This window comes from Cellulosimicrobium cellulans, from assembly GCF_006539945.1.
GTDB lineage: Bacteria > Actinomycetota > Actinomycetes > Actinomycetales > Cellulomonadaceae > Cellulosimicrobium > Cellulosimicrobium cellulans.
Genome location: NZ_BJNZ01000021.1, coordinates 1 through 57,671, shown reverse-complemented (window position 1 = coordinate 57,671; position 57,671 = coordinate 1). Strand labels below are relative to the sequence as shown.

Here is a 57,671-nt window from a genome sequence, read left to right as displayed (position 1 = left end):
CCCGGCCTGGAGCAAGGTCGAGCCGGCTGCGCCGGAGGAGACCGGTGACGATCCCGCGACGGACGAGCGCAAGCGCCCGTTCCGGTGGTGACCGCCCCGGGCGGTCCGCCGCTCCGGGTCCTCGTCCTCGACCACACCGCGGAGCTCGGCGGCGCCGAGCTCGCGCTCGTGCGCACGTGCGCGTCGCTCGGGCCCGAGGTCGACGTGCGGGCGCTGCTCTTCGCCGACGGTCCCCTGCGCGCGCGCCTGGAAGAGCTCGGCGTCCGGGTCGAGATCGTCCCGCTCGCGCGGTCCGTGGCGACCGCCGACCGCGAGCGCGCCGGGCGGCTGTCGACGACGACGCTCGTGGGCGCCCTGCGCGCGGTCCCCTTCCTCTGGCGGCTCGCGCGGCGCGTGCGGGCGCTGCGGCCCGACGTCGTGCACACGACGTCGCTCAAGGCCGACCTCCTGGGGATCGTGCCCGCGGCCCTCGCCCGCCGACCTCTCGTGTGGCACGTCCACGACCGCATCGCCCCCGACTACCTGCCCGGCCCGCTCGTCCGGGTCGTGCGCGGGCTGGCGCGCCGGGTCCCGGCGGCGGTGGTCGCGAACTCGCGCGCGACGGCGGCGACGCTGCCCGTGACGACCGCGGTCGCGTACCCGGGATTCGCCCCCGAGCAGGCGGAGGGCGCCGAGACGGCGCTCTCGCGGCGTGCGGACGTGCCCGAGCCCCTGGCCGTGATGGTCGGGCGGATCAGCCCGACCAAGGGTCAGCTCGAGGTCGTGCGCGCGCTGCGTACGGTCGTGGACGCGGTGCCGGGGGCGCGGCTGCGGGTCGTCGGGGAGCCGGCGTTCGGCGCCGAGGACTACGCGGCGCAGGTCCGGGCCGAGGTGACCCGGCTCGCGCTCGACGACCACGTCGACCTCGTCGGCTTCGTCGCCGACCCGCGCCCGGAGCTCGACCACGCGGCCGTGTGCGTGCACGCGTCGCCCGTGCCGGAGCCGTTCGGGCAGGTCGTCGTCGAGGCGATGGTCCGTGGCGTCCCGGTCGTCGCGACGCGGGCGGGCGGCGTCGAGGAGATCCTCGACGACCCCGAGGAAGGGCCCCCGACGCTCGGGCTCCTCGTGCCGCCCGGCGACGTCGACGCGCTCGCGGCGGCCCTGCTCGACGTGCTGCGCGACCCGGCCGCGGCCCGCGAGCGCGCGCTCCGGGCGCGTACGTCGGCGCTCCGCCGGTTCCCCGTGGCGCGCACGGCGCGGGTGCTCACCGACGTCTGGACGTCCGTGTCCGGGTCAGCGCCGCGCGCATGAGCGCAGCCTGACCGCGCCACGTCGGGACGTCGGGCGGATCGGTGGCGAGCCGGTCGGCCCGCGGGGGCGCCGCGTCGCCGAGCGCGGCGAGCACCGCCGTCGGGAAGTCCTCGCCGGCGGCGACCCGCACCCCGGGCTCGTCCCGGAACCCGGCCACGGGCGTCGACACCACAGGCCGCTCGACGGCCCGGTACTCGTAGAGCTTGATGGGGTCCAGGCTGTCGGTGAACGCGTCGACGACGTGCGGGACGAGCAAGACGTCGGCGTGGCGCAGGTAGGCCGGCACGGCCGTCCAGGGACGTGGCCCGAGGAGCACGACCCCGGCGCGCGCGAGGTCCGCGTGCTCGGCGGCGGAGAGGTCCACCACCGGCCCGACGAGCACCACCCGGGCGTGCCCGTCGAGCGCGCGGGCCGTCGCGAGCAGGAGCGGGACGTCGAACCGGTCGGGGTGCACGGTCCCGACGTAGAGCGCGACCCGGCCGGCGGGGAGGTCGGCCGGACGGTCGTACGCGCCGCGGTAGCGGTCGAGGTCGACGCCGTTCGTCAGGAGCGTCACGTCGCGGAGCGCGCCCTTGCGTGCGACCAGGCCCGGGGAGCACACCGTGACCTCGGCGCACCGCTCCAGCAGCGTCGCCTCGTCCTCGACCAGGCGCGCGTGCTCCGCGGGGGTGCGGTCGGCGGCGAGCCAGTCGTCGGTGACGTCGTAGAGCGCGGGCCAGCCCGTGCGCAGCACGACGGCGGCGCCGGACGGGTCGTTGACCCACAGCACGGGCCGGCGCAGCCCGGCGCGGGCCACGGCGCGCTCGACCGACCGGGCGAGCCGGACGTCCGCGCCCGGGTCGACCCTGCGGGGGAGCCACTTGGTCGGCTCGTGCAGGAGCACGCGCCCGGGGGCGATCCCGTCCAGGTCGGGCGCGGCGCGCAGGCCCCGGCCGGGGCGGGGGACGCCGCGTCGGCTGAGCCGGTGCAGCGGGTCGGCCGCCGGCTCGACGAACAGCACCCGCGCCGTCGGGTCGGCGCGGCACAGCTCCGCCACGAGGTACTGGTTCCGGCGCCACACGTCGTCCCAGCGCTCGAGCGACAGGACGACGACGTCGCCCGCGCCCGCACCGGCCGTCACGCGAGCACCGCGCGGTAGACGGCGTCCGTCCCGGCGACCTGCGCCGCGGGCGTGAAGCGCTCGCGCTGCGCGGCGCGGCCGGCGGCGGCGCACGCGTCGCGGCGTCCGGGGTCGGCGGCGAGGGCGGCCAGGGAGCGGCCGGCGGCGCGCGGGTCGAGCGGGGGGTAGAGCGTGAGCGGGTCGATCCCGTCGAGCGTCTCGCGGTGCCCTCCCGCGGCAGAGGCGACGACCGGCAGCCCGCTCGCCATCGCCTCGAGGACGCTCAGGCCCAGTCCTTCGACGGGGCACGGCGCGACGAGCACGCCGGCGCGCCCCAGGAGGGCGTCGACGTCGTCGCGCGCCCCGAGGAACGACATGTCCTCGTCGATGCCGAGCGACCGTGCGAGGTCGGTGAGCGCCGGCCGCTGCGCGCCGTCGCCCGCGATCTCGAGCCGCCACCCGCGGCCGGCGAGCCCGGACGCCGCGAACGCCTCGAGCGCGAGGTCGGTGCGCTTCTCGGCCTCGAGCCGCTGGACGACCAGCACGACGTCGTCGCGCGCGGCGGCGCCGCGCCCGTCGGGACGGTCCGCCACGCCGGGGTGCACCACGACGCTGTCGCCCTCCACGTGGTCCGCGACGTACCGGCTGATGGCGATCTGGGCCCGGACCGACGACGCGGCGACGACCGCGACGAGCCGTCCCCGTGCCCCGGTGCCGCGCCGTCGGGCGAAGTGGCGCGTCGAGACGACCGGCGGGAACCCGCCCGTCGTCCGGGCCGCGACGGCGGCGGCGACCTCGGCCGCGGTCATGTGCACGTGCACGACGTCCGCCGCCGCCGCGTGCCGGCGCAGCGCCCGCACGACGTCGCCGGTCGAGGCCGCGGGGAGGAGGGGCACCGTCGGGTCGTCCACCGTCGCGCGCATGCCGTCGGGCGCTCCGCCGACGACCGCGACGTCGTGGCCCGCTGCCGACTGCGCGCGCGCGAGCCGCGCCACGTGGCGCTCGACGCCGGCGAAGCCGTCGGACCGGACGGCGTGGAGGATCCTCACGGGCGGTGCTCCGATCGTGCGGTGGCGAGCGCCGCCGCGAGCTCGAGGTAGCGACGTGCGACGGCGTCCCAGTCGTGCCGCTCGGCGGTGGCGCGCGCCCGCGCGGAGACCTCGCCGCGCGCGGCGTCGTCCAGGGCGGCGACGGCCGCGAGACCTGTGCGGACGCCCTCGACCGTCCGGTCCACCAGCCACCCGGTGACCCCGTCCTCGACCACGTCGGGTGCGTAGCCCACGGGGGTCGCGACCACGGGGACCCCGCACGCGAGCGCCTCGAGGACGACGAGCGCGTTCGCCTCGTAGGCACTCGGCAGGGCGAGGGCGTCCGCCGCGTGGAGCCAGGGCCGCGGGTCGGGCACGCGGCCCGCCAGGTGCACGCGGTCGGCCGTCCCGAGGCGGGCGACCCGGGCCCGGACGTCGGCGAGCATGTCCGGCGTCCCGCCGACGACGCTCACGTGGACGTCGGGCAGGTCCGCGGCAGCGGCGAGCACGAGGTCGAGGCCCTTGCGGTCGAACTCGTGCCCGACGAACACGACGTGGACGGCGCCCTCGGGCACGCCCGCCGCGGTACGGGCGGCGGCGCGCTCGGCGGGCGTGGGCGGCGCGAAGCGCGCGACGTCCACGCCGTTGCCGATCACGACGGCCCGGGCGCGCAGCCGCGGGTACGTGCTGCGCAGCGCGTCGCGCTCGGACCGTGTGAGGTTGACGACCACGCGGTGGGAGCGGCCGCGGTACCGGAGCGCGTCGCGGGCCGCCGTGAAGAGGTGCAGCGGGTTGCGGGCCATGCGCCACGCGTACCCTCCGCGGGCCCGCATGGCGACCCGGAGGATGCCGTGGTTGACGTACACGTCGCCGGCGAGGACGTCGTTGTGGCAGATCGAGACCACCGCGTCCCCGGTTCCCCGGCCCGCGAGGCGCTCGCGGGCGACCCGACGCCGCGCGAGGGCGGTGCCCACGGTGGAGAACCACACGACCCGGGCGAGGAGCACGAGCCGGCCCCGGACGCCCGGCCCCGGCTCGGGGAGCCACCTGCCGTGCGCCTCGGCGAGGGTGAAGCGCGCGGTCGGCACCCCGGCGCGTTCGAAGGCCTCCTCCAGGTGGTGCGCGACGCCCCCCACGCCGCTGCCCGGGGCGATCTCCGGGGCGATCTGCAGGATCCGCAGGTCGGTCATCGTTCGGCCATCTCCCGCACGGATCGCAGCTCGTCGAGAGGGAGCTCCCGACCGGTCATGTGACGGGCGTACCGGCGCGACTCGGCGTAGGACTCGGCGCCCAGGCACACCCCGACGATGACGAAGGGGACCGTCACCTGGACGGACACCCAGAAGAGGTCGAACTGGCCCTGGACGAAGCGCATCATGAGCATCGAGAACGCGAGGGTCCCGAAACGCGGGTTGATGCGCCACAGCACGACCATCCCGCCGAGGAACAGCACGAGGAACCCGACGAGCCCGACGATCCCGGCGGACGTCAGCACCTCGAGCTCGACGTTGGGCGGCTGGAAGACGAACTCCGTGACGCCCGCGGTCCACCACCGCAGGCCCATGCCGACCCACGGGCTGCGCTGCCACACCTCGATCGAGTCGGCGTACCAGGTGAGCCGCTGGTTCGCGGAGTTGAACTCGTTCCCCGACTCGAGCTGCTCCTGCACCGCGAGCACGACGAAGTAGATCGCCGGGATCGCGGCGAGCAGGATGAGCTTCGAGCGCTTGCGGTCGGGGTCGCCGCGCAGCGTGATGAGCATGATGCCGATCGCCAGGCCGATGAGGGCCTGACGCGCCTGCGCGGCGAGCACGCCGAGGGAGCACAGCCAGAAGGCCCCGAGCGAGAACCAGCGCGGCCAGCCGACCCACCACGGGCGCGCGTAGGCGGTGAGGGCGGCGAACGCGAGCACGCACCCGATGAAGTTCTTGTGCATCGCGAGCGGGGAGTCGATGTACACCGGTCCCGTGTTGCCCGCCGCGAGCTGCTGCAGCGCGACGAGGCACGTCTGCGCGGCGATAGCGAGACAGGGCACGAGGAAGAGGGTCAGCCCGAGCCGCGCGCGCCCGGACCGCCCGACGGCCCAGCCGAGCACGAGCGCCCCGGCGACCGAGAGCCACGCGTGGAACCACTCCACGACGTTCGCGCTGAACGGGTTGACGATCACGGTGAAGAGCGTCGCGACCTGGTACACGAGCGACAGCCAGAGCATGGCCCGCATCGGCCGCGAGAACGGCCGCGGCGAGAAGAAGAGCGCGAACCAGAACGCGCCGAACAGCGCGAAGTCGCTGAGGGAGAGGTCGACCCCGCCCCCGCCGACGCGCTGGACGATCACGAGCGCGGGCATGGCGAGGATCGGCAGGGCGACCGGCTCGTAAGCCGTGAGCCCGATGACGAGCACCACGAGCGCACCGCCCACGGCGGCCATCTGGAGCTCGGGCACGACGAACCCGAGGACGGCGAGGAGCGCGACGACGACGGCCCCGCCCGCGACCCAGGCGGCGACGGTCCGGCTGCGCGCGACGACGGTCCCGGGGACGCGCGGCGCGCGGTAGAGCACGGGCCGGCGGCGCAGGAGCGTCGCGCGCTGGGTCACAGCGCCGACTCCGCGCGGACGGGCCCCGTGAGGTAGAGCCGGAGGCGACGACGCGCCGACTCGCGCCCGTCGCCGCGCAGCGCGACGGAGCGGGCCGCCGCCCCGAGCACGGCCCCGGTGCGCGCGAGCGCCCAGCCCGCGCGGCCGTGGTGCTTGCGCAGGTAGCGCTCCTGCGACGCGTGGAAGTGCGTCTCCCGGCGGGTCGGGTCGCTGCTCGTCGCCCCGCCGAGGTGCAGCGCGTGCGCCTCGGGCACGAGGGCGTGCCGCCACCCGGACCGCACGGCGCGGTACGCCCAGTCGGTCTCCTCCGCGTAGAGGAAGAAGCGCTCGTCGAAGCCCCCCACGTCGTCCACCGCGGCGGCGTTGAGCAGCAGCACCGAGCCGATGACGAACGAGCGCTCCGCCGGGGTCCGACGCAGCCGCGCGAGCCCGACGGCCTCGACCCACGTGGCCCCCGGGGACGGGAACGGCCAGATCACGCGCGCCCGGACGCCGTCGTCGTCGACCTGCTCCGGCCCTACGCTCGCGATCCCCGGGGCGGCGTGGAGCGCGCGGTGGAGGGTCTGGACGTCCTCGGGCGTCACGACGGCGTCCGGGTTGAGCAGCAGGACGTCGGCGCCCGGCACCTGACGGTGGGCGAGCGCGTGGTTGACCCCTGCCGCGAACCCGCCGTTGCGGCCGGGGTCGAGGTAGCGTCCGCCCGCGAGCTCGGTGATCTCCCGGATCTCGGGCAACGACGAGTTGTCGACGACCGTGATCGGGAACTTCCCGGCGAGCGGGGCGAGCGCGTCGCGCACCATCGCGGGTGCTCCGTAGGCGACGACGACGACCTCGGGCGGTACGGCGGCGGAGGGGTCGCCTCCGTCGGTCGCCTGCGCGCGCGTCGGGCCGGGACCTTCGCCGGTCCCGGTGAGATAGAGCTCCTCGTAGCGGCGGGCGACCTCGGCCCACGAGCAGGCTGCCGCGCGCTCGGCGCCCGCGACGCGCAGCCGGTCTGCCAGGCCGTCCTCGTCGCGGACGCGCGCGAGCGCGGCGCTCAGGGCCGCGGGGTCCTCGGGGGCCACGAGCAGGCCCGCGCCGCCGACGACGTCGGGCAGGGCGCCGGTGCGGCTCGCCACGACCGGGACGCCGCACGCCATGGCCTCGACCGCGACCCGGCCGAACTGCTCGACCCACCCGGCCGTCTCGCGCGACGGGACGGCGAGGGCGTCGAGGGAGCGGTAGAACGCGACGAGGTCGTCGCCCCCGAGCGCGCCGACGAACCGGACCCGACCGCCGAGCGGGCGGGCCGCCTCCTCGAGCGCCGCGCGGTCCGGGCCGTCGCCCGCGACGACGAGGTCGAGCCGGTCGTCGTCCGCGACCGCTGCGAGGAGCACGTCGACGCCCTTGTGGTGCGCGAGCCGCCCCGCGTACCCCACGCGGAGGCGGGCCGTGCCGCGTCCCGGGCGCGTGACGTCGGACGCATCGTCCGACGGATGGTCGGGCGAGGGCGCGAAGACCGCCGGGTCGACGCCCAGCGGGACCGTCTCCACGCGTCCCCGGGCGCCCTTGGCCCGGACGATCCTGCCGGCCTCGTCGTTGCAGACCGACACGGCCGCGGCGCCGCGCAGCGCGCGCGCCTCGAACCACCGGAACGGCCACGGGTAGCGCTTGTCGAGGTTCTGCGCCGAGTAGAGGAGGTACGGCGGGGCGGGCCGACGCGACACGACCGCGCGCAGGCGGCGCAGCAGGAGGACCTCCGCCGTCGCGAGCGCGAAGGGCTCCTCGTGCACGTCCAGCACGTCCCACTCCTGCCCGAGCGCGCGCCACAGGAGGACGGGGTCGTAGAGGAAGAGCGCCGGGTGCGACCCGAGCGTCCGCACGCCCCGCACCGGCTCGCCCGGGCGGGGCACGAGGCGGACGGTCGCGCCGCCCTCGTCCCACGCGCGCGCCGAGAGCAGCCGGACGTCGACCCCGCGCGCGCGCAGCTCTCGCTCGCGCTCGCGCCAGGCGTCGACCACGGCGCTGTGCGAGACGCGGAGGACCCTCATGTGGGAGATTGTCCCCCAGCGGGCCACGGATCCCGCGGGAATCCGCCGATTTCACCCCATCCGTCCGCGGCCGGGTGCGGTGGCCGCGCAGGACGGCGACACGGCGGGGACACGGCGAAGACACGGAGGAGCGACGTGGGCGAGGTCCGGCGGACGGACGGGGACGGCACCGCCCTCCCGAGCGTGAGCGTCGTCGTCGCGACGAACCGCGGCGGGCCGTTCCTCGCGGAGGCGCTCGCGTCCGTCCTCGCGCAGTCGCACCCCGCCGCCGAGCTCGTCGTCGTCGACGACGGCTCTCCCGAGCCCGCGGACCTGCTCCGGATCGTCGAGGACGTGGCGCGGGACGTCGCGTCCCCGCGCCCCCGCGTGGTGCGGCGAGCGCCCGCGGGCGTGTCCGCGGCGCGCAACGCCGGGGTCGCGGAGACGTCCGGCGAGCTGGTGGCGTTCCTCGACGACGACGACCGCTGGCACCCGGACCGGCTGCGGCGGCACGTCGAGGTCATGTCCGCACGGCCGGGCGCCGTGGTGAGCTATTGCGGGATGCGCACGATCGACGCCGACGGCGCGGAGCTCGTCGCCGCGGACCAGCGGGCGGCCGACGACCAGCGCGCCGTGATCCGTGGACCGGGCGTCATGCTCCCGAACCTCGTGATCCGCCGGGAGACGTTCGACTCCGTCGGCGGCTTCGACCCGGAGTACCGGCAGGGCGAGGACATGGATCTCGTCCTCCGGGCCGCCGCGCGGGGACCGTTCGCGTTCGTCGACGAGGTCCTCGTGGACTACCGCCACCACGCGACGAACACGACGCGCTCGCACCGCGACCTGGCGACCAGCCTGCGCACGATCCTGCGCCGCCACCGGGGCGACGCGCTCGCGGCAGGGCGGCGGGATCTCGTCGACGCGTACGACGACCGCCTCGCCGCCAACGAGCGGTTCGCGTGGTGGAGCGCCGGTCGTGCCGCGCGCTCCGCGCTCCGCCGGCGCCGGCCCGCTGCCGCGCTCGGTGAGGTGGCCTGGGCGGTCCGGTTCGCGCCCGGCGCGCCGGTCCGCCGGGCCTGGGCCGGGGTGCGGCGCACGTCGCGCGCGTGAGACCGCCGGGACTCAGCCCGCGAGAGCGTGGACCGTGGCGACCGCCGCACGCATCGTGGACAACGTCCATGGCTTGTACCGCCGGCGCGGGAGGCTGTAGGAGACGACCCGGTCCAGGACGACGAGCGTGGCGACCTGGGCGAGCGTGAGCTCGCCGCGCCGGGAGGACGCGATCGTCGCGAGCGGGCCGGCGAGCTCGTCGGCCGCGAGCCGGCGGACGGCCTCGGCCAGCCCCGACCCGGTCCGTGCCAGGTCGACCTGGCACGCCGCGTACGCCGCGTCGAGCACGAGCGGGTTGTCGGGCTCGAAGCGGTTCCAGTCGACGAGGCGTGCCGAGCCCTGGGCGGTCACGAGGACGTTGTCCGGGTGGAGGTCGCCGTGGGTCGGGCCGACGGGGACGAGCAGGGCGCCGTACGTCCGCAGGACCCTGTCCCGCAGGCTCGCGGCGCCGATCTCGACGCAGTCCTGCTCGCCCCGAGCGGACTCGAGACGCCGCCAGGCGGCCGTCGTCCGGAGCGGGCGGCGCTCGTCCGGCACCGTCACGCCCCGCAGCGCCCGGGCCAGGACGGCCTCGGCCTCGTCGAGGGCGACGGATCGGGCGCGGAGCAGCGGCGCGTCGGCGACCCGGACGCCGTCGTGCGACGACGTCGCGACCTCGTCGAGCACGAGGGGGCCGAACCCCGTCGTGGCCGCCTCGTGGGTCGCCGCGACCTCCCGACCGAGGGCCTCCTGCTGGTCCGCGGACAGCGGGACCTTGACGAACCGCTGTCCGCGCACGGAGACCCGGGCGTCGGACAGCGCCCCGACGACGGGTCGGTCAGACCTCGCCACCCGTTCGGCGAGGGTCGTCACGTCCGGGGTGACGTCGCGAGCGGCGTCGCCACGGCGCCGGGCGAGCACGACGGCGTCCGGCGCCAGCACGCCCGACCCACCCAGGGCGCGGAGCGTGCGGGCCACCGCCCGGCGTCCCCCCGTCCTGAGGTCGGTGGTGGCGAGCTCGTCCCGCAGCCGGGCGGCGGGGACGAGGCGGGACCAGTCGGCGCGGTCAGGGAGGAGGGCGTGCCGTCCGGTCGGGACGAGCCCCGCACGTGCGAGGAGGAGCCGTACGGGCACGACGTCCGCGGCCACGCCTGCGGACTGGGCCGTGCGCCGCCGGGCCGCGTCGACGGCGCGCCGCCCGCGGTGCCGCACGTCGGCGACGACCCTCCCCCCGGGTGCCAGGACCCGCTCGACCTCGCCCAGGACGCGCGCGGACGTGCGGACCCCGACCAGCGCGAGCACCTCGTCCAGGTCGACCCAGACGAGGTCGAAAGTCGCGTCGGGGAACGGGAGGCGGGCGGGGAGACCCACGTGCACGGCCGCCGCGCCGGTCACCGGGTGGGCGAGCTGCTGGAAGCGCAGCCGGTCGCCGACCCAGTCCGCCCGTGCGACGTCGAGACCCAGGAAGCGCAGCGCGGGCGCCAGGGCGTGCCGCTCGCCGCCCAGGACGAGGCCGCGCCCGCCCGCGCGCGGGACGAGGACGGCCGGGCCGCCCGACGCGGGGTGGAGGAGGCGGCGCTGGAGCTCGACCGGCCAGGGCGACTCCGCGTCGGTCATCGCGTCGATCACGAGGTCGACGCTCGTCGCGGAGCGCACCGTGCGTCGCACGTGCTCGGGCACCTCGCGCCAGGGGCGGTCCGCGTCCGCGCGTCGGACGATGCCGACGTCGTCCGTCACCCGCTCGCCCCGGCGCGCCGGGCCCGTGCCCGGTCGGTGAGGCGCCGTCGTGCGCGGACGCCCAGCTCCAGCAGGCCCGCATAGCTGCGCGCCGCGGCGAACCGCAGCTTCGCGCCCCGCTCCTCGGGCCACGGCGCCTGCCAGATGCGGATCCACACCGTGAACGTCTGCTTCGTGTTGTGCCAGCTGTCGCGCGCGAAGCCCGCGGTCTCCGGGTTCTCGGTCAGGTCGACGAGGCCGTGCGTGATCCGGACGGTCTTGTGCGTGAGGTCGCGCCAGGACGGTCGCGACGGGTGGTCGACGACCGCGTCCGCGGCGAAGTCGAGCCGTCCGCCGAGCTCCTGCAGCCGGCGGCCCCACTCGAGGTCGCCCCCCGACTTCAGCGCCGCGTTGAAGTCGCCGACACGCTCGAACGTCGCCCGCGGCACGACGAGGTTCGCGGTCGCCGCGAAGTGCGTCACGGTCACGAAGCGCTCCTGGTCGAAGCCCTCGACCGTCTCGTACAGCTCGGGGCCGGTCGTCGGGCGCGACCCGTCGCGGAAGAGGATGTTGATGTCGCCGCCGACGGCGTCGGGCGGGTCGTCGACGGTGAGCGCGGCGACCGCCCGCGAGAGCCAGTCCGGGCGCGGGATGCAGTCCCCGTCGGTGAACGCGAGCACCTCGCCCGTCGCCCGTCGCGCCGCCGTGTTCCGCGCGACGTACGACCCGCGCCGTGGCTCGAGGACGAGGGTGAACCGTCCGTCGCCGGCGGGGAGCGCGGGCCGCAGGTCCTCGGTGGACGCGTTGTCCGCGACGACGACGTCGAACCGGTCGGCGGGGTAGTCCTGGGCGGCGAGGGCCGCGAGGCAGGTCCGCAGTCGCGCGACGTCGTTGTAGACGGGTACGACCACGGTGACGGTGGGGTGCCGCGGTCCGGCGGACGGCGCGGCGGGGTCGGGGAGGGTCATCGTGCTCCTGTCTCACGCCCGGACGTGGCACGACGTCGGGCCCACTCGGTGTACCGGGAGGTGGCGAGCCACCGGGCGTGCCGCGCGGTCGCGCGCGCCCGGCGTGCGACGCGCCGCGGCGGTGACCCGGGCAGGACGGTCAGCAGCCGCAGGCGGTACCGCGCCCGAGCCAGGTGCTGGGTGACGACCGACCCGTCGACGAGCACGTCGAGAGGCAGGCCGGTCGCGGCGAGCCAGCGCGCGTCGTAGCCCATCTCGCCCACCGGGACGTCCCCGGGGAACTCGGGACCGGGGCCCACGAGCCCGACGGTCCGCGCGAAGGGGGGCGGCTCGTCGTCGTACCGGTGGAGGAACTCGAAGTCGACGACCTTGAGCCCGTGCGTGGGGTCGAGGACGAAGTTGCCGGGCTTCGCGTCCACCAGGTCGTACCCGAGACCGTGGAGCTCGCGCAGGACGTCGACCATGCTGCGCACGACCGCGAGGGGGAGCAGGCCCGTCCTCGACCGGGCGGCGCCGAGGGTGTCCTCGTAGCAGGGGCACGCGAACCAGTCGGGGCCGGCGTCGACGAGCGGGGGGACCGCGGGGACGCGGCCCCCGAGCTCGCGGAGGGCGGTGAGCTCGCGGTCGAGGAACCGGGTGAACGGCGGGGCGAACGTCTTCCGGACGACGAGGCCGTCCGTGCCCGCGACCACGTCGACGCGCGCGCGCCGGCCGACGCTGAGCGTGCGGACCGTGCCGGGCGGTGCCACGTGCTGCGCGGCGCGCCGCTCGGCCTCGGCCCGGACGGTCCCGACGGCGTCGGGCGCGATCACGTCGAGGTACTCCCACGCCTCGGCGGTGCTGTCCGACGAGTGCAGGGGGTTGAACCGGTCGGGCTCCGGCACGCGCTGCTCGACGAGCCGACGGACCTCCGACTTCGCCTCGAACGTCTCGGCGTTGGTCAGGTGCGGGTAGCGCTCGCGCAGCCAGTCGTAGGGCTCCTCCGGCGCGTAGTGGAGGGCGACGACCATGCGCACGGGCTCGCCCCCGCTGCGGGGGAAGGGCCCGCGTCCCCAGTTGCCGCCGCGCAGCGCGGTGGCCGCGCGCTCCCGGGCCGTGGGGTCGAGGTCCGTGGCCAGCAGCACGTCGAAGCCGAAGCGGTCGAGCACCGCCTCGACCTGCTCCGCCGGGACGACGGCGAGGGTCGCCTCGCGCACGAGGAACACGGCGAGCTCCGCGTCGCCGAGCCGGGCGTCGTGGTCGGACGCGAGCAGACCCCGCGCCCACGCGTTCCCGGCCGACAGGCGCCGCAGCGCGTCGGTCGGCGGCCGCCACCCGACGGACGCGAGGTAGCCGTCCACGTCCTCGTACCAGGGGTCGAGCGTGACCCCCTGTGCCTGCGCGAGCCGCCGGAGCTCCGCGGGATAGTCGTGCTCGGGCGCCGGCTCGGCCGGTCCCAGCCCGCGCGAGGGAAGGCCCGAGCGGCGGCCCTTGTGATAGACCGCGTGGTACGCGAGCGAGTGCAGGTGGTCCTCCGGCGACGGCACGAGGAACCCGCTCTCGTGCACCACGGCCCGGTCGAGGACCTGCTCGGCGAGGGCCGGGGGATAGTAGGCCGCCCCCTGGTAGTCCGACGCCGCGAGCCCGGACACGCTGTAGAGGTCCACGGGCATCGTCCCCGGCTCCGACTCGAGGATCCCGCGCAGCGCGTCGACGTCGTCGTCCGCGACGAGGACGTCGAGGTCCTCCCCGGGCTCGATCACCGGGAGCGACTCGAACCAGCGCAGGACCGCGTATCGCAGCCCCGCCTCCTTGAGCCGGGTCGCGAGGCCGGAGGCACCCCAGGCGGGGGAGAAGTAGGTCCGCGGGGCCGGACCGTGCGGCGGTGGCAGGCGGAACAGGTCGAAGGCACGACCACCCCAGACGAACCGCCCGAGCGAGGAGAGGCGACCACCCGCCCGGCCGACGAGGACGGCCAGGCGCGCCTCCAGACCCGAGAGCCCGGCGCCGCGCTCGACCGCGAGGTAGCGCAGGTGGCCGAGGTCGCGCACCGTCCACAGGACGCGTGCGTGGTCGGTGCGCAGGATCAGCAGGTCCGTCGAGCAGCGGGCCGCCACGTCGGGTGCCGGCACGGGGTGGAGCCTGTCGGCCAGGTCGCCGGCCGCACGGCGGGCCGTCGCGAGGTGCCCGGGGTCGACGAGGCCGAGGTAGCGGTCGAGGCCGGCGGCGCGAAGGTCGGCGGCGACGGCGGCGTCACGCGCGCCGAGATCGAGGACGCGCGTCCCCCGGGGCAGCGCAGGCGTCGGCTCCACAGCCAAACCCTAGGTCAGCGACGGGCCGTCACCGCGGGTTCGTGGCGAATTCACCCGGGCCGGGCGACCACGCGGTCCCGCCGCCACGGCTCCGGTGCCGTCGGCGTCGATATGCTCGCCTCGGTGTCCGGCTGAGAGGGGTGGTGGCGTGAACGGTCGCCGCGACGCCGGGGGTGCGCCGTGAGCCGCGCCCGGTGGCCCGTGCTCGTCCGCCGGGGAGCCCTCGACCGTGACCCGCGGCCCGCCGGGGGGACGTTCCGGTCCCAGGCCGTCCCGCCCTTCCCCGTGCCGCCCGTGCTCGCGCGCGAGTTCGGCGTGTTCTGCGTCGACACCACCGAGCGGGTCGTCGCGCTGACGTACGACGACGGCCCGCACCCCGAGCACACCCCTCGCCTCCTCGACGTCCTGGCGCGGACGGGCGCGACGGCCACCTTCTTCGTGCTCGGGCAGCACGTCGTCCGGTACCCGGAGGTGACGCGGCGGGTCGTCGCGGAGGGGCACGAGGTCGCGCTGCACGGTGAGGACCACCGATCCCTCCTCACGCTCGGCGACGAGGAGGCGGTCCGCCGGATCGGCGACGCCAAGCGGCGCGTCGAGGACGTGACCGGCGCGCCGCTGCGGCTCTACCGCCCGCCGTACGGGCGGCACACCGTGGCGCAGGCGCGCGGGATCCGCGCGCTGGGGCTCGAGCTGGTCATCTGGTCGGGCGACGCGCACGACTGGCTGCACGACGACGAGGACCGCATCGCGGGACGTGCCCTCCACGACGTGTTCCCCGGCGGGATCGTGCTGCTCCACGACGACCGGGCCGACCCCGAGACGCTGGAGCCGGGCCAGGAGCTGCCGCACTTCGATCGTGCGCGGGTGCTCGTCACGCTGCTGGACGGCCTGGCGGCACAGGGCTACCGCACGTCGACGGTCGGCGGCCTCCTCCGCGAGCACCGTCCGGTGCGCAGCCGGTCGCGCTCCGAGCGGCCGGCGTCGTGACGGCCGCGCCGGGGGGTGGGTGATGGTCGGGTCGGGTGTGCCGGACCTGAGCGTGGTGATCGCGGCGTTCGACGCGCAGGACACGCTGGACGAGCAGCTGGACGCGCTCGCGGGGCAGGACGTGGGGTTCGCGTTCGAGGTGCTGGTGTGCGACAACGGGTCGCGCGACGCCACGGCCGACCTGGTGCGCCGCCGTCAGGAGCGCGAGCCGTGGCTGCGGCTCGTGGACGCCTCGGCGCGCCGCGGTCCGTCCGCGGCGCGCAACATCGGCGCCGGTCAGGCGCGGGGCCGGTTCCTCGCGTTCTGCGACGCGGACGACGTGGTGGGCCAGGGCTGGCTGGCCGGGATGCACGACGCTCTCCAGCACGACGAGTTCGTCACCGGCAGCTGGGAGGGCGACCGCCTCAACAGCGGCAACCGCGCCTCCGTCTCCTGGACGACCGACCCGATCGTCACGAAGCCCTTCTTCCCGTGGCTTCCCGGCACCGGCGCGGGGACCATGGGGATCCGCCGCGCGGTCTTCGAGGAGGCCGGCGGGTTCGACGAGTCGCTCGCGACCGGTGAGGACGTCGACCTGTCGTGGCGGGTCCAGCTCGCCGGGCACCGCCTGGTGCACCACCCCGAGATCGTGCTCCACGTGCGCAAGCGCGACGGGCTGCGCGCGATCTTCCGCCAGGCCTACGCCTACGGCGCGGGCGACCGGCTCCTGCGCCACCGCTACGCGGACGTCGCCGCCGCCTTCACCGCCGGTGCCGCGTCGCCGGGGCAGGGCCGCGCGGCACCGGCACCCCAGGCCGCCGGTGCCGGGACCGGAGCCCGGACCGGCGGGCTCTCGGCCTCCGTCCGTCGGGTGGTGCGCACGGTCCGGAACAAGCTGTCGCGCGGCCGGGCGGGTCTCGCCGAGTCGGTCTGGCGCGTCGGCGAGCAGGCGGGGTACCGATGGGGTCGTGTCGACCCCGCCGCGCACCGGGTCCCGGTACCCGCCACGCTCCCACCACCGGTCTGAGGCGGCGCCGAGCGGGTGAGTCCCGGTCCGGCTACGACGGGTCGGGCAGGACCGGGGGAACGGGGACGCGCTCGACGGCCGCGTCGCTCCCCGCGAACCGGAAGCCCAGGTCGTGCCCGACGCGCTGCACCCGGTCGGCGAGGTCCCTCCGGCTCCGGACCTGCGCAACCTTGCCGAGGACGCGCCGCGCCGCGCCGATCGCCCGCGCGGCCCGCCCGGCCACGGCGTCCGTGCCGGCCTCCGACCGCTCCCGCGCAGGTGCCGCCGTCCTGGAGGGCTGGTCCTCCCGGCGCTGGTACGCGGCGGCGACGTCCGCGTAGCGGTGGCGCAGGAGCCGGTCGCCCGCGCCGTAGGCGTAGGCCTGGCGGAAGATCGCGCGCAGCCCGTCGCGCTTGCGCACGTGGAGCACGATCTCGGGGTGGTGCACCAGGCGGTGCCCGGCGAGCTGGACCCGCCACGACAGGTCCGTGTCCTCGTTCGTGGCCAGTCGCTCGTCGAACCCGCCGGCCTCCTCGAAGACCGCGCGGCGGATCCCCATGGTCCCCGCGCCCGTGGCGGGGAGCCACGGGAAGAAGTCCAGGCGGTAGACGCTCTCCACCATCCACGACACCGCCGTGCCGTCGCCGCTGTTGAGGCGGTCGCCCTCCCAGCTGCCGGTGACGAACTCGTCGTGCTGGAGAGCGTCGTGCATCCCGGCCAGCCAGCCCTGGCCCACCACGTCGTCCGCGTCGCAGAACGCGAGGAACCGGCCCCGCGCCTGACCGGCGCCGATGTTGCGCGCCGCGGACGGACCGCGGCGCGCCGAGGCGTCCACGAGCCGCAGCCACGGCTCGCGCTCCTGACGGCGGCGCACCAGGTCGGCCGTGGCGTCGCGCGACCCGTTGTCGCACACCAGCACCTCGAACGCGAACCCCACGTCCTGCCCCGCGAGCGCGTCCAGCTGCTCGTCCAGCGTGTCCTGCGCGTCGAACGCCGCGATCACCACGCTCAGGTCCGGCACACCCGACCCGACCATCACCCACCCCCCGGCGGCGAGCTCACGGCGTCGTGCGCCGCGGGACGCGGACGCCGCAGGCGCCGCAGGGTGGACGAGACCCGGGGCGCCGTCCCCACGCAGGTGCGTGCGACGGGTCCGCGGACGGCGACCATGAGCCCGACGAGGTCCCGGCGGCCGGGGTACAGGGTCGACGGGACGGTGAACTTGGGGTGGATGCACGGGTCGAAGAGGGAGACGTCGCCGCGCGCGGCGACGTGCTCCTGGGTCATGACCCGGCCGATCACGCCCGGCCCCAGGTCCGCGTAGGCCTCGTCGTAGGTGTCGAGGTAGCCGAAGAGCCCGTCGCCGGAACGGATCACCGCGCTCGCGTAGACCGTGGTCCCGCCGCCCACGAGCTCGAAGACGTGCAGCCGCCCGCGCCGCCGCATCGCGTCGGTCGCCTCCTGGAACCACCCGAGCTGGTGCGGCTTGTTGCGCTGCGCGGCGCCCTTGCGCGACCGGTCGCCCTTCCACCCGGACGCCTCGAGGTCGAGCAGGCGCTCGGTTGCCGCCGGGTCGTCGCCGTTGTCCACGACCGTGAGCTCGCCACCGAGCCGCTCGGCCAGCGCGGCCGCGTCCTGCCGGACGTGCTTGCGCCGTCGTCTGCTCAGGTGCGCGACGGGGTCCTCGCCGGGTACCCGGAGGCACGCGCGCTCCAGCCGGTAGCGCTCGAGGACCGGGAGCCGACGGTCCACGGCGACGTCGAGGAGCGCGGCCAGGAGGGGGCCGTCCGGGAACAGCGTCAGCTCGAGCAGCCCGGGCAGGCCGCTGCGACGGCGGCCGACGGCGTCGAGCACGGCCTCGAACGTCCCGCGCGTGTCGTCGCGGTCCACGAGCGGGGCGCAGACGGAGGCGTTCCGGGCCAGGTACGGCGTCGCCGTCGTGGCGTACGACACCGGTAGCCGGTGGAACCCCCGCTCGACGCCGAGCGGCAGGACCATGCGGACCCGGTCGGCGTCCTCGGCGAGGAGCACGCGCAGGTCGCGCGCCGCCGGGAACCAGCGCGTCGCGGGCAGGAGCCAGCCCGGGTCGAGGAACGCGTTGGGCTCGGCCGCGCGGGACGCGAGGTCGGACCAGCCCTCGACGTCCGCGGGCGAGAGGTCGTCGAGCGCGACGACCCGCACGGTGACCGTCATCGGTACGCCTCCAGCACCTCGTCGAGACGGGCCGCTGCCGCCGCCCACGTTCGTGTCCGCGCGGTCGCCCGCGCCCTCGTCTGAGCCTGCTCGAGCGTCCGCGCGTCGCGCAGGCCGTCCAGAGCCTCGGCGAGCCGGTCGACGTCGCCCGGCGGGACCAGGAGCCCGCCGTCCCCGACGGCCTCCGGCAGCCCCCCGACGTCGGACGCGACGACGGCGGCGCCGGCCGCCATGCCCTCCAGCGCGGTGAGCCCGAACGGCTCGGGCCAGGTGGAGGGGACCACGACCACCGAGGCGGTCGCGAGGACCGCGGGCAGCGCGTCGCGCGCGAGGAACGACGCGAACCGGACCGGGGACCGCAGGTCGGACGCGGTCCGGCGCAGCTCTTGCTCGTAGGGCGTCAACGGGTCCCGGGCGTCGAAGCCCGGACGTCCGACGACGGTCACGCGGACGTCGTCGCGGTCCAGCGCGCGCACCGCGTCCAGGAGCACGTGCACGCCCTTGTCCGGGATGACCCGGCCGACGTACACGACGTGCAGGCCGTCGCCGGTGGGGGCCGGGCGCGCGACGTCGAGGAGCGTCGGGTCCACCCCGTTCCGGACGGTGCACACCTGGTCGCCGAGGTCCCGGGGGAGCCGCGCCCGGACCTGCTCCGCGAGGAAGTCGCTCACGCACACCACCGGGGCGTTCGCGAGCGTCCGGCCCGCGTCGCGGGCGGTGTACGTCCGCAGCACCTGGTTGTGCGCGTAGAGCACGGGAACGTGCCGCGCGTCGACCAGCGGCACCAGGGCCGGGGCGTTGTGGGCGAGCACGAACGACGGCGGCCACTCGTCCTGGCCGCCGACGACGGCGGCGAACGCGCGGCGTGCCGCCACCCGGGGTGCGCCGACGCGCGCGAGCGCCGAGTCGAGGTAGCGGTCGGTCCGACGGGAGCGCCGTGGCGCGTACTCGACGACGTCGGCGCTCGTGTAGCGGTCCGGGTACGTCCCGCGCGCGACGAGGACCGTCGGCCGTGGGCTGCGCTCAGGGCGGTGCCGGGAGAGCCCGTCGACCACGGTCGGGACGGCGCTGCCCGTCCGCGGGGAGAAGTGGTCGCCCGGCGTGATCGCGTGGACGAGCGGCCTGCCCGCCCCCGGCGTCATGGCGTCGCGAGCCCGTCCGCGCGGTCCTGCCGTGTCGCGCGCACCGCCGCGGGGACGCCGGCGGCCAGGCCGACCAGCTCGGCCACGGCCCGCGTGAGCACGACCGGAGCCGTGACCCGCTTGCGCAGGGACCGGCGCGTCCCGTCCGACTTGGTCGGCCCGAGGCGCCGCGCGGTGGTGCGCAGGTAGTCGCGCTGGTCGCGGACGGTCGTACGGGCGTACCGGCGCACGATCGGGTCCCGCCACCCGAAGTTCCGCACGAGCATGACGAGGTGGTTGCGGCGTGCGTAGTACAGGTAGCGCCGGTCGAAGCGCTTGCCGCCGATCCCGTACGGCGCGGCCATGTGCCGCACGACGGCCCGCGGCGTGTAGAGCAGGCGGCCGCCGGTCGCGCGCAGCCGCAGCGAGATGTCGGACTCCTCGCACAGGCACGTGCCCGGGTAGTTGCCGCGGATGCCGCCGATCGCTTCCAGGGCGCTGCGGCGGAACGACATGTTCGCCCCGAGCAGGTGGTCGACCTCGACGACGCGGCCCGGGTCGGCGGCGAAGCTCCCGGTGAGGCGGCCGTCCGGGAGCAGCCGGCCGATGCGGTCCAGCCCCTCGTGCTCCTCGCCCGGGATGCCGTTGTCCGCGCGGCCGCCGACGGCGACGACGTCGGGGTCTGCGTAGGGGGCGACGAGCTCGTCGAGCCAGTCCGGCGCCGCGTAGGCGTCGTCGTCCACGAACGCCACGACGTCGCCCCGCGTGACGGCGAAGCCCATCTGCCGCGACTCCGGCGTCGTGCCGCGCCCGAGCGTGCTGTGCAGGAGCCGCACGTCGGGGAACCGCTCGCGGACGAGGCGCCGCGTCGTGTCCGCGGGGGTCGAGTCGACGACGACCACCTCGAGCGGCGGCGTGTCGAGCCGCTCCAGGTGCTCCAGGCACTCGCGCACGCTCTCGGGGCGGCCGTACGTCACGACGACGACGCTCACGGTCGGGCTCACGGCGCGCCTCCTGGCGGCTCGGGGACGGTCACGAGGCGGAACCAGTCCTTGCGGCGCAACGGCGACGTCAGCGCGGTGCGCCGCGGGTGCCGCGACCGCGCGACCCACGACTCGTAGACGCCCGGGCGCGAGTAGTGGGCGGTGTGCCCCGACCACCCGAACTTCTGCCGCATGGCCTCCGGGCGACGGACCCAGGAGAAGTGGAGCACGGCCTGGTCGGGGCGCACGACCTCGTGGACGACGGTGTCGTGCGGGTGGCTCGGGTCCGTGTTCCACGGCGCCAGGTCGACGCGGTAGAGCGGCACGTCGGCCTGGCGGGCGTGCACGAGGGTCGTGCCGGCGCGCACCGCCAGCGGTCCCGGGTACGACGCGGCGGGCCGGCCCAGGCGCGTGCTCGACTCGAGGTAGCGCCCCGGTGCGACGCGCGAGTAGAGCCAGCGTGCGGGGTAGTGGAGCCCGCCCGCCCCCGCCCGCTCGGCGGCGTCCAGGGACGCGCGGAACGCGGCCGGGTCCAGCATGACCTCGTCCGTGTCGAGCTGGAGCACCCAGTCGGCGCCCTCCGACGCCGCGTCGAGGGCGGTCTGGCGCTGGTACGTGTCGTTGTCGAGCGGGTGCTCGTCGAGCCGGGCGAAGCTTCCGGGGGCGTGCACGCACTTCCCGTCCGTGTCGATCTCCTCGACGATCGCGAGGCACTCGTCGACGGGCAGCGGCGTGCCCGTCCAGGACGTGCTCGTCTCGTCGTAGGACAGCACGACCCGGTCGACGAGGTGGTAGTACGCGAGCAGGCTCGCGCGCAGGAAGCTCGGGTCGGCGAGGAGCACGTACGCGGAGACGCGCATCAGATGAAGTCCGCGAACTCGCGCTCGTTCTTCTGGAACACGAGCGTCCCGGCGAGGAAGATCAGGGGGGCGGCGACCACGAGCGCCACGACCTGCCACGTCGGCGGGAAGTCGGTGCCGAGCAGGGACCAGCGGAAGCCCTCGAGGAACCACGTCACCGGGTTGATGTCGAAGAGCCAGCGCAGGTTCTCCGGGACGGAGGACAGCGCGTAGGCGACCGGGCTCGCGTACAGGAGGATCTGGACGAGCCAGGGGAGCACGTAGCCGACGTCGCGGTACTTGACCATGTAGGCGGCCGCGGCGAGGCCGATGCCCGTACCGATCAGGAGGATGAGCAGCACCCAGACGGGCAGCAGCAGGACCGCCCAGCCGGGGTTGATCCCGTAGACGAAGAGCAGCACGACCGCGAGCGCGAGCGCGACGAGGAAGTCGAGCACGACGGAGGCGAGGCTCGAGATCGGGACCAGGAGCCGGGGGAAGAAGACCTTCTGCACGAGGGACTGGTTGCCGACCATCGAGCCGGACGCGCGTCCGAGGGCGCCGTTGAAGAGGTTCCAGGCCAGCATGCCCGCGAGCGTGAAGAGGAAGGTGGGGATCTTCCCCGTCGACAGGCCCGCGATCTCCCCGAAGACGATCGTGAAGATGCCGGCGCTGACGAGCGGCTGCGCGACGACCCACGTGATGCCGAAGATCGTCTGGCGGTACCGCACGATGACGTCGCGCAGCGCGAGCCGGACGGCGACCTCGCGCGCGTTCCACAGCTCGCGCAAGGACGGCAGGTTGAGGCGCCCTGGCGGCGTGATGACGGTGCGCTGCACGGTCTGCTCCACGTCAGGCCCCCTCGTACTCGAAGTTCACGAAGACCATGCCCTTCTCGGTGCTGGACGCCTCCGTGAACTCCGGGTAGGGGAGGTCGGGCAGCACCTCGAAGCGCCACGCGCCCTCCCACGCGTCGAGCACGCCGGCCTGGCACGCGTACACGTCGACCGTGTACTGGCCCGGCTTGAGCCACAGGTCGCGGACCACGAGGCGGCCCTTCTGGGGCTGCTCCGGGTCGAACCACTTCCCGACGAGGCGCGAGTCGCACTGCGCGATGACGGTCCCCTGGTCGTTGTTGATGTGCATCGAGACGAAGTACGTCCCGACGAGCTTCTTGCTCGCGGGGGCCTCGAAGTCGACGACGATGTCCTGGGACGACTTGACGAACTCGTCCTCCATGCGGACCGAGGAGAGCCGGACCTTGCCGTTGCCCGGGCGCTTCTTCGGGTCGGACTGCGCCGCCGCGAAGCTCTCGAAGCTGTCGCGGTACGCCTGGAGCGTGCCCTCGACCGTGCCCGAGTACTTCAGGGTCCCGCGGTCGAGGAGGACCGCGGACGTGCACAGCGCCTGGACCGTCTGAAGCTGGTGGCTCACGTAGAGCACCGTGCGGCCGCCCTGGGCGGCCTCGCGCATCTTCTGGATCGAGCGGCGCTGGAACTCGGCGTCGCCGACGGCGAGCACCTCGTCGATCGCGAGGATCTCGGTGTCCAGGTGGGCCGCGACGGAGAAGGCGAGGCGCACGTACATGCCGGACGAGTAGCGCTTGACCGGCGTCGCGAGGAACTTCTCGATGCCGGAGAACGCGACGATCTCGTCGTAGCGCTTGGTGATCTCCTTGCGCGTCATGCCGAGGATCGCGCCGTTGAGGAAGATGTTCTCCTTGCCGGTGAGCTCGGGGTGGAACCCCGTGCCGACCTCCAGGAGCGACCCGACGCGCCCGGTGAGCTCGATGCGCCCGCGCGTGGGCGCGGTGACGCGCGTGAGGATCTTGAGCAGCGTCGACTTGCCCGCGCCGTTGCGACCGACGATCCCGAGCGCCTCGCCCTGCGGGACCTCGAAGGAGACGTCGTCGAGCGCGTCGAACAGCGTGTACTTCTGCTTGCCGGTGGAGCGCACCCACTGGATCGCGGCGGCCGCGGCGGTGGACGGTCGCTCGCCGAACGCGCCGAGCCGGTAGGTCTTGCCCAGCCCGGCGACGCGGATCGCGGGTTCCGTGGTCGCCTGCACAGATGAAAGATAGTCGCCCTCCTGGCGCCCAGGGCCGGGTCGATCGGGTGAATCGAGCCCAGAACCGGACGAACGCGGGTGAAAGTGCTCCCGGGCGCCCTGTGACGGCGGGGTACGGTCCTACGATCGCGGGAGCGGCACCAGTGCCGGGCCCGACGACGGCAGGGCGACGAGATGGCTTCGGACGAAGACGGCAAGGGGTCACCGGGCGGCGCGGACCCCACGGTGGTCGGCGGCGTCGTCGCCGCGGTCCTCGGGGTGGTGGCCGCCGTCGTGATCGGCGGCACCGGGACGGGGACCGCACCGGGCGCGCAGCCGTTCACCGCGTCCCCGGTCCCCGCGGCGGCACCCGTCACGCAGGCGGGCGCGCTGCCCCTGTGCGGGTTCCCCCGCCTCGAGCAGGTGACCGACGACGGCGTCGACACCGAGGCGCTGGACGGGATCCGCACGGTCGTCGACGACGTCGTGACGCTCGACGACGGCGAGCTCGTCACGTTCCGTGTGCTCGACGGCGCCGCATACGTGCTGGAGTGGGACCGCGAGGCGACGTACACCGTGACGCGCTACGACCTCGCGACCGGGGACGTGGAGGCGACGACGCCGGTCGAGCTCGACTGGGACGGCGCGAGCGAGACGTTCCGGACCGACTCCTTCGAGGCCGACCCCGACGGGAGCGTCTACCTGCTCGACACCCTCATGCACCGGCGCGACCTGCTCAAGGTCGCGCCGGACGGCACCACGACGTGGGCGACGACGATCCCCGAGGGGGAGCACACCTCGGGCGACCTGCTCGACCTGTACGGGACGGTGCGCTGGACGGACGACGGCGGGACCGTCGTCGGCGTCCAGGAGGCGGGCGAGGTCCTGCACGAGGTGTCGGGCGACGGAGAGCTCCTCGCGGAGACCCCGTTCGACGGCGCGGTCCTCGCCCAGCTCCCGGACGGCACGGCCCTCGTCCAGACGGACGTGCGCGACGACGAGCGCCGCACGCTCGACTTGCGCGCCGTCGGGCCGGGCGGCGACGACCCGGACCTCCACCTCGGCGCCTCGTGGGTGCGCGGGCGACCGTTCGGCGTCCCGCGCGTGCCCTGGCTCGACGACACGACGGGTGCCACCACCGGACCGTCGTCGGGGCCGGCGGGCGACGGCCTCGTGGTCGCCGACGAGAACCTCGGGTTCCGGTGGTGGGGGAGCGACGGCGTGTTCCGGGGCGTGTGGCCGGACACGCACAAGGACCTCGAGCAGCCGTTCGCGCTGTGGGAGAGCACGCCGGTGCTGCGCGACGGCACGGCCGGGGACGCGCCCTACTACGTGCTCACGCACGGCGAGGACGGCGGGTTCGCCCTCACCGAGATCTCGGCCGACCGCATGGCGTACCAGCTCGGCGCGCCGGTGAAGTACAACGCGGCGAACGAGGAGCTGTTCGGCGGGCTCGGGCTCGGCGCAGGGCTGCTCGTGGACGCGCCCTACGGCGTCTTCCCCGACGGGACCGCGCCGCGCGTGGTCGCCGCGTTCGACGAGGCATGGGGCGCCGCGGCCGGGACGTACCGCCTGCGGTACCAGGTGCGCGGCGACCCGCGCGTGTGGGACCCCGTGATCGGCGAGGAGACCGTCGTCGATCTCCCCGCCGAGGGTGGGGAGGTCCCGCTCGACCTGCCGCCGACCCGGCCGGGGGTGTACGAGGTCGACGCCGCGCTCGTCGACGCCGCGACGGGCGAGGCGGTCTCGGGGACGTGCCTGCGCTACACCGTGGCCGCCGCGGGCAGCGGGCTCGACCCGGCGGCGCTCGCGGACGGCGCGGACTGGGGCGGCGCCGGCCCGCTGCGCGGCGTGCAGCTCGCCGAGCAGCTCGGCGTGGGCAGCCACCGCACGCAGCTCGACTTCGGGGCGATCGTGCCCGACCCGACCGCCGAGCCGGACGCCGCCGCGCTCGTCTGGGACTCGCTGCCGAACGCGGCGTTCGCGCCCGACGAGGAGGAGGGCGAGGAGCCCGCCGACGTCGACCCGTTCACCGAGCTCGCGGCCGCCGCCGAGCTCGCCGAGGAGACGGGCGTGGTCCTCACGCTCCAGCTCGGCTCGGGGGGCGAGGCGGAGCAGGCCGCGGTGGAGGCCGGGACCTGGGAGGGCTGGGCGCGCGAGATCGTCTCCGCCGTCCACGAGCACGCGCCGCAGGTCCGCTACTGGCAGCCGTGGAACGAGCCCAACAACACGGGCTACGAGGACGCGGCCGCGTACGAGGAGGAGGTCGGCGCGCCGTTCGCGGCGGGCGCTCGCGACGCGTCGGCCGACGTCGTCGTGGTCGGCGGCAACACGCTCGGCATCGAGCCCGCGTGGTGGGCCGACCTGGTCGCGGCGGGCGGCTGCGACTCGCTCGACGTCGTCGGGATCCACCCCTACACCGGGTTCAACCGGTCGTGGGAGGAGGAGGGGTTCTCCGCGGACGGCGCCGAGCTGGACCGGCTGCGCGAGGCGATCGGTCCGTGCGGGGACGTTCCCGTGTGGGACACCGAGACCGGGTGGTGGTCCGACGGCGTCGCGAACTTCTGGGCGGGCGGGTCCGACGTCGTGCGCAAGCTCCTCTGGTACGGGCTCGAGGGCGTCGACGAGTGGACGTACTTCTTCTCCGAGGGCGGGTTCGGCGAGGCGGGGAACTCGTGGTCGCTGCTCCAGTACGGGCAGTACGTGAAACCCGCCGGCGCCGCCTTCGCGGCGAGCGCGGCGTTCCTCGACGGGTTCGGGCCGCCCGAGGCGGTCGAGACGGGGACGCCCGGGGTCCACGCCGTGCGCGCGCCCGGGACGGGCGAGGTCGAGGGCGCCGAGCTGCTCGCCCTGTGGAGCGAGGACCTGTCCACCACCGTGCGGCTGACGGCGCCGGGCGGTGCGGTCACCGTGACCGCGCGCGACCCGTACGGCGCCGAGCGCGGCCTGGAGGTCCCCTCCGGGGGCGTCGAGGTCCCGGTGAACGGCGCGCCCGTGCTGCTCGTCGCGCCCGCGGGCACGGCCCTCGAGGTCGCTCCCGTCGAGCCGTTCGGCGGCGACGTGCTCGAGGGTCGGCCGGTGACCGCGACGTCGACCCACGAGGACGCGAGCGGTCCCGACGTCGTGACGTCGGGGACCTTCGCCGTGCGCGAGCCGTGGCGGTCGGGGCGCCTGGCCGACGGGTCGGTCGACGAGACCCCCGGCGTCGAGGTCGCCACCGACGGCCCGCGCACGATCGACCGCGTCGCCGTCGCGACGGCCGGCATCCGGTGCTGCACGTCGGGACTGCGCGACTACACCGTCTCCGTGCGGACGCCCGACGGCGACTGGCACGACGTCGCGCAGCAGACCGACCAGCTCCTCGACCGCGTCGCGCTCTTCACGTTCGAGCCCGTCGAGGTCACGGCCGTGCGGGTGACGCTCCCGATGACGACCGAGCGCGACGTGCCCGTGCTCGCGGCGAACTACACGGGGATCGTCGGCGGGCTGCACCCCGACTTCATCCCGCTCGCGACGGAGAGCGAGTGGATCGCGACGATCAGCGCGGTCCAGGCGTGGGAGCCGGCGGGGTGAGCGCCGTCACCGGGGCGTGGGCGCGGTCAGCCGCGCGCGGCGACCGCGCGCCAGATCGCGGCGTGCTGCGCGGCGCTGCGCTCCCACGTGAACGTGGCGGCGCGCTCGCGCCCGCGCCCGACGAGCGCCTCGACCTCGGCGTCGCGCGTCGTCACCCACAGCAGGGCCTCCGCGAGGCTCGCGCCGTCCGGCTCGGCGAGCACGCCGCCGTCGCCCACGACCTCGGGGAGCGAGCTGGTGCGCGCCGCGACCACGGGGACGCCGGCGGCCATCGCCTCGAGGGCGGGCAGCCCGAACCCCTCGTAGCGCGACGGCACGGCCACGGCCGCCGCGCCTGCGACGAGCCCCGGCATCAGCTCGCCCGGCAGCCGACCGACGAGCCGCGTGCCGGGGAGGTCCGCGAACAGCGCGGTGCGCCGCGGGTGCGGCGGCCCGCTCATGACGAGCGTGAGGTCGGGGCGCGCGGAGCGGACGGCGGTCCACGCGACCGCGAGCTCCTCGAGGTTCTTGCGCCGCGACGCGCCGCCCGCGTGCAGCACGTAGGGGCCGTCCACCCCCAGCGCCGCGAGACGCTCGCGAGGGAGCGGCTCGGCGGAGAAGTAGACCGGGTCGACGCCGTTGTAGGCCACGGCGGGCCGCTCGGCGAGCCCGAGGACGTCGGCCGCCTCGTCCGCGCTGAACTCCGACACGCACACCACGGCCGCCGCGCGGCGGACCTCCGCCGCGGCCGCGCGCACCGGTGCGGACTCGTCGTCGTAGCGCCACGACACGACGTCCTGCACGGCGACGACGTCGCGCGTCGGGTGCGGCGGCAGGTCCAGCCCCACGCGGTGCACGACGGCGCCGCGCGGGTAGACCGCGCGGCCGACGGCCCGGCGCACCGCGGGGCTCGCGGAGCCGAGGCGTCCGAGCGGGAGCCGGTGGGTCCCGGCGAGCGGGGAGCGCAGCGAGCGGAAGACGGCGCGGTCGACGGACCACGGGCCGGTCGCACCGGCGGAACCGTCCGCGAGCGCCCCCGCCGCGCGCGCCGCGACCTCCTCCTGGTACACCTGGGCCCCCATCGGGACCTCGACCGCGACGGTCGCGACGACGAGCTGCGGCATCGGGAGGGTCCCCCTCGGGGCGTGGTGCGTGGCGGGTGCGGCACGGTCGGGACGACCGGAGCGGTCGGTAGAGTGGCCCACTCTAGTGGCGCCGACGCCCCGTCGGACCTGCGGGAGCGGGTGATGAGCGGGTGATCGTGGACCAGGCGCGGGACGTCCCGCGAGAGGGTGAGGGACGCATGGCAGGGCGTCGTCGGGTGGCGCTGGTCGCGAGCTCGTTCGACCCGCACACGGGGGGCGTCGAGTCGCACGTGCGCCACGTCGCGCGCGTCCTCGCGACGCGCGGCACGCAGGTCGAGGTCTGGACCGTGGACCGCGGCGAGCACCTGGGGACCCGGCGCGTCGACGGCGTCCTCGTGCGCTACCTGCCGACCCCGCAGCCGTCGAGCCGGCCCGGCGACGTCGCCCGGTTCGCCCTCGCCGCGCCGGGGGCCGCGCTCGCCTGGGGCCGGGCGTTCCGGGCGTTCCGGCCCGACGTGCTGCACGTGCAGTGCTTCGGCCCGAACGGCGCGTACGCCCTCGGGATGCGCACGCTCACGCGCACGCCGCTCGTGGTCAGCTCCCACGGGGAGACCTTCGCGGACGACCACGCGGTGTTCGAGCACTCGCGGCTGCTGCGCGCGGCGCTCGAGCGCTCGATCGGTGTCGCGGGCGCGGTGACGGGGTGCTCGCGCGTCGTCGCCGACGACCTGGTCCGCTTCGGGGCGCCGGACGCCGTCGTCGTCCCGAACGGCGTCGACCTCGCCGGGCACGACGCGGCGGGGGAGCCCACGCAGTCGGGCTCGGTGCGCGAGCCCGTGGTCGTCGCGGTGGGGCGGATCGAGCACGTCAAGGGGTTCGACCTGCTCGTGGACGCGTTCGCGTCGTCGCCGTTGCGCGACCGGGCGCGGCTCGTCGTCGTCGGCGACGGGGGCGAGGCGGCCGCGCTGCGCCGCCGGGTCGCGTCGGCGGGGCTGACGGACCGCGTCGAGCTCCCCGGGCGGCTGGACCCGCCCGAGGTCGCGGCGCGCCTCGCGGCCGCGGACGTGGTCGTCGTGCCGAGCCGCGCGGACGCCGCCCCGCTCGTCGTCCTCGAGGCGTGGCGGTCGGGCCGGCCGCTCGTGGCGACCGTGCGGGGCGGGCCGCCGGAGATCGTCACCGACGGCGTCGACGGCGTGCTCGTGGACCCGCAGGACACGCAGGCGCTGGCGGCTGCCGTGCTCGGCCTGCTCGACGACCCGGAGCGCGCGGAGCGGGTCGGGGCCGCCGGCCGTCGGCGGGTCGAGGACTTCACGTGGGAGCGCGTCGTCGACCGGTACGAGGACCTCTACGCGGGGCTCCCCGCGGTCAGGCCGAGGGGTCGCCGACCCGGGGAGGCCGGGGCGTCCCGTCGGTGACGGCGGGAGGCGCCGCCGGGGGCGCGTCGGCCGTGCGGGCTCCCCGCGGGACGTCGAGCAGCCACACGACGGCCACCGTGACGGCCACCGCGACGAGCAGCGAGCCGACGACGTCGCTCGGCCGGTGCGCGTACGTCACGACGGAGGCGAGGGCGGCGACCGCCGTCACGCCGAGCCCGGCCCAGCCCGCGGCCGTCCGCGACGCCGGCCACGGCCACAGCAGCCAGATCGCGACGCACAGGCCGCCGACCACGGCGACGTGCCCGCTCGGGAAGGTCTGGTGGGCGTAGCCGTAGCCCCCGAGGTCGGGCCGTACGAGGACCTCGCGGAGCCCGAGCGCGATCCCGACCGTCCCGAGCACGACGACGACCGCGGCGAGGAGGTCGCGCCACGCGCGGCGCACGAGCGCGACCACGCCCAGGACGGCGACGACGGCCGCGCACGCCACGGGGAGACCCCGGCGCAGCGCCCCCGCGAGGTCGCGGCCGGCGTCGTGCAGGGGAGCGAGGGTCCGGAACGCCCCGGCGTCGGCCTGCTGGCCCGCGACGGTGAGGTGCGAGGCGGCCCAGAGCGCGACGAAGGCCGCGACGAGCAGCACGAGCACCACCAGGAGCGCGGCGGAGCGGGGCCGGGCCGGCACGGAGGCCGGCGCCGCAGACGTGGACACGCCCCGAGCATGACGGAGCAGCGGGGACCGTGTCACCGGTCGCGAGCGGGTGACGCCGGGTGAAAACGCCGCCTGCCCGTCCCGCCGCCGCCGGTCGACGTGTGGGCGCCGAGGCGTACGCTGGGATCCGTCGTCCCGCACGACGTCAGCCCGGACCCGCTCACCCTCGGTGAGCCTCGGTCCGGGCCGTTCGTGCTGCCCCGTCGTGTCCTCAGCCAGCCCCGGCACCGTCCTCGACCCGGGCCCGCCCCGCGCGCGGCCGCCGACGCTCCCGACCACCGTCCTCGGAGGGACCCCACCGCATGAACCTCACCGGCATCCTGCCCGCGCTCCTCGCCGACCCCGCCGCGGCGGCGGCGGTCGAGCACGTGCGCGCCCGCGGCGAGGCGGACGTGGTCGGCCCGGCCGGCGCGCGCCCGCCGCTGCTCGCCGCGATGGCCGGGGCACGGGCCACGGGCCCGGTCGAGGGCACGGCGTCCGACGGCACGGTGGGAGGCGCCGCGTGGGCCCCGGGCTCGCGCCCTCTCGTGGTCGTGACGGCGACCGGGCGAGACGCGGACGAGCTCGCGGCGAGCGTCCGGGCGTACCTGCCGGACGAGCTGGCCGACGTGGTCGCGGTGCTGCCGAGCTGGGAGACGCTCCCGCACGAGCGGCTGAGCCCGCGGGCGGACACGGTCGCCAAGCGCATCGCCGTGTTCCGCCGCCTCGCGCACCCGGACCCGGAGGTCGGGCCGTCGGGGCCCGTCCGCGTGCTCGTCATGCCGGTGCGTGCGCTCCTCCAGCCGGTCGTGGACGGGCTGGGCGAGCTCGAGCCGGTCGAGCTGCACGCCGGCTCGACGGCGGACCTGACCGACGTCGCGGAGCGGCTCGTCGCGGCCGCGTACACGCGCGTGGACATGGTCGAGCGCCGCGGCGAGTTCGCGGTGCGCGGCGGCATCCTCGACGTGTTCCCGCCCACCGAGGACCACCCGCTGCGCGTGGAGTTCTGGGGCGACGAGGTGTCGGAGATCCGCTGGTTCGCGGTCGCGGACCAGCGCAGCCTCGAGATCGCCGAGCACGGGCTGTGGGCGCCGCCGTGCCGCGAGATCCTGCTCACCGAGTCGGTGCGGGCGCGCGCGGCGGCGCTCGTCGAGCAGCTGCCGGGCGCGGTCGAGATGCTCGACAGGCTGGCCGCGGGCGTCGCGGTCGAGGGCATGGAGTCGCTCGCGCCGGTCCTCGTGGACCGCATGGTCCCCGTGCTCGAGCTCGTCCCCGACGACGCGCTCCTCGTGCTGGACGACGCCGAGCGCGTGCGCCGCCGCGCGCACGACCTCGTCGCGACGACCGAGGAGTTCCTCGCGGCGGCGTGGACGGGCGCGGTGGCGGGCGGTGCGTCGCCCCTCGACCTGTCGGCGGCGTCGTTCGAGACCTTCGCCGAGGTCCGCGCCGTCGCGCAGCGCCGCGGCCTGGGGTGGTGGACGCTGTCCTCGTTCGCGCTCGACAACCCGGACCTCGACCTCCCGACGGGCGAGGCTTCCGCCGCCGGTGCGCGGGCCGTCGACGGCGCGGGCGCGTCGTCGGGCACCACGGCCGCGCACGTGGGCGAGAGCGCGGACGGCGTCCCGACGTTCACGCTCGGCGCGCGCGACGTCGAGTCCTACCGCGGCGACGTCTCGCGCGCGCTGGACGACGTGCGCGGCCTCCAGCACGCGGGCTGGCGCCTCGTGCTGACGACCGAGGGCCACGGGCCCGCCAAGCGCATGGTCGAGCAGCTCGGGGCCGTCGACACGCCCGCCCGCCTCGTGCCGCGCCTCGACGACGAGCCCGAGGGCGGCATCGTCCTCGTGACCCCGGCGATGGTGGGCAAGGGCTTCGTCGCGCCGGAGCTGCGCCTCGCCGTCTTCTCCGAGGCCGACCTCACGGGCCGCGCGGGCACGAGCACGCGCGACATGCGCAAGATGCCGAGCCGGCGGCGCAACGTCGTCGACCCGCTCCAGCTCAAGGCAGGCGACTTCGTCGTGCACGAGCAGCACGGCGTGGGGCGGTTCGTCGAGCTCGTGCAGCGCACGCTCGGCACGGGCGGCAACGCGGCGACGCGCGAGTACCTCGTCATCGAGTACGCGTCGTCGAAGCGGGGCCAGCCGGGCGACCGCCTGTTCGTCCCCATGGACCAGCTCGACCAGGTCACCAAGTACACGGGCGGCGAGTCCCCCAGCCTCAACAAGATGGGCGGGGCCGACTGGGCCAAGACGAAGACCCGCGCGCGCAAGCACGTCAAGGAGATCGCGGGCGAGCTCATCCGCCTGTACTCGGCGCGCATGGCGACGCAGGGGCACGCGTTCGGCGCCGACACGCCGTGGCAGCGCGAGCTCGAGGACGCGTTCGCGTACGTCGAGACGCCGGACCAGCTCGCGACGATCGACGAGGTCAAGGCGGACATGGAGAAGACGGTCCCCATGGACCGGCTCGTGTGCGGCGACGTCGGCTACGGCAAGACCGAGATCGCGATCCGCGCGGCGTTCAAGGCCGTCCAGGACGGCAAGCAGGTCGCGGTGCTCGTGCCGACGACGCTCCTGGTCCAGCAGCACCTCGAGACGTTCTCCGAGCGGTACGCGGGCTTCCCCGTCACGGTGAGGGCGCTCTCGCGCTTCCAGACGGCCAAGGAGTCCGAGGAGACGATCGAGGGCCTGCGGCTGGGGAAGGTCGACGTCGTCATCGGCACGCACCGGCTCATCACGGGCAGCATCCGGTTCAAGGACCTCGGTCTCGTCATCATCGACGAGGAGCAGCGGTTCGGCGTCGAGCACAAGGAGACGCTCAAGCAGCTGCGCACCAACGTGGACGTGCTCGCCATGTCGGCGACCCCGATCCCGCGCACGCTCGAGATGGCGGTCACCGGCATCCGCGAGATGTCGACGCTCGCGACGCCGCCCGAGGAGCGGCACCCCGTCCTCACCTACGTGGGCGCGTACGAGGAGAAGCAGATCGCCGCCGCGCTGCGCCGCGAGCTGCTGCGCGAGGGCCAGGTGTTCTACGTGCACAACAAGGTCGAGACGATCGACCGCACCGCGTCGCGGCTGCGCGAGCTCGTGCCCGAGGCCCGCGTGGGCGTGGCCCACGGCAAGATGAACGAGCACCAGCTCGACCAGGTGATCCGGGCGTTCTGGGAGAAGGAGCTCGACGTCCTCGTCTGCACGACGATCATCGAGACCGGCCTGGACATCTCCAACGCGAACACGCTCATCCTCGAGCGCGCGGACATGCTCGGCCTGTCCCAGCTCCACCAGCTCCGGGGCCGCGTGGGCCGTGGCCGCGAGCGCGCGTACGCGTACTTCCTCTACCCGCCCGAGCGTCCCCTCACCGAGACGGCGCACGACCGCCTCGCGACCATCGCGGCCCACACCGACCTCGGCGCCGGCATGCAGGTCGCGATGAAGGACCTCGAGATCCGCGGCGCGGGCAACCTGCTCGGCGGCGAGCAGTCCGGGCACATCGCGGGCGTCGGGTTCGACCTCTATGTCCGGATGGTGGGCGAGGCCGTCGCGAACTACCGGGGCGACGGGCCGGAGGAGCAGCCCGAGATCTCCATCGAGCTCCCGGTCGACGCGCACCTGCCCGAGTCGTACATCGCGACCGAGCGGCTGCGGCTCGAGGCGTACAAGAAGATCGCCGCCGCGACCGACGCGCCCGAGCTCGCCGAGGTGCGGGCCGAGCTCGTCGACCGGTACGGCGCGCTGCCCGACGTCGCGTCCGCGCTGTTCGACGTCGCGGACTTCCGCAACCACGCGCGCCGCGCGGGGCTCACGGACGTCACGGCGCAGGGCAAGTTCGTCCGGTTCGCGCCGGTCGACCTCGCCGAGTCCGCTCAGCTCCGGCTCAAGCGCCTGTACCCGGGCACGCTCCTCAAGCCCGCGATCCGCGCGTTCCTCGTCCCGTACCCGACGACGGCGCGCATCGGCGGCCGGCCGCTGCGCGGGGCCGAGGTGCTCACCTGGGCGCGCCAGCTCATCGACGCCGTGATCGTCGGCGAGGTGAGCGCCGCCGCTGCCGTCGGGACGTCGTCGGGCGCGCGCTGACCGGCGTCAGCTCTTGCGGCCGTCGAGGAAGTAGGCGATGGGGCCGACCCAGTTGACGAGCAGCGCCAGGCCCCACGCGAGCTTGGTGCCGTTCACCTGCTCCGCCGGGCGGCGCAGCAGGTCGCGGTACGCCGCGGCGGTGAGCGTGACCTGCGCCGCGCCCACGACCCCGACGGCGATCTTCTGACCCGTGGTCAGGTCCTTCCAGCGGCGCTTGGTCCCCATGTCGTCGTCTCCTCCCGTGGTGTGCGTACGGCTCGACGCTATGCCGTCGGGGCCCACGACGCACGGCCCGCGGGCCGGCAGTGGTCGGCGGGAGCCGGAGCGGCGGAACACGGCGAGCGAGTGCCTCATGGGGTCGTGACAGCGTGCACCGTTCTCTGTAAGGTTGCTGCAACATCCGGAAACTCTCTGCAACGCCGCCGAGTCCCGGACGCGCGCCCGACACCCCGGGGCGTGGTCAGCACCGCGTGGCCCTCCCGCGCTCGATGCCGAGCGTGCCGTCGGCCGCAGCACCTCGAAGGAGCAGCAATGACGCGCACCACCGAACCCGCCGGGCCGCCGGCACCCACCCTGCCGTCCGTCGCCGGTCACGGTCCCCGGCGGACGTCCCGGCGCACGAGCCGCCGGGACGGCCGCCTGCGGCGACTCGTCGCGGCCGCGGCGTCGGCCGCCCTCGCGCTCGGGGCGGCGCTCGCCGCCACGGTGCCGGTCGCGGGGTCCGCCGCGGCGGCACCGCCCGTGCCGACGCCCGTCGTCGACTCCCCGAACGGTCGGGGCGACGTGATCCTCAACCTCTTCCAGTGGACGTGGGACTCCGTGGCCGCCGAGTGCACGAGCACCATCGGCCCGGCCGGGTTCGGCTACGTCCAGGTCTCGCCGCCGCAGGAGCACATCCAGGGCACGGCGTGGTGGACCTCCTACCAGCCGGTCAGCTACAAGATCGAGTCCAAGCTCGGCACCCGCGCCGAGTTCCAGCACATGGTGAGCACGTGCAGGACGGCGGGCGTCGGCGTCGTCGTCGACGCCGTCGTCAACCACACGGCCGGCGCCGACACGGGGTCCGGCACGGGCACGGGTGGGACGGGCTACTCCGTGGACAGCTTCCCCGGCGTCCCGTACGGGCCGAACGACTTCAACGACTGCCGGTCGAACATCAGCAACTACGGCGACCGGTACAACGTCCAGAACTGCCGCCTCGTCTCGCTCCAGGACCTGCGGACGGGCTCCGACTACGTGCGCGGCAAGATCGCCGGCTATCTCAACGACCTCCTCTCCCTCGGCGTCGCCGGGTTCCGCATCGACGCCGCGAAGCACATCCCGGCCGCGGACCTCGCGGCGATCAAGGCACGGCTCACGAACCCGAACGTCTTCTGGGTGCACGAGGTCATCGGCGCGAGCGGCGAGCCGATCCAGCCCTCGGAGTACCTCGGCTCCGGCGACTCGCACGAGTTCTTCTACGCGCGCGAGCTCAAGTCCCGGTTCGACGGCCAGATCAAGGACCTGCGCACCATCGGTGACGACAAGCTCCCCTCGGACCGCGCCGGCGTCTTCGTCGACAACCACGACACCGAGCGCAACGGCGAGACCATGAACTACAAGTGGGGCGCCAAGTACCGGCTCGCCAACGCGTTCATGCTCTCGTGGCCCTACGGTGCGCCGAGCGTCTACTCGGGCTACGCGTGGAGCGACAAGGACGCCGGTGCCCCCGGTGCCTCCGCGACGTCCGTGCCGGACGCGAGCTGCTCGAGCAGCGCGTGGGTCTGCACGCAGCGCTGGACCGAGATCGTGGGCATGGTCGGCTTCCACAACGAGGTCGCCGGGACCGCGGTGACGAACTGGTGGGACGACGGGAACAACCACATCGCGTACGGCCGCGGCGCCAAGGGGTACGTGACGATCAACAACTCCGCGAGCGCCGTGACGCGCACCTACCAGACGTCGCTCCCCGCCGGCACGTACTGCGACGTCGTGGCGTCGAAGGACTGTTCGAGGACCGTCACCGTGTCCGGCGCCGGCACCTTCACCGCGACGGTCCCGGCCTACGGGGCGCTCGCGCTGCACGTGGGCGCCGTGGACGACGGCGGCACCGGCGGTCCCGGTCCCGTCGACCCGAGCGGCACGACGACCGTCTACTACGCGACCGACAAGGGCTGGAACGCGTACCACGTCCACTACCGCGTCGGCACGGGCGCCTGGACCGCCGTGCCCGGCGTCGCGATGACCGCGGCCTGCACCGGCTGGGTCTCGAAGGAGATCGCCCTGCCGAGCGGCGCGACGGGTGCCGCCGCGACCGTCACGGCGGCGTTCACGAACGGCTCGGGCTCCTGGGACAGCAACGGCGGCAAGGACTACGCCCTGAGCGGCGCCGCCGTCGCGGTCGCGGGCGGGACGGTCACGGCGGGCGACCCGTGCGAGGACGACGGCGAGGGGCCGGGGCCCGTCGAGGGCCAGGGTGACGCATCGTTCTCCGTGACGGCGACGACGACCTGGGGGCAGAGCGTCTTCGTCGTCGGCAGCATCCCGGCGCTGGGGTCCTGGGCACCGTCGAACGGCGTCGCGCTCTCCGCCGCGAGCTACCCCGTCTGGACCGCGACCCTCGACCTCCCGGCGGGCACCACGTTCGCGTACAAGTACGTCAAGCGCGACGGCGGCGGGAACGTCGTCTGGGAGAGCGGCGGCAACCGCACCGCGACGGTCGGCCCGGACGGCTCGGTGACGCTGTCGGACACCTGGAGGTCGTGACCTCGCGCTCCCGGCCCCGCCCCGGTCTCACCCAGACCGGGGCGGGGCCTTCTGTCGTGGTGGTGATGGTCGGCCGCCGGCTCTCGCCCGCCGCCGAGGGAGGGTGGCGGGGAATAGTTCAACCATTGTCTGAACCTGGTGGGTGCCCCTAGGGTGTGGCCCGGGCGCGCCGGTGCGCCCGGGGGCGATGCGCCCCGGCCGATCGCAAGGGAGCGACGACGATGAGACGCACGTGGAGGACCGCCGTGGCGGGGGTGCTCGCCACCCTCGTGGCGGGAGGGGGAGCGAGCGCGGCAGTGGGGATGGATGTGCGGGGTGCGCAGACGCCTGCCCGGGTCGATAACGATATCGATATCGTTCTGGAGAACGATTTCGAGTCGGCGGCGACGACGCCGTGGGCGGCGCGTGGGCCGGTCACCGTCGCCCTGACCGGCGCCGAGGCGCACGGCGGGTCGTCGAGCCTCGCGGTGACGGGTCGGACGGCGGACTGGCACGGCGTCGCGACCGACGCGCTCGCGCTGCTCGAGCCCGGCGTCGCGTACGACGTCGAGGCGTGGGTCAAGCTCCCCGCGGGCACGGCCGGGTCGTCCGGGGTCCACTTCACGGTCCAGGAGACGGGCGCGGCAGGGACGGCGTACACGTGGGTCGGCGGGGCCGTCGCGACGACGGCCGACGGCTGGGTGGAGATCGGCGGGACGTACACCCTGCCCGCGGACCTGACGTCGGCGTCGCTCTACGTCGAGGCCGCGCCCGTCGCGGGCACGCACCCGTCGTTCCTGCTCGACGACGTCCGCGTGACGACGGTCGCGACCGACCCCGGCGACGCCGTGCCCGGGGGAGCGGTGAACCCCGTCCCGACGCCCGTGCGCCTCGCCGAGGGGACCGGCGACGTCGCGGCCCTGACGTTCGACGACGGCCCGAACCCCGGCACGACGCCCGCACTCCTGGACTTCCTCGCCGAGCACGACCTGCACGCCGTGTTCTGCGTCATCGGCCAGAACGTCCGGGCACCGGGCGGCGCCGAGCTCCTGCGACGCATCGTCGACGAGGGGCACGTGCTGTGCAACCACTCGACGGGCTACGCCGACATGGGCGGGTGGTCGGCCGACCAGGTGCGCGCCGACCTCGTCGAGAACCTCGGCGTCCTGCGCGACGCGCTCGGCGACCCGCAGTACCCGGTCCCGTTCTTCCGCGCGCCGAACGGCTCGTGGGGCGCGACCCCCGAGGTCGCGGTCGCGCTCGGCATGCAGCCGCTCGCCGTCGTCAACACGATCTCCGACTGGGAGACCCAGGACGTCGCGACCCTCACGGCGAACCTGCGGGCCGCGATGAAGCCCGGCGAGGTCGTGCTCGCGCACGACGGCGGCGGCGACCGCGCGGGCACGCTCGCGGCGGTCGAGACGGTCGTCGCCGAGCGGCTCGCGGACGGCTGGGAGTTCACGTTCCCCGTCGGCACGCCGCCGCGCGGTGGTGAGGTCCTCCTGGAGACCGGCTTCGAGGACGGCCTCGGCGGCTGGGTGCCGCGCGCAGGAGACGCGACGACGCCGTCGCTCGACCTCACGGACGTGGCGCACGGCGGCACGCAGGCCGCGGTCGTCACCGGCCGTGACGGTCAGGGCGACGGCATCGGGCACGACGTGACCGGTCTGCTCGCCGCCGGCACGACGTACGAGCTCAGCGCGTGGGTGCGCTTCGCCGAGGGGCAGCCCGCGGACGACGTGTGGCTCAGCATCGCGCGCACGGTCGACGGGGCGACGTCGTACTCGACCCTCGCTCAGATCTCGGGCATCACGAGCACCGGCTGGACGCAGGTCACCGCGACGTTCCCGGGAGCCGCCGCGGACGAGGCGCTGCTCTACCTGGAGACGGACTACGACGGCGACAACACGAGCGACCTGCTCGTCGACGACGTCGTGCTGCGCGTGCCGCCGCCGCCCGCCGTCGAGGACCTCACGGGCATCAAGGAGACCGTCGACGTCCCGGTCGGTGTCGCGATCGACAGCCGGGAGACGTCCGGCGCGGCGTCCGAGCTGCTGCTGCGGCACTTCGACCAGGTCACGGCCGAGAACCACATGAAGCCCGAGGCCTGGTACGACGAGGACCGGACGTTCCGGACGCACCCCGAGGCGACCGCCCTCATGGACTACGCGGCCGCGAACGACCTGCGCGTCTACGGCCACGTGCTCGTGTGGCACTCGCAGACGCCGGCCTGGTTCTTCGAGGGGGCCGACGGCGCGCCCCTGACGACGTCCGAGGCGGACCGGCAGGTCCTGCGCGACCGCCTGCGGACGCACGTCTTCTCCGTCGCGCAGGCGCTCGCGGACGCGTACGGCCCGTTCGGCGGCGACAACCCGCTCACGGCGTTCGACGTGGTGAACGAGGTCGTGTCGGACGGCGGGGAGAACCCCGACGGCCTGCGCCGCTCGGAGTGGTTCCGGATCCTCGGTGAGGAGTACCTCGACCTCGCGTTCGCGTACGCCGACGAGGCGTTCAACGACGTCTACGCGGACCCGGCGGCGAAGGAGCGCGGGGAGCGGCCGGTCGCGCTGTTCATCAACGACTACAACACCGAGCAGGGTGGCAAGCAGGACCGCTACCACGCGCTCGTCGAGCGGCTCCTCGCGCGCGGCGTGCCCGTCGACGGCGTGGGGCACCAGTTCCACGTGAGCCTCGCGATGCCGGTCTCCGCGCTCGAGGGCGCGATCGAGCGGTTCGCCGACCTGCCCGTCACGCAGGCCGTCACCGAGCTCGACGTCACGACCGGCACCCCGGTCACCCAGGCGTCGCTCGTCGAGCAGGGGTACTACTACCGCGACGCGTTCCGCGTGTTCCGGGCGCACGCCGACGACCTGTACTCCGTCACCGTGTGGGGCCTCACCGACGGCCGGAGCTGGCGCGTCGACGACGGCGCTCCGCTCGTGTTCGACGACGCGCTCAAGGCCAAGCCCGCCTACCACGGCGTGGTCGACGGAGAGCTGCCGGCCCGCCTGCGCACGGCCGACGTGTTCGCCGGGGACGTCCCGCTCGACGGCGACGCCGCGGCGGCCCCGGACTGGCAGCGCCTCCCGCTGCACAGGTTCGCCGCGCCGGGTGCTGCCTCGGGCGGAGACGTGGGCTTCCAGCTCCGCTGGGCCCCGGACCACCTCACGGCCTTCGCGAGCGTCGACGACGCGACCGAGGACGCCGCCGACGCCGTGACGTTCGCGCTCGACGGGGACGAGCACGTCGTCGGCCGCGACGGTGCGACGAGCGCGGGGGTCTTCGCGGAGGTGACCGAGCGCCCGGGCGGGTACGACGTCGTCGCGCACCTCCCGCTCGACGCCGCCGCCGCGGGCGACACGCTCGCGCTCGACGTGCGCGCCACGGACGCGGGGGCCGATGGGACGTCCGCGTGGAACACGCCCGGCGCGACGGGCACGCTGCGCCTGCTCGAGGAGCTGTCGTACCTCGAGGTCGCGCACGCGTCGGCCGCGCCCGCGGTCGACGGCGAGGTCGACGCCGTGTGGGCGGAGGCGGGTGCTCCCGTGACGACCGCGAAGGAGGTCCAGGGGAGCGGCGGGGCCGTCGCGACCGTCCGCACCCTGTGGCGCGACCGGACGCTCTACGTGCTCGCCCAGGTCGCCGACCCGGTGGTGGACGTGAGCGGCTCCGACCCGTGGGTGCAGGACTCCGTCGAGGTCTACGTCGACGCGGGCAACGCCAAGAACGGCGCCTACCGGGACCTGGACACCCAGGTCCGCGTGAGCGCCGAGAACGCCGTGTCGTTCGGCACGGGCGACGAGGCGGCACAACGCGCGCGGGTCACGAGCGCGACGACGCGCACGGCCGACGGGTACGTCGTCGAGCTCGCGGTCGACCTCGCCGACCAGGGCGGCGAGGGCACGTTCCACGGGCTCGACCTCCAGGTCAACGACGCGTCGGGCGGCACCCGCACGGCGATCCGCAACTGGGCGGACCCGTCCGGGGCGGGCTACCAGTCGACGGCCCGCTGGGGCGTCGCACGGCTCGTCGGCGCGGGCGCCGCGCCCGAGGTCGCGCTCGACGTCGAGGCGTCGGCGCGCTGCCTCGCGGGCAAGGCCTACGTCGCGGTCCGGGCGACGAACCGCGAGGACGTGCCCGTGGACGTGACGCTCACGACCCCGTACGGGTCGCGGACGTTCACCGCCGTGGCACCGGGCGCGAACGCGTACCAGTCGTTCGCGGTCCGGGCGACGTCGGTCCCGGCCGGCACGGCCACGGTCACGGGCGTGCTCGACGGCGGCCGGGTCACCTCGACGCGCGACGTCGCCGTGGAGGCACGCACCTGCTGACCTGCGGAGCGGGTGGTCGTGGCCCGTCCGGACGTCCGGACGGGCCACGACCGCACGGTCGAGCGGGGAACGACGGGCGGGGGCACCGGCTCGGCCGAACCTACGATGAACCGGTGACCGCACCCGAGCCCTCGGCCCCTCAGCCCGCGCCCGCGCACGACCCCGCGACCGACCCGCTGCGCGACGTCGTCGCCGTCATGGACCGGCTCTACTCCCCGGGCGGGTGCCCCTGGGACCGCGAGCAGACGCACGAGTCGCTCGTGCGGTACCTGCTCGAGGAGGCGCACGAGCTGGCCGACGCCATCGAGACCGGCGACCGCGCGGGGATGCGCGAGGAGCTCGGCGACCTGCTGCTCCAGGTCCTCTTCCACGCGCGCATCGCGAGCGAGGAGCCGGACCCGTTCACGATCGACGACGTCGCGGCCGACCTCGCGGCGAAGCTCGTGCGACGCCACCCCCACGTGTTCGCCGATGCCGACGTCACCGACCTGCACCAGCAGTGGGACGCGATCAAGAAGGCCGAGAAGCAGCGCTCGTCCGTGCTCGAGGGCATCTCGCACACCCAGGGCGCGCTCGCCCGCGCGCAGAAGGTGCTCTCCCGGGCCGGGCGCGGGGGCCTCGGCGAGACGGTCGACGCCGCGCTCGCGGCGCCGTCGGCCGGCATCCCGGCCGAGGTGGCCGCGGGTGGTGCGAGCACGACGGCGGACGAGCGGCTGGGGCGCGAGCTCCTCGCTCTCGTCGCGCGCGCCGAGGCGGACGGGCTGGATGCCGAGGCGGCGCTGCGCGGCGAGCTGCGGCGCGTCGAGGCGCGGATCGTGGCGGCGGAGACGCCGCGCGCGGAGGGGTCGGCCTGACCGGGACGTTCGTCCCGATCGTCGACGCGCAGGTCCCCGGCCCGTGGCCCACGGACCGGACGCAGCGGCGCAGGTCACATCCGGGCACTAGGCTGTGGTCGTAAACCCACCACCGTCGCGGGCGCGCACGCGGCGTCCCGGGTTTCCCTGCCCGGGTCGGCCACACCCCATTCGATGCGCCCGCAGCCCTGCCCCGAAGGAGCACCTGTGGCCAGCATCGAAGCCGTTGGAGCGCGCGAGATCCTCGACTCCCGCGGAAACCCGACCGTCGAGGTCGAGGTCGTCCTGGACGACGGGACGTTCGCCCGCGCCGGAGTGCCGTCGGGCGCGTCGACCGGTGCGTTCGAGGCCGTCGAGCGTCGGGACGGCGACAAGTCCCGCTACCTGGGCAAGGGCGTCGAGGGCGCGGTCAACGCCGTGATCGACGACATCGCCCCGGAGCTCATCGGCTTCGAGGCCGAGGACCAGCGCCTCATCGACGCCGCCCTCATCGACCTGGACGGCACCCCGAACAAGGGCAAGCTCGGCGCGAACGCGATCCTCGGCGTCTCGCTCGCCGTCGCGAAGGCCGCCGCGAAGAGCGCGGGCCTCGACCTGTACCGCTACGTCGGCGGCCCGAACGCGCACGTCCTGCCCGTGCCGATGATGAACATCCTCAACGGCGGGTCGCACGCGGACTCGAACGTCGACATCCAGGAGTTCATGGTCGCCCCGATCGGCGCGTCCTCGTTCCGCGAGGCGCTGCGCACCGGCGCCGAGGTCTACCACTCCCTGAAGTCCGTGCTCAAGGGCAAGGGCCTCGCGACGGGCCTCGGCGACGAGGGCGGCTTCGCGCCGAACCTGCCGAGCAACCGCGACGCGCTCGACCTGATCCTCGTCGCGATCGAGCAGGCCGGGTTCGTCCCCGGCAAGGACGTGGGCCTCGCGCTCGACGTCGCCGCGACCGAGTTCTTCAAGGACGGCGCCTACCAGTTCGAGGGCAAGGCGACCAGCTCGGACGACATCATCGCGTACTACGAGCAGCTCGTGCGCGACTACCCGCTGGTCTCCATCGAGGACCCGCTGTCCGAGGACGAGTGGGGCGCCTGGTCGCAGCTCGTGGCCGAGGTGGGCGACAAGGTGCAGATCGTCGGCGACGACCTCTTCGTCACCAACCCGGAGCGCCTCGCCAAGGGCATCGAGCTCAAGGCGGCGAACTCGCTCCTGGTCAAGCTCAACCAGATCGGCACGCTCACCGAGACGCTCGACGCCGTCGAGCTCGCGCAGCGCAACGGCTTCACCGCGATGGTGTCGCACCGCTCGGGCGAGACCGAGGACACGACGATCGCCGACCTGTCCGTCGCGACGAACGCCGGCCAGATCAAGACCGGTGCCCCGGCCCGCGGCGAGCGCATCAACAAGTACAACCAGCTCCTGCGCATCGAGGAGGCGCTGGACGACGCCGCGCGCTACGCCGGTCGCGGCGCCTTCCCGCGCTGGACGGTGCAGGGCTGACCTGCGGCTGGCCGTCCGGTCGCGCAGCAACCCCGCCGGGGCGTCCCGGCACCCGGAGCCCGGTGGGCCGCTCGTCGGCCCGCCGGGCTCCGGCGCGTCCGGGACCCGGTGCGCGACGGCGCACGACGCCGTCGCAGGTCACGGCCGCGGGTGAAGATGTCGTGTCGATCGGCTCACGTTCGCGGACGCACCGCGCGTGCTGCCGGAGCCCGGGCCGCCGCGGCAGCACAATCGGGGCATGCCGTCCTCGCGCCGCCCTCCGCGCCCCGGTGCCCCCGCGCGCCCGGCGACCGGGCCCGCGCGCGGGTCGTCCGGGTCGAAGCCGGCCCGGTCGGGCCCGACGGCGTCCGGAGCGTCGTCCCGCTCGTCGACGTCCAAGCCCGCCGCGTCCTCGGGCATGTCGCGCGCGCGGCCGACGACCGGGAAGAGCTCCACGACGGGCGCGAAGGCCGCCGCGTCGTCGGGCGCACGCCGGCCGGCCACGCGCACGCAGCGCTCGGCACCGTCGCGCCGCGCCGCGGGCCCCGCGCCGGAGGACCGGCGCCGGAGCCGGTACGGCTTCCTGCTGCCCGAGGTGGTGACGGTCCGCACCCTGGTGCTGTCCGTCGTCGTGCTGCTCGCCGTGGTGCTGCTGCTGCCCACCCTGCGGGCGTACGTGAACCAGACGGGGGAGCTGCGCGAGCTGCGCAACGACCTCGCGCAGGCGGAGACCCGGCGCGACGACCTCCAGTCCGAGCTGGACCGCTGGGACGACCAGGCGTACGTCGAGCGCGAGGCGCGGGACCGCCTCAACTTCGTCATGCCGGGCGAGCGGCCGTGGCGCGTGCTCGACCCGGAGACGGTGGTCGACGACATCGACCCGCAGACCGGTCGGACGATCACCGACGGTCCCGTCCAGGGCTACGAGGACGGCACGCCCTGGTACGAGGCGATCTGGGCGTCGGTGCAGGTCGCGGGCGAGCAGCCGGTGTCGTCGGGCGCGGGCGAGGGGCCCGGGACGGCCGGCGAGGAGGCCCCGCCCGCGGGCGAGGAACCGACCGGCGACGGCTCGGCGTCGTCGAGCGGGGAGAATGGGTGACGCGTCGTCCCGACGCGCCCGACCGAACCGAAGGAAGACCCGTGCCCGACGCCCGCCTGGCCATCCCCGCCGACGACCCGGACGCCGTCGTCACCGAGCGCGACCTCGAGACCCTCGCGGAGCAGCTCGGTCGCACCCCGCGCGGGGTCGTCGGCATCGCCGCGCGGTGCGCGTGCGGGCGCCCGCTCGTGGTCCGCACGGCGCCGCGGCTCGAGAACGGTACGCCGTTCCCCACGACCTTCTACCTCACGAGCCCCGGCGCGGTGGCGGCCGCGTCGACGCTCGAGGCGAACGGCGTCATGAGAGAGATGTCCGAGCGCCTCACCGAGGACGAGGAGCTCGCCGCCGCCTACCGGCGCGCGCACGAGCACTACCTCGCGCAGCGCGAGGCGCTCGGCCACGTCGAGGAGATCGACGGGATCTCGGCGGGCGGCATGCCGACGCGCGTCAAGTGCCTGCACGTCCTCGTCGGGCACGCGCTGGCCGCCGGGCCTGGCGTGAACCCTCTGGGCGACGAGGCGCTCGAGCGCGTGCGCGACGTGTGGCGCCCGGACCGCTGCACCTGCTGAGCCGCCGCGACCGAGACCCCGGGTGACGCAGGGCACGCGGCGGGCTCCCGTCCGGAGGGCGGCCCGAGGCGCGACCGCCCGCCCGACGGTGGCACGCTTGGTCGCATGACCTCAGGCTCCACCTCTGCTCCGGACGCGCTCGCCACGCCGGGTCTCGCGCCCGTCCCCGTCCCGCCCGGCGCCGCGCGCGTCGCGGCGATCGACTGCGGGACCAACTCGATCCGCCTGCTCGTCGCCGACGTCGACCCGGCCGCGGGCACGCTCGTCGACCTCGACCGCCGCATGGAGGTCGTCCGGCTCGGCCAGGGCGTCGACCGCACGGGCCGCCTCGCGCCCGAGGCGCTCGCGCGCACGCTCGACGCCGCGCGCCGGTACGCCGACGTGATCGCGGAGCTCGGCGCGACGCGCACGCGGTTCGTCGCGACCTCGGCCACGCGGGACGCCGAGAACCGCGCCGAGTTCGTCGAGGGCGTCCTGGCGGCGTTGGGCGTGGAGCCCGAGGTCGTCTCGGGCGAGGACGAGGCAGCGCTGTCGTTCCGTGGGGCGACCTCGACCGTCGCCGCGCTGCGCCCGGGCCCGTACGTGGTCGTGGACCTCGGCGGCGGCTCGACCGAGCTCGTGCTCGGCACGGCGACCCCTGAGGCCGCGTTCTCCATGGACGTCGGCTGCGTGCGCCTCACCGAGCGGCACCTGCGCTCCGACCCCCCGACCGCCGACGAGGAGGCCGCGGCCCGCGCGGACGTGCGCGCCGCGCTCGACGAGGCGGCCGCCGTCGTCCCGCTGGGGGAGGCCGCGACGCTCGTGGGCCTCGCGGGATCGGTTACGACGGTGACGGCCCACGCGCTGGGCCTCGCGCAGTACGACCGGGAGCGGATCGACGGCGCGGTGCTGCCGGTCGACGCGGTCCTGGCGGCGTGCGACGACCTGCTCCACCGCTCGCGCGCCGAGCGCACCGCGCTCGGATTCATGCACCCGGGCCGCGTGGACGTCATCGGTGCGGGCGCGCTCGTGTGGTCGGAGGTCGTGCGCCGCGTGCGCGACGACGTCGCCGCCGCAGGCGGGTCGCTCACCGAGGTCGTCACGAGCGAGCACGACATCCTCGACGGGATCGCCTGGTCGATCGCCTGACACCGAGAAGTGACCATTCGCCCCGGATCTGCGCGATTCCGGGGCGGATGAGCACTTCTCGGCGAAGGGGCGCGGGTTGTGGGCGTGCACAGGTGCGTTCCTGGACGTGGCAGTCCACAGGTGTGGTTTGCGTGGGCGCATGACGCGGGCTGCCGAGAGGACTATCCCGGGTCATGGACACGCCACCTCGACCGCCGTTCACGCTCGCAGAGGGTCGCGCCGCCGGGCTCTCCGACAAGGCGATGCGGCACCCGCAGTTCGCGACCCCGACGTCGGGCGTGCGGGTCCCGATGGAGCTCGCCGACGACCTGGTGTCCCGCTGCGGCGCGATGCTCCGCGTCGCACCTGACCGTTCGGCCATCAGTCACGCCACGGCGCTCGCGCTGCACGGCGTCGACCTGCCCGGGCGGCTCGCCGCCGACGGACGCATCCACCTCACCGTCCCGTCGAGCACGGTCGTGCCGCGCCGGGCCGGGCTCGCCAGCCACACCTTCGCCGACGCGTCCGACGAGCCGGGGTTGCCGATCCGGGTCGTGCGCGGTGTGCCGGCGGTGGCACCGGAGCACGCCTGGCGTCAGCTCGCCGGATCGTCGTCGGTCGAGGAGCTCGTGGTCCTGGGCGACGCGGTCGTGCGCCGTCGTCGGCCGCCCACGACGGTCGCAGCGCTCCGCCGGACGGTGCACGGCGCCCCGGCCGGGACGCGGGGCATCGCGCGGATGCGGGTAGCGCTCGACCTCGTCCGTCCGGGGACGGACTCGCCGATGGAGTCGCGGACCCGGCTGCTGCTCGTCTCCGCCGGGCTGTCCTGCCCGCTCGTCAACCTGCCGGTCCACGACGCCGCGGGCGTGTTCGTCGCGATGCCGGACATGACGTACCCCGAGGCGAGGATCGCGATCGAGTACGACGGCGACGTGCACCGGACCGACCCGCGCACGTGGCGTCGCGACATCGCGCGCAAGCAGCGTCTCGAAGAGCTGGGATGGCGGGTGATCGTCGTGACGGCAGACGACGTCTACCTCCACCCGGCGCGGCTGGTGACCCGGGTCCGCGCCGCGCTCCGACGCCCCCTGCCCGCCGAGAAGTGAGAATCCGCCCCGGAAGAGCGCCTTCGTGGGGCGGATACCCACTTCTCGGCTGACGACCGGCGTCAAGCCCGGCTGCCGGACCACGGACGCTCCCGGGCGCGCGGGGTGAGGGCTACCGTTCGCTCGTCCTCCCGCCGACCCAGGTCGTGACGAGCCGGGCCAGGAGCGCGAGGAGCATCGCGCGGCCGGCCCACAGGAGGGCGGGGTTGCGCACGTCGTAGTCGCCGGGAAGGCCGAGGAGGGCGAGGACCACGGAGCTCCAGGCGGCCCGGCCGCTGCCGCCGAGGTCTACCGCGCCCGCGACCACGAGCACGAACACGGTGATCGCACCGAGGTAGAGCGCGCCGCGCACGTACCCCGCGCCCTCCCGTCGGGTGCTCTCGTCGGTCCCGCGGAGCAGCCTGCCGGCCCCGCGTGCGAGGAGCTCCAGCGGTGCGAGCACGGCCGGCACGGCGAGCAGGCCGAGCCCGGCAGCGAGGACGAAGAGGAGGAAGAGGAGCCACAGGGAGCCGACGACGGAGTGCCCGGGGCCGAAGGAGCCACCGAGCACCCACGGGAGCACGGCGAGCAGGACGAGGACGGGGGAGAAGGGCGTGACGACCCACACCCGGTACGGCGGGGTGCGCTGGAGCCTGCGGTCCGACGCCGTGAGGTAGACCTGGAGGCCCACGCGCGCGATCACGGCCCACTGGAGCCCGAGCACGACCATGATCGCGGACAGGGCCGACGTGACCTCGGACGAGGCGCTCTCGTCGGGCCCCAGGCGTCCCAGGAGCAGGACGACCGTCCCGAGGACGAGCGCCGTCGCGACGACCTCGGCGACCCGGAAGCGGCGGAGGAAGCGCGCCTGTGCGGCCTGCTCCACCTCGCGGGCGGCGCGCCGGGCTCTCCGGCGCTCGGCCTCGCGATCGGTCATGGGAGCTCCCGCCGTCGGCCGGGCCGGGCGGCCCGGGATGGCCGCAGTCTGCCAGACGCGTGCGAGGGGCTGACGAGCGTCCCGGGCGGGCCGGCGATCTGGGTGCAATGCCCGGAAGGCGAGGTGGCTCGTCGGCAGCGTGGGGCGCGTCACGCTCGTCTGGCGGACGCTCCGGCTCGCCTGTGCCGCAACCGGTAATACTCTGGAACCATGCCTCAGAATGACCTGACCTCGGTCAGCCGTGCCCAGACCGCTTCGCCGCGGCCCCGCAAGGTGCCCCGCGTCGTCGTCCTCGGCGGCGGCTCCGTGGGTCTGTACGCCGCGCGCCGACTGCGCAAGAAGCTCGGTCGCCGCGAGGCGGCGATCGTCGTCGTCGACCCGCGCCCGTACATGACGTACGCGCCCTTCCTCCCCGAGGCGGCCGCGGGCTCGATCGACGGTCGCGACGTCGTCGCGCCGCACCGCCGCGCCCTGAAGGGCGTCGACGTGCTCCAGGGCAAGGTCGTCGCGATCGACCACGGCGCGCGCCGCGTGACGATCCACCCGGAGGAGGGCGACGACTACTCGGTCACGTACGACCACCTCATCGTGGGCCTCGGCTCGGTGTCGCGCACGCTGCCCATCCCGGGGCTCGCGGAGAACGCGATCGGCTTCAAGAACGTGGAGGAGGCCATCGCGGTCCGCAACCACGTGCTCAACCGCATGGACGTCGCGTCGTCCACGTGGGACGAGCGGCTGCGTCGTCGCATGCTGACGTTCACGTTCGTCGGCGGCGGGTTCGCGGGCGTCGAGGCGATCGCCGAGATCGAGGACATGGCGCGTTACGCGACCCGCAACTACGCGACGATCGAGGAGAAGGACCTCCGCTTCGTCATGATCGAGGGCGCCGGGCGCATCCTGCCGGAGCTCAGCGAGCCCATGGCGGGCTACGCGCTCGAGGAGCTGAAGAAGCGCGGCATCGAGTTCCACCTCAACACGTTCCTGTCGTCGTGCGTGGACGGGCACGTCGTCACGTCCACGGGAGTCGAGTTCGACTCCGACACGATCGTGTGGACCGCGGGCGTCAAGGCGAACCCGGTCATCAAGGAGGCCTCGGACCTCCCGGTGGACAAGATGGGTCGCGTCACGGTGCTCCCGACGCTCCAGGTCGCGGACGCCGACGGCAACGTCGTCCCGAACGCGTGGGCCGCGGGCGACTGCGCCGCCGTCCCGGACGTGCTGAACCCGGGCAAGTTCTGCCCGCCGAACGCGCAGCACGCGATCCGCGAGGCCACGCGCCTCGCGGACAACCTCGCGCTGGAGCTGCACAGCGAGAAGCCGGTCGAGTACCGCCACAAGAGCGTCGGTACGGTCGCGTCCCTCGGCCTGTACAAGGGCGTCGCGGAGCTGTTCGGCGTGTTCAAGCTGCGGGGCGTGCTCGCGTGGCTCATGCACCGCAGCTACCACGTCATGGCGATGCCCACGGGCAACCGCAAGATCCGCATCTTCATCGGCTGGATCGGGCAGTTCCTCCTGGGCCGCGAGCTCGTGTCGCTCGGCTCCCTGCACGACCCGCGCGCGGAGTTCCGCGCCGCGTCGGTGCCGCCCAAGCAGGGCGGCGAGCCGGTCAAGCAGACCGCGCAGGGCTCGGCGGCCGCGGCGGAGTCCGGCACGGGCACCGTCGACGCCGACGACCGGACGCCGGCGGCCAAGGCGTCCTGACGCCCGTCCGCACCCGCCGGGATCCCCGGCACCTGCCCGACGACGAGGGGCGAGCCGCGCGCGGCTCGCCCCTCGCGGCGTCCGCGCCGGGTCGACGCCGACGGCCCGGGGAGCGCCGCGGTCGCGGTAGATTCGGCGCGCGCCCCCATGGCCCAACTGGCAGAGGCGGCCGGCTTAAACCCGGCGTGTTCCGGGTTCGAGTCCCGGTGGGGGCACCGAGGCTAGGAGAGCCCTGTGGGGCCGTCGGGCTCGGGCGGCGGCGCGGCCTCCTGGCCGAGGATCACGACGGTGTCGTCCGGGTCCTGACGCCGGTCGCGCGCCCCGGACCGGCTCTCGCCCGACGTCGGGGCGGTCCGCCCGGGCCCGCGTCAGGCAGCCGCGCGCCCCAGGGCGCCGTCGAGGAACGCCCGGACGTCGGCGAGCTCGCGCGCGTCGATGCCGTGGGCGAGGCCGGGGTAGACGCGCTCGACGAGCGTCGAGCGGCCCGGCAGCCACGCGGCCGTGCGGTCGACCGCGTGCGGCGCGATGACCCGGTCCTCGGCGCCGCGGCCCCAGAAGACGGGCGGGCGCGACGCGGCGAGCGCGGCGTCGGCGGGCTGCTCCGCGGACTGGACGAACCCGCCGAGGACGACGGTCGCCGCCACGCGCTCGGGGCGCGTGCGCAGGAGCTGCGTGGCCATGAGCCCGCCCTGGGAGAACCCGACGGGGGCCACCGGCCGGTCGGGGCCGAGCTCGGCGTCGACCCACGCCCAGACCGCCTCGGTCGCGCGCGCTACGGGCTCCGGGTCGGGGTCTCCCGGCGTGACGATCGGGAACCACGCGAAGCCGCCGTGGGCGAGGGCGAGCGGGGCGCGCAGCGAGGCCCAGGGCGCACCGAGGTGCGGGCCGAGCCCGGCGAGGTCGTGCTCGTGCGAGCCGAACCCGTGCAGCAGGACGACGACGGCGCCCGCTGCGTGCGGGCTCGTCGGGTCCGCGTCGGACCGGACTGCGACGAGGGAGTCCGGGGCGCTCATCGCGCGAGCAGCTCGTCGGTCGTCGTGCCGGGCACGGCCAGCGTGACGCGCGTGCCCCACGGGTCGTGCACGACGACGGAGCGGCCGTCGCCGGCGTGCTGCAGCCCGCGGGCGCGCAGGCGGGCGACGAGCGCGTCGAGGTCGTCGCGACCTGGCACGGTGATCGCCACGTCCCCGAGGCCGAGGCTCGCGGCACGCGGGCCGGCACCCGCGCTGTTCCAGACGTTCATCGCGACGTGGTGGTGGTATCCGCCGGCGGACGCGAACAGCGCGCCGCTGTACTCGGTGACCGTGGCCTCGAACCCGACGGCGTCGACGTAGAAGTCGTGGGCGGTCGCGATGTCACCGACCTGGAGGTGGACGTGCCCCACGCGCCCGGCGAGCGAGGGCCCGGCGTCGAACGTCTCCTGGTCGAGGTGCGCGCGCAGGTACGCGTTCGGGTCCAGGAACTCGGTGGCCATGAGGATCTGCCCCCGCTCGCGCACCCACGTCTCGCGCGGGCGGTCGGTGTACAGCTCGACGCCGTTGCCCTCGGGGTCGGTGAAGTAGAACGCCTCGCTGACGAGGTGGTCGCTCGAGCCGACGAACGACCCCCGGCGGTCCTGCGCCGCGCGGTAGACGGTCGCGGCGAGGCTCGCCGCGTCGTCGAACAGGAACGCGGTGTGGAACAGGCCGGCCTGGCGTCGGTCGACGGCGGGCAGGCCGGGCGTGTGGACCAGGCGCAGCATGGGCGTCGTGCCGCGGCCGAGGACGCGGTGCACCTCGGTGCCGCGCGAACGCTCCTCGAGGGGAGCGAGCGCGAACGCGCCCGTGTAGTAGGACGTCATCTGCTCGAGGTCGCCGACGCGCAGCGTGACGGCGTCCATGCTCGTGGACGGGGACAGGAGGCGGTCGGTCGGCGCGCCGGGGGTGCTCGTGGTCATGTCTGCTCCAACTTGTTGTCGCTACAACTATATTCCCACACGCCGCGGGATGCTCCCGACACGGCCGGCCCTTCCTTGCTAGGGTCGCGTCGAACCACGCGGGGCGTCCCGCCCGGGCAGCCGGGCCGAGGGACTGAGACGAGCGGTACGGCCGCCCGGACCCGTCGAACCTGATCTCGCTAGCACGAGCGGAGGAACGTGGGCATGACGACGCCTGCTGCCATCACCCTGAACCCTGTCCTCGCGGACGACCCGACCGCGCTCGTCCGGAGGGGGGAGTCCGGCTTCACGGTCGACCTCGCCCGCCGGTACGCGCACCTCTTCGACGAGTTCTACGACCACCCGTTCCTCGCCGGCCTGCGCGACGGGTCCGTCGAGCCGGCCGCGGTGCGGCACTACGTCGGCCAGGACCACCAGTACCTCACGGCGTACCTGCGCTGCTACGGGCTCGGCATGGCGCTCGCGCCGGACCGCGAGTGGGCCGCGTACTTCCACGAGAAGGCGGGGTTCCTGCTCGACGACGAGTCGCACGCCCACCACGCGATGTGCGACTTCCTCGGCGTCACGTACGAGGAGGCGCAGACGAACCGCCTCGCCCCGAGCGCGCAGGCCTACGTCGACCACATGCTCGCCGCGGGCCGCGACTCGCTCGGCGTGCTGCTCGCCGCGCTCCTGCCGTGCCCGTGGACCTACATCTGGTCGGCGCGGCGGTTCTGGCTCGCCGAGCGGGAGACGACGCCCGCCGCGATCGGGGACGACCACGCGCTCGCGGGCTGGTGGGAGTTCTACGCCGCCGAGCGCACCGAGGGCGTCCTGGCCGACCTCCGGGCACGCCTCGACGCGCTCGCCGCCGACGCGGGCGAGGCGGAGCGCGCCCGCATGGAGCGCGCGTTCGAGCTGAGCTGCCGGCACGAGATCCGGTTCTGGCAGATGGCGTGGTCGCTCGAGCGGTGGTGACGTCCCTCCCGGGCCGAGGGTGCCCGACGTCGGGCCTTACGCCAGCAGCAGATCCTCGCCCGGGTGCCTCGGCACCCGGGCGAGGGCGCGGGTAGCGTGACGGCATGGACGTGCCGAGCGCAGTGCCGACCGCAGTGCCGAACGCGGTGCCGAGCGCGGCTCCGACCGCAGTGACGGCGAGTCCGCGGGCCCGAGCGGGTGCGCGGCCGGAGCCGCTCCTGCGGCACGTCATCGGCGGGATCCTCCGGCGGGCGCGGCTCGCGCAGGGGCGCACGCTCGTCGACGTCGCGGCCGCCGCGCGCGTCTCCACCGCCTACCTGTCCGAGGTGGAGCGCGGCCGCAAGGAGGCGTCCTCCGAGGTGCTGGCGGCCGTCTGCGGCGCGCTCGGCCTGCGCCTCGTCGACCTCGTGGCCCGCACGGGTGAGGAGCTGCGTCCCGTCGCTCCCGTGCGTGTGCTCTCCTCCGTCCGGGAGCGCGGCGCGCTCTCCGCGCCGCGGCACCCCGCCCCTGCCGGCGAACCCGTGCGCGACCTCCCGGTCGCGCGGACCACGATCGCGACCCCTGCCCTCGCGGCGCGCCCGACCGCGCGCGCCGCCGACGTCCTGCTCCTCGCGGCTTGATCCCTGCGGGACCCCGCGGGCCGCGAGCCCCGACGGGTACCTGGTCGGCACCGCGTGTCGTGCCCCGGTGCGGCGGGAGACGCGCGGCTACCGTCGAGGGATGACGGAGCCGCAGACCGCGCACGGCACGGCAGAGCAGACCGCCCCGGCCCTCCAGGAGCTCGTCGACGACGCCGCGTTCCTCTCGCACGAGCACCAGCTCCACCTCGCCGACCACCACGGCGACGACGCGTGGGGCGCCGAGATGGCGGAGGGCACGTTCACCTTCACCGCCGCCACCGGTGAGACGGCGACGTGCCGGCTCCAGTTCCTCGGCACGGCCGCGCCCGGCCCCGGGAGCTGGATGTGGGCGTGGAACAACGTCAACGGCTTCCCCGGCGACGTGCTGCGCGCCGCCGAGAAGACCCGCGAGACCGGCCTGCACGAGGCGACCGAGGTGGAGCTCCCGCTCACCGACGACCTCCCGTACCGCCTCGCGCTCGCGGCCAAGGCCGTCACCGGGTCGTGGACCCACTACAGCGCCCCCGTCGGCGGCGGGACGCGCGCGTGGTTCCTCCTCGACGCCGACCGCCTCGCGCTGCCCGCGCCGAGCGTGCCGCGCGTCGTGCGGGTGCTGAGCGAGGGCCTGCTGTCCGTGACCGTGGTCGACCACCGGCGCGCGGTCGTGGCGTACGCGACGGCGCGGGGTCTCGAGACGACGGACGACGGCGGCGCGCTGACGCTCACCCTGCCCGACGGGAGCGTGACCGTCCGGTTCGACGAGCACGGGCGGATCTCGGGCATCGAGGCGGCCTCGCGGCGTGCGGCGGAGCCCGTGCACGAGCCCGACCCGGACGCGTCGGGACCTGACGCCGACCCCGCGGGGGCGGACGCCGTCGTCGACCCGGCGCCACGGCGCCGATCGTGGTTCCGGCGGCGCGGGTAGACCCGAACGCACGGCGGCACCCGGCGAGCGATGCGTCCGCGGCCGAGAGCTGCGTCTCGGGACGCATCGGTCGACCGCGGACGCAGCGCTCGAGCCCGGGTCAGGCGGCCGCGGCGAGCTTGCGCGACGTGACGACGGCGTCCGCGACGCCGTACTCGACAGCCTGGCGCGCCGTGAGCACGAGGTCGCGGTCGGTGTCCGCGCGCAGGCGCTCGACGGTCTGACCCGTGTGGCGGGACAGCACCTCCTCCGTCTCGGACCGGATCCGGAGGATCTCCTCGGCCTGGATCGACAGGTCGGAGATGGTGCCCTCGCCGCCGCCCGACGGCTGGTGCAGCAGCACGCGCGAGTGCTCGAGCACGAACCGCTTGCCCGGCGTCCCCGCAGCGAGCAGCACGGCCGCGGCCGAGGCCGCCTGGCCCATGCAGATGGTCGACACGTCGCACCGCACGAACTGCATCGTGTCGTAGATCGCCATGAGCGCGGTCGCGGAGCCGCCGGGGGAGTTGATGTACAGGCCGATCTCCTGGTCCGGGGCGTCGGACTCCAGGTGGAGGAGCTGCGCCATGACGACGTTCGCGACGCCGTCGTCGATCTCCGTGCCGAGGAAGACGATGCGCTCCGACAGCAGGCGGGAGAAGACGTCGAACGCGCGCTCCCCGAGCGGGGTCTTCTCGACGACGGTCGGGATCGTGTAGCTCGCCATCACAGGCCCACCTTCCGAGTGGCGCGGGCGGGACGGACGTCGTCGACGGACTCGACGATCCGGTCGACCATGCCGTACTCGAGCGCCTGCTGCGCCGTGAACCAGCGGTCCCGGTCGGAGTCGTCGGCGATGGTCTCGACGCTCTGCCCGGTGCTCTCGGCGGTCAGCCGGTGCATGAGGCCCTTGGTGTAGACGAGGTTCTCGGCCTGGATCGCGATGTCGACGGCGGTGCCCCCGATCCCCGCCGAGGGTTGGTGCATCATGATCCGCGCGTGGGGGAGCGCGAACCGCTTGCCCGGGGTGCCCGCGCACAGGAGGAACTGCCCCATGCTCGCGGCGAAGCCCATCGCGACGGTCGACACGTCGTTGGGGATGAGCCGCATCGTGTCGAAGATGGCCAGCCCGGCGCTCACCGAACCGCCGGGGGAGTTGACGTACAGCGCGACGTCCGCGCGCGGGTCCTCCGCCGAGAGCAGGAGGAGCTGCGCGCACAGACGGTTCGCGACGGCGTCGTCCACGGCGGTGCCGAGGACGACGATGCGCTGGTGGAGCAGGCGCGTCGTGAGCTGGTCGTCGAAGGACGACGTCGCCGGGGCGGCGGCCTCCGCGTGCGGTGGGCGTGACGTGTGCATGGTCATGGCACCACCGTGGACCTGGAACGGGCCGGACGGTCCGGTGATCTGCCGTCGGCTCATTCGCCGACGGCAGATCACGCGTCGTAGGGCTACTTGTTGGGCCAGGTGTTCCGTTCGACCACCACGCCGGCAGGTGCGGGACTCACGGAGATCCAGTTCTGCGGGGCGGGATAGTAGTTGCCCATGATGCACGGCAGGTCGAACGAGGCGTTCGGGCCGAACGTGCGGTCGTAACCACCCGTGATGGCGTGGTCGTACCCGCCCGCGTTCGTCATGCACTGGACCCGGTAGTTGCCGCTCGGGAACGTCGCGTTCGTGTTGAGCCGGTACTTGGTGCAGATGCTGAGGTTGTTGCAGTCGCCGAGCGAACCCGTGGTCGCCGGGGCACCGCGCGACGCCCAGATCCGGGGCGGGTCCGGGCGCTTGTCCGTGGTGAACGTGACGCGGTCGCTCCACGCGCCGCAGCCGGCAGCGTTGCACGCGCGGGCTCGCAGGTTGTAGGTCTGCTCGTAGTCCGTGCCGACCCGGACGGACGTGCCCGTGCCGGAGCCGCCTCCGCTCCCGGTGTAGTCCCACTCGTACCGGGAGATCGCGTTCCCTCCGTTCGACGACGGCGCGGAGATCGTGAACGTGCCGGACGTCGCGTTGTCGCGCGTCACCCTCACCCCGGGGACCCCGGGCTTCTCATAGGCGTTGATCGACGCCGACGCGGGGCTCGACGTCGACGTACCGCCGAGGTTGGTCGCGGTCACGGTGAACGTGTACGAGCCGGGGTTGAGGCCCGTGAAGTCCACCGACGTCCCGGAGACCTGCCTGGTCGCGCCGCCCGGAGACGCCGTCACCGTGTAGGCCGTGATCGGGCTGCCGTTGGCGTCGGCGGCGCCCCACGACACGCGCGGGATGCCGCTGTCCTGCGACGAGGACCCCACGTTCTGCACGGTGGGCTTCGGAGGGGCCTCCGGACGCCCATAGGGCACGACGGCCGCAGACGCCGAGCTCGGCGCGGTCACGCCCGCCTTGTTCTCGGCCGTGACCGTGAACGTGTAGGACGACTCGTTGTCGAGGCCGGTCGCCTTGTGGCTGAGACCAGCAAGCGTGAGAGCCGCCCCGTCGGGCGAGCCGTTGCGGTACCGCTGGAGGTGGTACGCCTTGATGGCGTCACCGTTCTCGAACGGCTGCTCCCACGACACGTCGATCGACCCGCCGTTGAGCGGCGAGTCCGCGGCGCGGCTCGCGCTCGGCGTCTTCGGGACGTCCGGCAGCCCGGCGGGGATCTCCTCGGCAGAGTAGTCGCCCCACTCGGACGGGTCGGGCGCGAGGTTCACGGCCTGGACGCGCACGCGGTACGCGACGCCGTTCGTGAGCCCCGTCCACACGACCTGGTTGCCGGAGAGCGCCTGCATCTGGATCGCCCCGCTCGCCGGCGCGGGAGAGATCTCGAGGTTGACCGTCTCGATGGGCGACCGGTCGGTGTAGGTCTTGTTCTCCCACGTGACGGTGAGCGACTTGTCGCCGAACTCGAGGGTGGGCGCGGCGGGCGGGTCGGGCTTCTCGTCGGGGCGCGCCTCGGCGGAGGGCGGGGAGGCGGGGCCGTCGCCGACGGCGTTGGTCGCGAAGACGGTGAAGGTGTACTTCACGTTGTTGGTGAGGCCGTCGAGGGTGCAGGTGGTGGTGCCGCAGGCCTTCTCGTAGCCGTTCTGGGAGCGCACGGTGTAGCCGGTGATCTCGGCGCCGTTGTTGTTCGGCGGGTCCCAGGACAGCACGACCGTCTTGGACCGCACCTCGTCGACCTGCGGGGTGGCGGGCGCCTCGGGCTTGCCCAGCACCTTGAGCTGGACACGACCCTCCACGAGACGGTCCGGGTCCTTGGTCGCGTCCTGCACCCGGTACACCACGACCATCACGCCGACGAAGCTCTCGTCCGGGGTCACGGTCACGCTGTCGCCCGTGAACGCGACGTCTCCCGAGCCGGTCTCGACCACCGCGCCCGTCACGACG

Annotated in this window: 44 protein-coding genes, 1 tRNA gene and 1 riboswitch (1 of these 46 running past the window's edge); of the genes, 21 read left to right on the top strand and 24 right to left on the bottom strand. The window is 75.0% G+C overall.

All coding sequences use genetic code 11. The annotated features are described in order from the left end of the window. A protein-coding gene (locus CCE02nite_RS14900) for a tyrosine-protein kinase family protein (protein ID WP_141390396.1) crosses the window boundary here: on the top strand, positions 1 to 91 show its final stretch. The gene continues 1,793 nt to the left of window position 1, outside the view; only the last 91 of its 1,884 coding nucleotides appear in the window; its start codon lies beyond the left edge, outside the window; it ends in the stop codon at positions 89 to 91. Further along, positions 88 to 1,290 carry a glycosyltransferase gene (locus CCE02nite_RS14895; protein WP_170227332.1) on the top strand — a complete coding sequence of 401 codons (1,203 nt, stop codon included), beginning with the start codon at positions 88 to 90 and terminating at the stop codon, positions 1,288 to 1,290. Before CCE02nite_RS14900 ends, CCE02nite_RS14895 begins: the two co-directional genes overlap by 4 nt. Here the strand turns inward: CCE02nite_RS14895 and CCE02nite_RS14890 are convergent. The 5 genes from CCE02nite_RS14890 to CCE02nite_RS14870 are packed head-to-tail and all read right to left on the bottom strand — an operon-like array spanning position 1,244 to position 8,043. Beyond that, positions 1,244 to 2,410, bottom strand: coding sequence for a glycosyltransferase (locus tag CCE02nite_RS14890; RefSeq protein WP_141390394.1), 1,167 nt, complete (start codon positions 2,408 to 2,410; stop codon positions 1,244 to 1,246). The two genes, CCE02nite_RS14895 and CCE02nite_RS14890, sit on opposite strands and share 47 nt — an antisense overlap. Further along, positions 2,407 to 3,438: a glycosyltransferase family 4 protein gene (locus CCE02nite_RS14885; RefSeq protein WP_170227331.1), complete on the bottom strand. Its 1,032-nt coding sequence runs from the start codon at positions 3,436 to 3,438 to the stop codon at positions 2,407 to 2,409. Before CCE02nite_RS14885 ends, CCE02nite_RS14890 begins: the two co-directional genes overlap by 4 nt. Beyond that, a complete protein-coding gene (locus CCE02nite_RS14880; RefSeq protein ID WP_141390392.1) occupies positions 3,435 to 4,607 on the bottom strand; it encodes a glycosyltransferase family 4 protein in 1,173 nt (390 codons plus the stop codon). Before CCE02nite_RS14880 ends, CCE02nite_RS14885 begins: the two co-directional genes overlap by 4 nt. Then, positions 4,604 to 6,013 carry an O-antigen ligase family protein gene (locus CCE02nite_RS14875; protein ID WP_141390391.1) on the bottom strand — a complete coding sequence of 470 codons (1,410 nt, stop codon included), beginning with the start codon at positions 6,011 to 6,013 and terminating at the stop codon, positions 4,604 to 4,606. The genes CCE02nite_RS14880 and CCE02nite_RS14875 overlap by 4 nt, the downstream gene beginning before the upstream one ends. Continuing rightward, on the bottom strand, positions 6,010 to 8,043 hold the full coding sequence (locus tag CCE02nite_RS14870; protein WP_141390390.1) for a glycosyltransferase: 2,034 nt from the start codon (positions 8,041 to 8,043) through the stop codon (positions 6,010 to 6,012). The genes CCE02nite_RS14875 and CCE02nite_RS14870 overlap by 4 nt, the downstream gene beginning before the upstream one ends. 135 nt (positions 8,044 to 8,178) lie before the next feature. Here CCE02nite_RS14870 and CCE02nite_RS14865 point away from each other — a divergent pair, with 135 nt between their 5' ends. Next, on the top strand, positions 8,179 to 9,132 hold the full coding sequence (locus tag CCE02nite_RS14865; RefSeq protein WP_170227330.1) for a glycosyltransferase family 2 protein: 954 nt from the start codon (positions 8,179 to 8,181) through the stop codon (positions 9,130 to 9,132). Between the two features lie 12 nt (positions 9,133 to 9,144). Here the strand turns inward: CCE02nite_RS14865 and CCE02nite_RS14860 are convergent, their stop codons facing one another. The 3 genes from CCE02nite_RS14860 to CCE02nite_RS14850 are packed head-to-tail and all read right to left on the bottom strand — an operon-like array spanning position 9,145 to position 14,086. Beyond that, on the bottom strand, positions 9,145 to 10,848 hold the full coding sequence (locus tag CCE02nite_RS14860; protein ID WP_141390388.1) for a methyltransferase domain-containing protein: 1,704 nt from the start codon (positions 10,846 to 10,848) through the stop codon (positions 9,145 to 9,147). Then, entirely contained in the window at positions 10,845 to 11,795 is a 951-nt protein-coding gene (locus CCE02nite_RS14855) for a glycosyltransferase family 2 protein (protein ID WP_141390387.1), read from the bottom strand. Before CCE02nite_RS14855 ends, CCE02nite_RS14860 begins: the two co-directional genes overlap by 4 nt. Further along, entirely contained in the window at positions 11,792 to 14,086 is a 2,295-nt protein-coding gene (locus CCE02nite_RS14850; RefSeq protein WP_141390386.1) for a hypothetical protein, read from the bottom strand. Before CCE02nite_RS14850 ends, CCE02nite_RS14855 begins: the two co-directional genes overlap by 4 nt. Positions 14,087 to 14,266: 180 nt before the next feature. Here CCE02nite_RS14850 and CCE02nite_RS14845 point away from each other — a divergent pair, with 180 nt between their 5' ends. Together CCE02nite_RS14845 and CCE02nite_RS14840 are read left to right on the top strand one after the other, a co-directional pair. Continuing rightward, on the top strand, positions 14,267 to 15,073 hold the full coding sequence (locus CCE02nite_RS14845; RefSeq protein WP_141390385.1) for a polysaccharide deacetylase family protein: 807 nt from the start codon (positions 14,267 to 14,269) through the stop codon (positions 15,071 to 15,073). Between the two features lie 37 nt (positions 15,074 to 15,110). Beyond that, positions 15,111 to 16,079, top strand: a complete 969-nt coding sequence (locus tag CCE02nite_RS14840) for a glycosyltransferase family 2 protein (RefSeq protein WP_170227329.1) — start codon at positions 15,111 to 15,113, stop codon at positions 16,077 to 16,079. A 31-nt stretch (positions 16,080 to 16,110) separates the two neighbouring features. Here CCE02nite_RS14840 and CCE02nite_RS14835 read toward each other — a convergent pair whose 3' ends face one another. Genes CCE02nite_RS14835 through CCE02nite_RS14810 form a run of 7 tightly spaced genes read right to left on the bottom strand, consistent with a single transcriptional unit; the run spans position 16,111 to position 23,261 of the window. Beyond that, positions 16,111 to 17,079, bottom strand: coding sequence for a glycosyltransferase family 2 protein (locus CCE02nite_RS14835; protein WP_170227328.1), 969 nt, complete (start codon positions 17,077 to 17,079; stop codon positions 16,111 to 16,113). Between the two features lie 14 nt (positions 17,080 to 17,093). Then, positions 17,094 to 18,251, bottom strand: a complete 1,158-nt coding sequence (locus tag CCE02nite_RS14830; RefSeq protein WP_141390382.1) for a GNAT family N-acetyltransferase — start codon at positions 18,249 to 18,251, stop codon at positions 17,094 to 17,096. Further along, on the bottom strand, positions 18,248 to 19,393 hold the full coding sequence (locus CCE02nite_RS14825; protein WP_141390381.1) for a glycosyltransferase family 4 protein: 1,146 nt from the start codon (positions 19,391 to 19,393) through the stop codon (positions 18,248 to 18,250). The genes CCE02nite_RS14830 and CCE02nite_RS14825 overlap by 4 nt, the downstream gene beginning before the upstream one ends. Then, the gene (locus tag CCE02nite_RS20530; RefSeq protein WP_170227327.1) at positions 19,390 to 20,376 is read right to left on the bottom strand and encodes a glycosyltransferase family 2 protein; all 987 of its coding nucleotides are present in this window, start codon (positions 20,374 to 20,376) and stop codon (positions 19,390 to 19,392) included. The genes CCE02nite_RS14825 and CCE02nite_RS20530 overlap by 4 nt, the downstream gene beginning before the upstream one ends. Next, complete coding sequence (locus tag CCE02nite_RS20525) at positions 20,373 to 21,215, bottom strand: glycosyltransferase family protein (protein ID WP_170227326.1); 843 nt, start codon at positions 21,213 to 21,215, stop codon at positions 20,373 to 20,375. Before CCE02nite_RS20525 ends, CCE02nite_RS20530 begins: the two co-directional genes overlap by 4 nt. Next, complete coding sequence (locus CCE02nite_RS14815; protein ID WP_141390379.1) at positions 21,215 to 22,045, bottom strand: ABC transporter permease; 831 nt, start codon at positions 22,043 to 22,045, stop codon at positions 21,215 to 21,217. The genes CCE02nite_RS20525 and CCE02nite_RS14815 overlap by 1 nt, the downstream gene beginning before the upstream one ends. Position 22,046: 1 nt before the next feature. Then, positions 22,047 to 23,261 (bottom strand): ABC transporter ATP-binding protein, encoded by a 1,215-nt coding sequence (locus CCE02nite_RS14810; RefSeq protein WP_052877748.1) that lies wholly within the window; start codon positions 23,259 to 23,261, stop codon positions 22,047 to 22,049. Between the two features lie 174 nt (positions 23,262 to 23,435). Here CCE02nite_RS14810 and CCE02nite_RS14805 point away from each other — a divergent pair, with 174 nt between their 5' ends. After that, the gene (locus CCE02nite_RS14805) at positions 23,436 to 26,813 is read left to right on the top strand and encodes a hypothetical protein (protein WP_141390378.1); all 3,378 of its coding nucleotides are present in this window, start codon (positions 23,436 to 23,438) and stop codon (positions 26,811 to 26,813) included. A gap of 26 nt (positions 26,814 to 26,839) precedes the next feature. On the opposite strand, the gene CCE02nite_RS14800 is transcribed toward CCE02nite_RS14805, so the two are convergent. Further along, a complete protein-coding gene (locus tag CCE02nite_RS14800) occupies positions 26,840 to 27,916 on the bottom strand; it encodes a glycosyltransferase family 4 protein (RefSeq protein WP_141390377.1) in 1,077 nt (358 codons plus the stop codon). A gap of 179 nt (positions 27,917 to 28,095) precedes the next feature. Between CCE02nite_RS14800 and CCE02nite_RS14795 the strand changes: the two genes are divergently transcribed. Beyond that, positions 28,096 to 29,292 (top strand): glycosyltransferase family 4 protein, encoded by a 1,197-nt coding sequence (locus CCE02nite_RS14795; RefSeq protein WP_141390376.1) that lies wholly within the window; start codon positions 28,096 to 28,098, stop codon positions 29,290 to 29,292. Here the strand turns inward: CCE02nite_RS14795 and CCE02nite_RS14790 are convergent. Beyond that, positions 29,243 to 29,959, bottom strand: coding sequence for a phosphatase PAP2 family protein (locus CCE02nite_RS14790; protein ID WP_141390375.1), 717 nt, complete (start codon positions 29,957 to 29,959; stop codon positions 29,243 to 29,245). The genes CCE02nite_RS14795 and CCE02nite_RS14790 overlap by 50 nt on opposite strands. A gap of 302 nt (positions 29,960 to 30,261) precedes the next feature. On the opposite strand from CCE02nite_RS14790, the gene mfd reads away from it, so the two are divergent. Beyond that, a complete protein-coding gene (mfd, locus tag CCE02nite_RS14785) occupies positions 30,262 to 34,014 on the top strand; it encodes a transcription-repair coupling factor (protein WP_141390374.1) in 3,753 nt (1,250 codons plus the stop codon). 6 nt (positions 34,015 to 34,020) lie between these two features. Here mfd and CCE02nite_RS14780 read toward each other — a convergent pair whose 3' ends face one another. Further along, positions 34,021 to 34,239, bottom strand: coding sequence for a PLD nuclease N-terminal domain-containing protein (locus CCE02nite_RS14780; RefSeq protein WP_141390373.1), 219 nt, complete (start codon positions 34,237 to 34,239; stop codon positions 34,021 to 34,023). Between the two features lie 306 nt (positions 34,240 to 34,545). Between CCE02nite_RS14780 and CCE02nite_RS14775 the strand changes: the two genes are divergently transcribed. From CCE02nite_RS14775 to CCE02nite_RS14740, 8 genes are all read left to right on the top strand, one after another. Continuing rightward, positions 34,546 to 36,759 carry a carbohydrate-binding module family 20 domain-containing protein gene (locus CCE02nite_RS14775; protein WP_141390372.1) on the top strand — a complete coding sequence of 738 codons (2,214 nt, stop codon included), beginning with the start codon at positions 34,546 to 34,548 and terminating at the stop codon, positions 36,757 to 36,759. Positions 36,760 to 36,980: 221 nt separating this feature from the next. Continuing rightward, positions 36,981 to 41,069: an endo-1,4-beta-xylanase gene (locus CCE02nite_RS14770; protein ID WP_141390371.1), complete on the top strand. Its 4,089-nt coding sequence runs from the start codon at positions 36,981 to 36,983 to the stop codon at positions 41,067 to 41,069. A gap of 113 nt (positions 41,070 to 41,182) precedes the next feature. After that, positions 41,183 to 41,923 carry a nucleoside triphosphate pyrophosphohydrolase gene (locus CCE02nite_RS14765; RefSeq protein ID WP_255318884.1) on the top strand — a complete coding sequence of 247 codons (741 nt, stop codon included), beginning with the start codon at positions 41,183 to 41,185 and terminating at the stop codon, positions 41,921 to 41,923. 207 nt (positions 41,924 to 42,130) lie between these two features. Continuing rightward, positions 42,131 to 43,417 carry a phosphopyruvate hydratase gene (gene eno, locus CCE02nite_RS14760; RefSeq protein ID WP_047234129.1) on the top strand — a complete coding sequence of 429 codons (1,287 nt, stop codon included), beginning with the start codon at positions 42,131 to 42,133 and terminating at the stop codon, positions 43,415 to 43,417. Positions 43,418 to 43,655: 238 nt separating this feature from the next. After that, positions 43,656 to 44,495 (top strand): FtsB family cell division protein, encoded by an 840-nt coding sequence (locus CCE02nite_RS21055; protein ID WP_255318883.1) that lies wholly within the window; start codon positions 43,656 to 43,658, stop codon positions 44,493 to 44,495. A gap of 41 nt (positions 44,496 to 44,536) precedes the next feature. Continuing rightward, positions 44,537 to 45,064 carry a DUF501 domain-containing protein gene (locus tag CCE02nite_RS20775; RefSeq protein ID WP_237843573.1) on the top strand — a complete coding sequence of 176 codons (528 nt, stop codon included), beginning with the start codon at positions 44,537 to 44,539 and terminating at the stop codon, positions 45,062 to 45,064. A gap of 105 nt (positions 45,065 to 45,169) precedes the next feature. Next, positions 45,170 to 46,192: a Ppx/GppA phosphatase family protein gene (locus CCE02nite_RS20770; RefSeq protein ID WP_141390370.1), complete on the top strand. Its 1,023-nt coding sequence runs from the start codon at positions 45,170 to 45,172 to the stop codon at positions 46,190 to 46,192. 173 nt (positions 46,193 to 46,365) lie between these two features. Continuing rightward, on the top strand, positions 46,366 to 47,277 hold the full coding sequence (locus tag CCE02nite_RS14740; protein WP_141390369.1) for an endonuclease domain-containing protein: 912 nt from the start codon (positions 46,366 to 46,368) through the stop codon (positions 47,275 to 47,277). A 112-nt stretch (positions 47,278 to 47,389) separates the two neighbouring features. Here CCE02nite_RS14740 and CCE02nite_RS14735 read toward each other — a convergent pair whose 3' ends face one another. Next, positions 47,390 to 48,193, bottom strand: a complete 804-nt coding sequence (locus CCE02nite_RS14735) for a hypothetical protein (RefSeq protein WP_141390368.1) — start codon at positions 48,191 to 48,193, stop codon at positions 47,390 to 47,392. Positions 48,194 to 48,403: 210 nt separating this feature from the next. On the opposite strand from CCE02nite_RS14735, the gene CCE02nite_RS14730 reads away from it, so the two are divergent. Then, positions 48,404 to 49,894 (top strand): NAD(P)/FAD-dependent oxidoreductase, encoded by a 1,491-nt coding sequence (locus tag CCE02nite_RS14730; RefSeq protein ID WP_141390367.1) that lies wholly within the window; start codon positions 48,404 to 48,406, stop codon positions 49,892 to 49,894. A gap of 141 nt (positions 49,895 to 50,035) precedes the next feature. Then, positions 50,036 to 50,109, top strand: a tRNA-Leu gene (locus CCE02nite_RS14725). A gap of 153 nt (positions 50,110 to 50,262) precedes the next feature. On the opposite strand, the gene CCE02nite_RS14720 is transcribed toward CCE02nite_RS14725, so the two are convergent. Both CCE02nite_RS14720 and CCE02nite_RS14715 read right to left on the bottom strand, forming a co-directional pair. Next, positions 50,263 to 50,907, bottom strand: a complete 645-nt coding sequence (locus CCE02nite_RS14720; protein ID WP_141390366.1) for an alpha/beta hydrolase — start codon at positions 50,905 to 50,907, stop codon at positions 50,263 to 50,265. Continuing rightward, positions 50,904 to 51,830, bottom strand: coding sequence for a VOC family protein (locus tag CCE02nite_RS14715; RefSeq protein WP_141390365.1), 927 nt, complete (start codon positions 51,828 to 51,830; stop codon positions 50,904 to 50,906). The genes CCE02nite_RS14720 and CCE02nite_RS14715 overlap by 4 nt, the downstream gene beginning before the upstream one ends. Positions 51,831 to 51,919: 89 nt before the next feature. Beyond that, a riboswitch (TPP riboswitch) is annotated at positions 51,920 to 52,044 on the top strand. Here CCE02nite_RS14715 and CCE02nite_RS14710 point away from each other — a divergent pair. The 3 genes from CCE02nite_RS14710 (at position 52,035) to CCE02nite_RS14700 (ending at position 54,332) form a co-directional block, all read left to right on the top strand. Then, a complete protein-coding gene (locus CCE02nite_RS14710) occupies positions 52,035 to 52,787 on the top strand; it encodes a TenA family protein (RefSeq protein WP_141390364.1) in 753 nt (250 codons plus the stop codon). It overlaps the preceding riboswitch by 10 nt. Before the next feature lie 104 nt (positions 52,788 to 52,891). Further along, a complete protein-coding gene (locus tag CCE02nite_RS21240) occupies positions 52,892 to 53,407 on the top strand; it encodes a helix-turn-helix domain-containing protein (protein WP_141390363.1) in 516 nt (171 codons plus the stop codon). 100 nt (positions 53,408 to 53,507) lie between these two features. Then, positions 53,508 to 54,332 carry a DUF6882 domain-containing protein gene (locus CCE02nite_RS14700; protein ID WP_141390362.1) on the top strand — a complete coding sequence of 275 codons (825 nt, stop codon included), beginning with the start codon at positions 53,508 to 53,510 and terminating at the stop codon, positions 54,330 to 54,332. A gap of 100 nt (positions 54,333 to 54,432) precedes the next feature. On the opposite strand, the gene CCE02nite_RS14695 is transcribed toward CCE02nite_RS14700, so the two are convergent. The 3 genes from CCE02nite_RS14695 to CCE02nite_RS14685 all read right to left on the bottom strand — a co-directional run. Beyond that, on the bottom strand, positions 54,433 to 55,038 hold the full coding sequence (locus CCE02nite_RS14695; RefSeq protein WP_087469679.1) for a ClpP family protease: 606 nt from the start codon (positions 55,036 to 55,038) through the stop codon (positions 54,433 to 54,435). Beyond that, entirely contained in the window at positions 55,038 to 55,670 is a 633-nt protein-coding gene (locus tag CCE02nite_RS14690; protein WP_218027128.1) for a ClpP family protease, read from the bottom strand. Before CCE02nite_RS14690 ends, CCE02nite_RS14695 begins: the two co-directional genes overlap by 1 nt. 92 nt (positions 55,671 to 55,762) lie before the next feature. Then, a partial coding sequence (locus tag CCE02nite_RS14685; protein ID WP_141390360.1) for a fibronectin type III domain-containing protein occupies positions 55,763 to 57,671 on the bottom strand: 1,909 nt, incomplete at its 5' end.

What these genes read in the sequence shown, in the direction of transcription:
- CCE02nite_RS14730 (WP_141390367.1), top strand. Translation starts at nt 48,404, where the DNA reads ATGCCTCAGAATGACCTGACCTCGGTCAGCCGTGCCCAGACCGCTTCG.
- CCE02nite_RS14735 (WP_141390368.1), bottom strand. Translation starts at nt 48,193, where the DNA reads ATGACCGATCGCGAGGCCGAGCGCCGGAGAGCCCGGCGCGCCGCCCGC.
- CCE02nite_RS14770 (WP_141390371.1), top strand. Translation starts at nt 36,981, where the DNA reads ATGAGACGCACGTGGAGGACCGCCGTGGCGGGGGTGCTCGCCACCCTC.
- CCE02nite_RS20525 (WP_170227326.1), bottom strand. Translation starts at nt 21,215, where the DNA reads ATGCGCGTCTCCGCGTACGTGCTCCTCGCCGACCCGAGCTTCCTGCGC.
- CCE02nite_RS14805 (WP_141390378.1), top strand. Translation starts at nt 23,436, where the DNA reads ATGGCTTCGGACGAAGACGGCAAGGGGTCACCGGGCGGCGCGGACCCC.
- mfd (WP_141390374.1), top strand. Translation starts at nt 30,262, where the DNA reads ATGAACCTCACCGGCATCCTGCCCGCGCTCCTCGCCGACCCCGCCGCG.
- CCE02nite_RS14690 (WP_218027128.1), bottom strand. Translation starts at nt 55,670, where the DNA reads ATGCACACGTCACGCCCACCGCACGCGGAGGCCGCCGCCCCGGCGACG.
- CCE02nite_RS14855 (WP_141390387.1), bottom strand. Translation starts at nt 11,795, where the DNA reads ATGACCCTCCCCGACCCCGCCGCGCCGTCCGCCGGACCGCGGCACCCC.
- CCE02nite_RS14715 (WP_141390365.1), bottom strand. Translation starts at nt 51,830, where the DNA reads ATGACCACGAGCACCCCCGGCGCGCCGACCGACCGCCTCCTGTCCCCG.
- CCE02nite_RS14740 (WP_141390369.1), top strand. Translation starts at nt 46,366, where the DNA reads ATGGACACGCCACCTCGACCGCCGTTCACGCTCGCAGAGGGTCGCGCC.
- CCE02nite_RS14700 (WP_141390362.1), top strand. Translation starts at nt 53,508, where the DNA reads ATGACGGAGCCGCAGACCGCGCACGGCACGGCAGAGCAGACCGCCCCG.
- CCE02nite_RS14825 (WP_141390381.1), bottom strand. Translation starts at nt 19,393, where the DNA reads ATGACGCCGGGGGCGGGCAGGCCGCTCGTCCACGCGATCACGCCGGGC.
- CCE02nite_RS14880 (WP_141390392.1), bottom strand. Translation starts at nt 4,607, where the DNA reads ATGACCGACCTGCGGATCCTGCAGATCGCCCCGGAGATCGCCCCGGGC.
- CCE02nite_RS14780 (WP_141390373.1), bottom strand. Translation starts at nt 34,239, where the DNA reads ATGGGGACCAAGCGCCGCTGGAAGGACCTGACCACGGGTCAGAAGATC.
- CCE02nite_RS14800 (WP_141390377.1), bottom strand. Translation starts at nt 27,916, where the DNA reads ATGCCGCAGCTCGTCGTCGCGACCGTCGCGGTCGAGGTCCCGATGGGG.
- CCE02nite_RS14710 (WP_141390364.1), top strand. Translation starts at nt 52,035, where the DNA reads ATGACGACGCCTGCTGCCATCACCCTGAACCCTGTCCTCGCGGACGAC.
- CCE02nite_RS14720 (WP_141390366.1), bottom strand. Translation starts at nt 50,907, where the DNA reads ATGAGCGCCCCGGACTCCCTCGTCGCAGTCCGGTCCGACGCGGACCCG.
- CCE02nite_RS21055 (WP_255318883.1), top strand. Translation starts at nt 43,656, where the DNA reads ATGCCGTCCTCGCGCCGCCCTCCGCGCCCCGGTGCCCCCGCGCGCCCG.
- CCE02nite_RS21240 (WP_141390363.1), top strand. Translation starts at nt 52,892, where the DNA reads ATGGACGTGCCGAGCGCAGTGCCGACCGCAGTGCCGAACGCGGTGCCG.
- CCE02nite_RS14830 (WP_141390382.1), bottom strand. Translation starts at nt 18,251, where the DNA reads ATGACGGTCACCGTGCGGGTCGTCGCGCTCGACGACCTCTCGCCCGCG.
- CCE02nite_RS14695 (WP_087469679.1), bottom strand. Translation starts at nt 55,038, where the DNA reads ATGGCGAGCTACACGATCCCGACCGTCGTCGAGAAGACCCCGCTCGGG.
- CCE02nite_RS14795 (WP_141390376.1), top strand. Translation starts at nt 28,096, where the DNA reads ATGGCAGGGCGTCGTCGGGTGGCGCTGGTCGCGAGCTCGTTCGACCCG.
- CCE02nite_RS14775 (WP_141390372.1), top strand. Translation starts at nt 34,546, where the DNA reads ATGACGCGCACCACCGAACCCGCCGGGCCGCCGGCACCCACCCTGCCG.
- CCE02nite_RS20770 (WP_141390370.1), top strand. Translation starts at nt 45,170, where the DNA reads ATGACCTCAGGCTCCACCTCTGCTCCGGACGCGCTCGCCACGCCGGGT.
- CCE02nite_RS14870 (WP_141390390.1), bottom strand. Translation starts at nt 8,043, where the DNA reads ATGAGGGTCCTCCGCGTCTCGCACAGCGCCGTGGTCGACGCCTGGCGC.